The organism is Candidatus Amarolinea dominans, from assembly GCF_016704685.1.
Taxonomy (GTDB): Bacteria; Chloroflexota; Anaerolineae; order SSC4; family Amarolineaceae; genus Amarolinea; species Amarolinea dominans.
On the sequence record NZ_JADIZS010000001.1, the window covers coordinates 57,672 to 115,342 of the forward strand.

At 64.0% G+C, this 57,671-nt stretch carries 39 protein-coding genes (2 of these 39 cut by a window edge); 13 read left to right on the forward strand and 26 right to left on the reverse strand.

Features of this window, described 5'->3' with window-relative positions; all coding sequences use genetic code 11:
- Positions 1 to 811 carry the end of a citramalate synthase gene (gene cimA, locus IPF85_RS00245; RefSeq protein ID WP_343406050.1) on the forward strand. 986 nt of this gene lie to the left of the window's left edge, so the window shows 811 of its 1,797 coding nt (coding positions 987-1,797); its start codon lies off the left edge, out of view; the stop codon is at positions 809 to 811.
- A gap of 178 nt (positions 812 to 989) precedes the next feature.
- On the opposite strand, the gene IPF85_RS00250 is transcribed toward cimA, so the two are convergent.
- The gene (locus IPF85_RS00250; protein ID WP_343406051.1) at positions 990 to 1,181 is read right to left on the reverse strand and encodes a hypothetical protein; all 192 of its coding nucleotides are present in this window, start codon (positions 1,179 to 1,181) and stop codon (positions 990 to 992) included.
- Between the two features lie 206 nt (positions 1,182 to 1,387).
- Here IPF85_RS00250 and ilvD point away from each other — a divergent pair, with 206 nt between their 5' ends.
- Both ilvD and IPF85_RS00260 read left to right on the forward strand, forming a co-directional pair.
- Positions 1,388 to 3,043 (forward strand): dihydroxy-acid dehydratase, encoded by a 1,656-nt coding sequence (gene ilvD / locus IPF85_RS00255; RefSeq protein WP_343406308.1) that lies wholly within the window; start codon positions 1,388 to 1,390, stop codon positions 3,041 to 3,043.
- A gap of 60 nt (positions 3,044 to 3,103) precedes the next feature.
- The gene (locus IPF85_RS00260; protein ID WP_343406052.1) at positions 3,104 to 4,588 is read left to right on the forward strand and encodes a M1 family metallopeptidase; all 1,485 of its coding nucleotides are present in this window, start codon (positions 3,104 to 3,106) and stop codon (positions 4,586 to 4,588) included.
- 316 nt (positions 4,589 to 4,904) lie between these two features.
- On the opposite strand, the gene IPF85_RS00265 is transcribed toward IPF85_RS00260, so the two are convergent.
- The 7 genes from IPF85_RS00265 to IPF85_RS00295 form a co-directional block, all read right to left on the reverse strand.
- Positions 4,905 to 5,492, reverse strand: a complete 588-nt coding sequence (locus IPF85_RS00265; RefSeq protein WP_343406053.1) for a hypothetical protein — start codon at positions 5,490 to 5,492, stop codon at positions 4,905 to 4,907.
- Positions 5,493 to 5,657: 165 nt separating this feature from the next.
- Entirely contained in the window at positions 5,658 to 6,275 is a 618-nt protein-coding gene (locus IPF85_RS00270; RefSeq protein ID WP_343406054.1) for a hypothetical protein, read from the reverse strand.
- 89 nt (positions 6,276 to 6,364) lie between these two features.
- Positions 6,365 to 7,285 (reverse strand): formylglycine-generating enzyme family protein, encoded by a 921-nt coding sequence (locus IPF85_RS00275; RefSeq protein WP_343406055.1) that lies wholly within the window; start codon positions 7,283 to 7,285, stop codon positions 6,365 to 6,367.
- A 238-nt stretch (positions 7,286 to 7,523) separates the two neighbouring features.
- Positions 7,524 to 9,248, reverse strand: a complete 1,725-nt coding sequence (locus IPF85_RS00280) for a DUF4277 domain-containing protein (protein ID WP_343406056.1) — start codon at positions 9,246 to 9,248, stop codon at positions 7,524 to 7,526.
- A 151-nt stretch (positions 9,249 to 9,399) separates the two neighbouring features.
- Positions 9,400 to 9,732: a hypothetical protein gene (locus tag IPF85_RS00285; protein WP_343406057.1), complete on the reverse strand. Its 333-nt coding sequence runs from the start codon at positions 9,730 to 9,732 to the stop codon at positions 9,400 to 9,402.
- 86 nt (positions 9,733 to 9,818) lie between these two features.
- Positions 9,819 to 10,487 (reverse strand): hypothetical protein, encoded by a 669-nt coding sequence (locus IPF85_RS00290; protein WP_343406058.1) that lies wholly within the window; start codon positions 10,485 to 10,487, stop codon positions 9,819 to 9,821.
- A 46-nt stretch (positions 10,488 to 10,533) separates the two neighbouring features.
- Positions 10,534 to 11,262 carry a hypothetical protein gene (locus IPF85_RS00295; RefSeq protein ID WP_343406059.1) on the reverse strand — a complete coding sequence of 243 codons (729 nt, stop codon included), beginning with the start codon at positions 11,260 to 11,262 and terminating at the stop codon, positions 10,534 to 10,536.
- A gap of 852 nt (positions 11,263 to 12,114) precedes the next feature.
- On the opposite strand from IPF85_RS00295, the gene IPF85_RS00300 reads away from it, so the two are divergent.
- The 4 genes from IPF85_RS00300 (at position 12,115) to IPF85_RS00315 (ending at position 17,481) form a co-directional block, all read left to right on the forward strand.
- The gene (locus IPF85_RS00300; protein WP_343406060.1) at positions 12,115 to 13,233 is read left to right on the forward strand and encodes a hypothetical protein; all 1,119 of its coding nucleotides are present in this window, start codon (positions 12,115 to 12,117) and stop codon (positions 13,231 to 13,233) included.
- A gap of 225 nt (positions 13,234 to 13,458) precedes the next feature.
- A complete protein-coding gene (locus IPF85_RS00305) occupies positions 13,459 to 14,358 on the forward strand; it encodes an MBL fold metallo-hydrolase (RefSeq protein ID WP_343406061.1) in 900 nt (299 codons plus the stop codon).
- Positions 14,355 to 15,134: a glycosyltransferase family 2 protein gene (locus IPF85_RS00310; protein WP_343406062.1), complete on the forward strand. Its 780-nt coding sequence runs from the start codon at positions 14,355 to 14,357 to the stop codon at positions 15,132 to 15,134. The genes IPF85_RS00305 and IPF85_RS00310 overlap by 4 nt, the downstream gene beginning before the upstream one ends.
- Before the next feature lie 4 nt (positions 15,135 to 15,138).
- The gene (locus IPF85_RS00315) at positions 15,139 to 17,481 is read left to right on the forward strand and encodes a DUF2142 domain-containing protein (protein ID WP_343406063.1); all 2,343 of its coding nucleotides are present in this window, start codon (positions 15,139 to 15,141) and stop codon (positions 17,479 to 17,481) included.
- Here IPF85_RS00315 and IPF85_RS00320 read toward each other — a convergent pair.
- The 5 genes from IPF85_RS00320 to IPF85_RS00340 form a co-directional block, all read right to left on the reverse strand.
- A complete protein-coding gene (locus tag IPF85_RS00320) occupies positions 17,478 to 20,192 on the reverse strand; it encodes a histidine kinase N-terminal 7TM domain-containing protein (protein ID WP_343406064.1) in 2,715 nt (904 codons plus the stop codon). The genes IPF85_RS00315 and IPF85_RS00320 overlap by 4 nt on opposite strands.
- Before the next feature lie 205 nt (positions 20,193 to 20,397).
- Positions 20,398 to 21,132 (reverse strand): hypothetical protein, encoded by a 735-nt coding sequence (locus IPF85_RS00325; protein ID WP_343406065.1) that lies wholly within the window; start codon positions 21,130 to 21,132, stop codon positions 20,398 to 20,400.
- A 233-nt stretch (positions 21,133 to 21,365) separates the two neighbouring features.
- On the reverse strand, positions 21,366 to 27,620 hold the full coding sequence (locus tag IPF85_RS00330) for an SdrD B-like domain-containing protein (protein WP_343406066.1): 6,255 nt from the start codon (positions 27,618 to 27,620) through the stop codon (positions 21,366 to 21,368).
- 1,531 nt (positions 27,621 to 29,151) lie between these two features.
- On the reverse strand, positions 29,152 to 32,346 hold the full coding sequence (locus IPF85_RS00335; RefSeq protein WP_343406067.1) for an SdrD B-like domain-containing protein: 3,195 nt from the start codon (positions 32,344 to 32,346) through the stop codon (positions 29,152 to 29,154).
- A gap of 52 nt (positions 32,347 to 32,398) precedes the next feature.
- Positions 32,399 to 33,442 carry a hypothetical protein gene (locus IPF85_RS00340; RefSeq protein ID WP_343406068.1) on the reverse strand — a complete coding sequence of 348 codons (1,044 nt, stop codon included), beginning with the start codon at positions 33,440 to 33,442 and terminating at the stop codon, positions 32,399 to 32,401.
- Between the two features lie 536 nt (positions 33,443 to 33,978).
- On the opposite strand from IPF85_RS00340, the gene IPF85_RS00345 reads away from it, so the two are divergent.
- A complete protein-coding gene (locus IPF85_RS00345; RefSeq protein ID WP_343406069.1) occupies positions 33,979 to 34,470 on the forward strand; it encodes a (2Fe-2S) ferredoxin domain-containing protein in 492 nt (163 codons plus the stop codon).
- On the forward strand, positions 34,457 to 34,930 hold the full coding sequence (locus IPF85_RS00350; RefSeq protein WP_343406070.1) for a hypothetical protein: 474 nt from the start codon (positions 34,457 to 34,459) through the stop codon (positions 34,928 to 34,930). Before IPF85_RS00345 ends, IPF85_RS00350 begins: the two co-directional genes overlap by 14 nt.
- Before the next feature lie 90 nt (positions 34,931 to 35,020).
- Here the strand turns inward: IPF85_RS00350 and IPF85_RS00355 are convergent, their stop codons facing one another.
- From IPF85_RS00355 to IPF85_RS00365, 3 genes are read right to left on the reverse strand one after another with little or no spacing between them, the layout of a single operon-like run.
- Positions 35,021 to 35,839 (reverse strand): HAD-IIA family hydrolase, encoded by an 819-nt coding sequence (locus IPF85_RS00355; protein ID WP_343406071.1) that lies wholly within the window; start codon positions 35,837 to 35,839, stop codon positions 35,021 to 35,023.
- Positions 35,823 to 36,059: a hypothetical protein gene (locus IPF85_RS00360; RefSeq protein WP_343406072.1), complete on the reverse strand. Its 237-nt coding sequence runs from the start codon at positions 36,057 to 36,059 to the stop codon at positions 35,823 to 35,825. The genes IPF85_RS00355 and IPF85_RS00360 overlap by 17 nt, the downstream gene beginning before the upstream one ends.
- A 25-nt stretch (positions 36,060 to 36,084) precedes the next feature.
- Positions 36,085 to 37,083 carry a MoxR family ATPase gene (locus tag IPF85_RS00365; RefSeq protein ID WP_343406073.1) on the reverse strand — a complete coding sequence of 333 codons (999 nt, stop codon included), beginning with the start codon at positions 37,081 to 37,083 and terminating at the stop codon, positions 36,085 to 36,087.
- Positions 37,084 to 37,271: 188 nt separating this feature from the next.
- On the opposite strand from IPF85_RS00365, the gene IPF85_RS00370 reads away from it, so the two are divergent.
- Positions 37,272 to 38,243: a carbohydrate kinase family protein gene (locus IPF85_RS00370; protein ID WP_343406074.1), complete on the forward strand. Its 972-nt coding sequence runs from the start codon at positions 37,272 to 37,274 to the stop codon at positions 38,241 to 38,243.
- 7 nt (positions 38,244 to 38,250) lie between these two features.
- Here IPF85_RS00370 and IPF85_RS00375 read toward each other — a convergent pair whose 3' ends face one another.
- Complete coding sequence (locus IPF85_RS00375; RefSeq protein ID WP_343406075.1) at positions 38,251 to 39,858, reverse strand: AAA-like domain-containing protein; 1,608 nt, start codon at positions 39,856 to 39,858, stop codon at positions 38,251 to 38,253.
- Positions 39,859 to 39,964: 106 nt separating this feature from the next.
- Between IPF85_RS00375 and IPF85_RS00380 the strand changes: the two genes are divergently transcribed.
- Positions 39,965 to 41,269, forward strand: coding sequence for a DUF58 domain-containing protein (locus IPF85_RS00380; RefSeq protein ID WP_343406076.1), 1,305 nt, complete (start codon positions 39,965 to 39,967; stop codon positions 41,267 to 41,269).
- Here IPF85_RS00380 and IPF85_RS00385 read toward each other — a convergent pair.
- Entirely contained in the window at positions 41,191 to 41,610 is a 420-nt protein-coding gene (locus tag IPF85_RS00385; RefSeq protein WP_343406077.1) for a hypothetical protein, read from the reverse strand. The genes IPF85_RS00380 and IPF85_RS00385 overlap by 79 nt on opposite strands.
- 55 nt (positions 41,611 to 41,665) lie before the next feature.
- Here IPF85_RS00385 and IPF85_RS00390 point away from each other — a divergent pair, with 55 nt between their 5' ends.
- Positions 41,666 to 43,543 (forward strand): transglutaminase-like domain-containing protein, encoded by a 1,878-nt coding sequence (locus IPF85_RS00390; protein ID WP_343406078.1) that lies wholly within the window; start codon positions 41,666 to 41,668, stop codon positions 43,541 to 43,543.
- Positions 43,544 to 43,581: 38 nt separating this feature from the next.
- On the opposite strand, the gene arfB is transcribed toward IPF85_RS00390, so the two are convergent.
- Positions 43,582 to 44,046, reverse strand: coding sequence for an alternative ribosome rescue aminoacyl-tRNA hydrolase ArfB (arfB, locus tag IPF85_RS00395; RefSeq protein WP_343406079.1), 465 nt, complete (start codon positions 44,044 to 44,046; stop codon positions 43,582 to 43,584).
- Positions 44,030 to 44,845: an alpha/beta hydrolase gene (locus IPF85_RS00400; RefSeq protein ID WP_343406080.1), complete on the reverse strand. Its 816-nt coding sequence runs from the start codon at positions 44,843 to 44,845 to the stop codon at positions 44,030 to 44,032. Before IPF85_RS00400 ends, arfB begins: the two co-directional genes overlap by 17 nt.
- Before the next feature lie 152 nt (positions 44,846 to 44,997).
- On the opposite strand from IPF85_RS00400, the gene IPF85_RS00405 reads away from it, so the two are divergent.
- On the forward strand, positions 44,998 to 46,152 hold the full coding sequence (locus IPF85_RS00405) for a hypothetical protein (protein ID WP_343406081.1): 1,155 nt from the start codon (positions 44,998 to 45,000) through the stop codon (positions 46,150 to 46,152).
- An 815-nt stretch (positions 46,153 to 46,967) separates the two neighbouring features.
- Here the strand turns inward: IPF85_RS00405 and IPF85_RS00410 are convergent.
- From IPF85_RS00410 to IPF85_RS00435, 6 genes are all read right to left on the reverse strand, one after another.
- Positions 46,968 to 47,501 (reverse strand): hypothetical protein, encoded by a 534-nt coding sequence (locus IPF85_RS00410; protein WP_343406082.1) that lies wholly within the window; start codon positions 47,499 to 47,501, stop codon positions 46,968 to 46,970.
- 219 nt (positions 47,502 to 47,720) lie between these two features.
- Positions 47,721 to 49,085, reverse strand: coding sequence for an MATE family efflux transporter (locus IPF85_RS00415; RefSeq protein WP_343406083.1), 1,365 nt, complete (start codon positions 49,083 to 49,085; stop codon positions 47,721 to 47,723).
- A 7-nt stretch (positions 49,086 to 49,092) separates the two neighbouring features.
- A complete protein-coding gene (locus tag IPF85_RS00420) occupies positions 49,093 to 51,708 on the reverse strand; it encodes a PAS domain S-box protein (RefSeq protein WP_343406084.1) in 2,616 nt (871 codons plus the stop codon).
- 26 nt (positions 51,709 to 51,734) lie between these two features.
- A complete protein-coding gene (locus IPF85_RS00425) occupies positions 51,735 to 53,798 on the reverse strand; it encodes an ATP-binding protein (RefSeq protein WP_343406085.1) in 2,064 nt (687 codons plus the stop codon).
- Positions 53,795 to 55,774, reverse strand: coding sequence for a PAS domain S-box protein (locus IPF85_RS00430; RefSeq protein WP_343406086.1), 1,980 nt, complete (start codon positions 55,772 to 55,774; stop codon positions 53,795 to 53,797). The genes IPF85_RS00425 and IPF85_RS00430 overlap by 4 nt, the downstream gene beginning before the upstream one ends.
- Positions 55,775 to 55,778: 4 nt before the next feature.
- Positions 55,779 to 57,671, reverse strand: the 3' portion of a protein-coding gene (locus IPF85_RS00435; protein WP_343406087.1) for a PAS domain S-box protein. It continues 1,491 nt past the right edge of the window; the window shows 1,893 of its 3,384 coding nt (coding positions 1,492-3,384); the start codon falls outside the window, past its right edge — the gene reads right to left on this strand; the stop codon is at positions 55,779 to 55,781.

Consider the following 57,671-nt stretch of genomic DNA (forward strand, 5'->3'; position numbering starts at 1 on the left):
CAATCAGAAGCGCATCCTGGTCAGCGAGCTGAGCGGCAAGGACAACATCGCGGTCAAACGCGTGGAGTTCGGCCTGGACAGCCTGAACCGTGAGCAGGAGCGCCAGGTATTGGCTCGCATCAAGGAGTTGGAGAACCAGGGCTACAGCTTCGAGGGCGCTGAAGGGTCGGTGGATTTGATGCTGCGCCGCATTCAACCAGACTATCGGCCCCCGTTTGTGCTGGAACGCTACAAGGTGGTGGTCGAGCATCGGCGTGCGCCCGCCAGTGCCGACGCCACAGCACTTGCAGAGCAAACGCCGTGGGCGTTGGAACGCTCCGCGGCCGGCATGGTGGAGTCGGGACAGCACGCCAACGGGGGCAGCCATGACCCCCGGTATGTGGCTGACCTGGTGGCGGAGGCCACCCTGAAGGTGCGCGTGGGGCGCGAGGTGTTCCATACGGCGGCCGAGGGCAATGGCCCGGTCAACGCGCTGGACAAGGCGCTGCGCAAGGCGCTGCTACCGATCTACCCGCAGTTGGTGGACGTTCATCTGCGTGATTACAAGGTGCGCATTCTGGACAGCCAGTCGGCCACGGCCGCGCAGGTGCGTGTGCAGATTGATTCAGCCTTCCGGCCGCAGGATGCTCAAGGTGATGGGTCCCCTGAGGTCAATCAGGCCGGACAACATCGCCCCGACCTGCATACCTGGAGCACGGTGGGCGCCAGTTCGAATATCATCGAGGCGAGCTGGCAGGCGCTGGCTGATTCCGTGGAGTACGTTTTGCTGGCGGGCTATGGGTCTCAATTTGTAGGGGCGCACCCCGGGTGATCGGGAAGATACGGACGGCCCCCTGGCCCCCAAGTATGGGGGAACGGGGCAAGAAACATGGGTTTTAACGCGAGGACGCAAGGACGTAGAGACGCAAAGGCTTTGTTGATCTTGCTTTGCGCCCTTCGCGTCCTTGCGACTTTGCGTTGAATGTGGCGGTCACGACGACGGTGGCGGGTCAGGCCAGGGCAAGCTGGGGGTCGTCAACCAACTCAATTTCACTGATGAGCAGCGGGGTCTGGTGCCCATTGGATAGTAGAACCCACACATGGGTCGGCTTGACACGGACGACTGTCCCGAACAGGCCCGCCAAGGGGTGCCCTGCACGCACACGCACGGTCATCCCTGGCATCAGGTCTCGCAAATCCATAGTCACCTCCTTGATCTTATGACGCATTGCGTCATGTCGTATTATCGTCAAAAAGTCGAATTTGTCAAGCAGACCCTGAGTCCCTTAACCCCTCATTATTCTCGAGAACAGGATATTTCCTCATGACACCAAATGGACGCCAAGATTCCACGCCCGCCGACCCCGCCGGTGGGCCAACCAGTCAGCGTCGCCCGCGGCGCTCTGACATGATCAAGGTAGGGTTCGAGCGGGCGCCGCACCGTGCGTTGCTCAAGGCCACTGGGGTCACCGACGCGGATATGGGCAAGCCGTTCATCGCCATTGCCAACTCGTATGTAGATATCGTGCCGGGGCATGTACATCTGCAGGCCTTTGGCGAGGTGGTGCGTCGCGCCATTCGAGAGGCGGGGGGCGTGCCGTTCATGTTCAACACCATCGGCGTGGATGATGGCATCGCCATGGGGCACGCCGGCATGAAGTACAGCCTGCCCAGCCGTGAGATCATCGCGGACAGCGTGGAAACGATGGTGGCCGCGCACTGGTTCGATGGCCTGATCTGCATCCCGAACTGTGACAAGATCACGCCCGGCATGTTAATGGCCGCGATGCGCGTGAACGTGCCGACGATCTTCATCAGCGGCGGCCCGATGAAGGCCGGCGTCACCAGCACTGGCAAAGTGGTTGACCTGATCAGCGTGTTCGAGGGGGTCGGTGCGTTCAAGGCGGGCGTCATCAACGAGGCCGAACTGAAGGAGCTGGAGGATTTCGGCTGCCCCACCTGCGGCTCTTGCTCCGGCATGTTCACCGCCAACTCGATGAACTGCCTGTGCGAGGCGTTGGGCATGGCACTGCCGGGCAATGGCACCATCCTGGCTGTTGACCCGCGGCGCGAGGAATTGGCGCGCCAGGCGGCCCGTCAGTTGCTGACCTTGATTGACCTCGATCTCAAGCCGCGCGACATCGTGACCGCCGAGGCGATTGACAACGCGATGGCCCTCGATGTGGCCATGGGCGGCTCCACCAACACGGTGCTGCACGTCCTGGCCCTGGCCCATGAGGCTGGCGTGGATTACCCCATCGCGCGTTTCAACGAGGTTTCGGCGCGGGTACCCACCCTGTGCAAGGTCAGCCCCAGCAGCGCCTATCATATGGAGGACGTGGATCGGGCCGGCGGCGTCAGCGCCATCATGTACGAGTTGAGCCGCAAGCCGGGCGCGCTGCACCTGGACGCCAGGACTGTCACCGGGCGGTCGTTGGGCGAAAATATCGCTGATCAGGCCAGTCAGGATCGCGACTGCATCCGCACCCTGGAGAACCCCTACAGTGAGACCGGCGGCCTGGCTATTCTCTTCGGCAACCTGGCGCCCGAAGGCTCGGTCATCAAGACGGCCGGCGTTGTGCCGGAGCAGATGCGGCATCGCGGCCCCGCGCTCTGCTTCGACTCGCAGGAAGAGGCGGTCAGCGGTATCCTGGGGGGCAAGGTCAAGCCCGGGCACGTGGTGGTCATCCGCTACGAAGGGCCGAAGGGCGGGCCGGGCATGCAGGAGATGCTGGCGCCCACCAGCCAGATTGCCGGCATGGGGCTGGGCGGCCGCGTGGCGCTGATCACCGATGGGCGCTTCAGCGGCGGCACGCGCGGCGCCTGCGTCGGTCACATCAGCCCGGAAGCCGCGGCCGGCGGCCCCATCGCCCTGCTGCGCGATGGCGACATGATAACGGTTGACATCCCCAACCGGCGCCTGGACGTGGAGTTGACAGAAGGGGAGCTGGCGGCGCGCCGCGCGTCCTGGCAGCCGCTAATTCGACCCGATTTGCCGAATGTCCTGCGGCGCTACGCGCGCATGGTCACCTCAGGCAGCCAGGGCGCCGTCTACGCGTGGTAAAATGACGGACTTTCGAGGCATTCAAGACTTTGGAAGTCTGTCATCATAAGGGGTACACTGATGGCACACTGCGCGTGGCGTTTCGGACTGATTCGTTTGCTGGCGTTGCTGGGTCTTGCACTGGGCGCGGCCGCGTGCCAGCCGCAAACCGCCCCGGCGCCGACCACCGCGGTCACCGAAATCCCGCCGGCCCCTGGGGTCACGCTGGCCGCGCCCGCGGGCGCGGCCGGGCTGGGCGATCCTCTGTACCCGGCGCTGGGCAATGGCGGCTACGATGTGCAGCACTACACCATTGACCTGACCGTGGATGTCGCCCGCAACATGCTGGACGGGGTCACAACCATCACGGCCCACGCGATGCAGCCGCTCAGCGCGTTCAACCTGGATTTCAGCGGCTTGACCATCACCCGCGTCACAGTGAATGGGCAGTCTGCGGACTACCGGCGGCAGGGCAGCGAGACAACGATCACGCCACTACAGCCCCTGGCCGCGGGCGCGCGGCTGACGGTCACGGTCGCCTATCGCGGTGAGCCGCAGCCGATTCGCGACCCCGGGGTACCGTTCGTGCCGTTGGGCTGGCAGCGGTTCGAGCAAGGCATTGCGGTGGTCAGCGAACCGTCGGGCGCCATGAATTGGTTCCCCAGCAACAACCACCCGGCCGACAAAGCCACCTTCACCTTCCGCGTCCAGGTTCCCAAGCCCTACCAGGTCGCGGCCAACGGCGTTCTGGCCGACACCCAAGACGCCGGCAGCTCAACCACCTTCGTCTGGCAGATGACCGACCCCATGGCAACCTACCTGGCGACGGTGCATATTGGACGCTACGAGGTGGTGACGGCCACCGGCCCAGGCGGGGTCACGTTGCGCCACTATTTCCCACTGGGCACGCCGGACACCGTCGAAGCCAGGTTCGCGCGTATCCCACAGATGATGCAGTTCATGACGGAGCGCTTTGGCCCCTATCCCTTCGACGCGTACGGCGTGGCGCTGCTGCCTGTGTCCACCGGTTGGGCGTTGGAAACGCAGACCCTGTCCACCTACGGCGCGGACGGCGCGGATGAGGCCGAAGTTTTTCATGAACTGATGCACGAATGGTTCGGCAACAGCGTCAGCCCGGCGACATGGCAAGACGTATGGCTCAATGAAGGCTTCGCGACCTATTTTCAGTGGCTATGGCAGGAAGAGACAGAGGGGCGCCCGGCGTTCGACGCGACGGTGCAACAGGCCTACGCGGGCCTGGTCTCGCGGCGCGTCGGCCCCGTGTTGCCGCAGCAGCCGGCCGGCATGTTCACCGCCGCCACCTACCAGCGCGGTGCATGCACCCTGCACGCGCTACGCTTGACCGTGGGCGACGCGGTTTTCTTCCAGATTCTGCGCACCTATTACGAGCGCTTCGCCGGCGGCGTCGCCAGCACGGCCGATTTTAGCGCCACGGCTGTCGAGGTCAGCGGCCAGCCGGGCGTGGAAGCGCTGCTCCACGCCTGGTTGACGAGCCCCACCCTGCCTCTACTTGTCCACATCGGCCAGCAGCAGGTGTATAGATGATGCAACTCTTGGACCAACCCCGTCTCGCTGGGCGGGGTTATGGCGCCAGCACTGGGCATTCGCCCCACCCTGGCGCTTGCCGCGCTCGGCGGCGGCGTCCTGGGCGCCTTCTGGCTGCTGCGCCTGCCGGCAACGGTGGATGACGAGAATCATTGACTTCACGAATTTCAGGGTCTCTTCGTGTCAATTCGTGGCAAGAATCCGCCTTGCTTTCTCTGCCACGAATTTCACTAATTTGCACGAATTTCAGGATCCTTTCGTTTCGATTCGTGAAATTCGTGGCAAGAATCGGGCTGATTGCGCCACTCGTGGTAGATCACGGCGATGGCGTCGGGAGTGATACCATGGCCGCTTCCCACCGATCATCGAGTTTGACCAACAACTCGCCCAACTCATCCTCGTCAAGCGCCGCCGGCGCCGCTGGTGCAATTTGGGCCGAAAATCGTACGACGAACTCGCCATATCGAGCCAACATGCCGCAAAGTTCGGCGCCTTCCGTGTTGGGCGCAATGTAGCTTGCACAGGCTACGTACGCCTCGTCTGCGAAGTCGAGCCGCGCCATCATTTCTGGCCTTGATTCCCAAGAGCCGAGGTATTGTGGAGATGTGTAAAACACGTCCAGTTGGCGCTTATACTCACGCTGCGCACTGCGCACGAATTCGTAACGATAGATCTCGTGAACAACGACGCCGTCTCCACTCATGTCTCGTGACGGATGCTCCAGGGCGCCGTGCGAGTCCGCGGTTGGGCTGATGGGCCGATTACTCCAGCCAGGAGGGAACAGCGTAGCATCCATCAGCATGGATTCAGTCGTAAAGGGCCGCGGCGGCGCCGGGGCGCCGGGTGTGCAGATGAAGCTCAAGACAGCCACAGCGAGGCAAGTCGCCAGTGTCAGAACCGCCAAACGCAATCTCCGTGTGTTCATGGCGTCACCTCGGCCTGTTGTCGAAATGACCAACGCCATAAGGCGCACCAGACCCCCCCGTACTGGATCATAGTTCGGCGTTCCAGCCGCCAGGGAATCATGGTATTCTGCCACCAACGCCGTTGATGATGACATTGGTCGCGTTCATGGGGTGTGGCTGTCTAGGCTGGTGGAAATCTTTTCGTCAATGGCGCGGAGGATGCGCTCAAAGTCCGCCGGGGACATATTGTATTCGCTTCCAACAGGTGAATTGAATGTGGATATGTACTCACCATATTGCCCGACGGCTATGCAGTCTGTCCACCCTCCCTCAACCTTAACTTGGGGAGTCGATTCGCGGATATCACAGTAAAGCCGAAACCGGTCAGCGACCTTATTGTGATAACTCCATTCCCCAAGTTGCTCAATCGAAAAGGACGAATCTGATGGTTGGAATCTCCTGCGGAACTCCCAAGCAGCCTCCGAGCCGCTCCCGAAATTGCGTACGATTTGACCCGCAGTAGGAGAGCCAAATTGGGCATTCGGCGAAGCGAATCCCACATCAGCAAAATCGATTGTTCCCTGATCCATTAAGATGTCTAGACGATCTCGCGCCGAGAAAGGTGGTAAATCAACAGTCCACCCGGTTGGAAACAGGGATAGATCATCAATAAGCAGGTCCTCAGCAGGCACCCGTATGGAGCGCGCTCCACAACTTGTCAAACCGATCAACAATGCCACAGCTTGGATTAGAACTGTAGTAATTCCAGCTAGCTTTCTCATGTTGGCCTCCCTTGCTGTCTAGAGCAGCTACCGGATCGCCAAGCCCGGCGTGCGCTCGATCGCCTCGATGATGTCCATCGGGGCGAGCGTCAGGTTGTAAGTGTTCCACCTACCCAATGTTGTCGCTGCCACTCACTCAATACAGGCCGAAACCCAACATATCTCTCTCCTTGCCTTTCACGAGCTAAGATGCTCCAAAACCACTCCGGTGCCCCGATTTCTTTGGCCGACTCGCCTTTCACCCACGCCGCCTCACGGTTACCCTTAATGGAGGGGGGCTTGCGTGTCATCGTCCATTCGGCGAGATTGCCCAACATGTCCATCACCCCATAGGGGCTTGCACCACTTGGATAGGCATCGACGACCGTCCGCCAAATGCCGCGTTGACGCGAGTATTCCGGCCGGTACCGAGATCCAAAATTTCCTCGCGCATTATCCCAACCATCACCCCAGGGATAAAGCCGACCATCGGTTCCACGAGCTGCCTTTTCCCATTCAGCCACAGTAGGTAGCCGTCCCCCTAGCCAATGGGCCATTGCATCGCTTACATCGTAGCCGGTACTTTCAGGCATCATTGGCAGATCATCTGGTGGCCATGGATCATGAGGGAGCCCGTAGCGTGGCGCGTAATAATTTACGTCGAAAACACTGAATTGCTCATGTGTTATTGGAAAGCGCGATATGTAATAAGTGGGCATCCAGAGCAACCGCTGTCGTGGAATACGCTCCAACTCCGCTTCGGCCAGGAAATAGGTGAATAACGGATCATCCCAACCTCTGCCAATCGCCTTTTCCTCGAGCGTCAGGTTGGAAAGATGAGAGTAGTCTGGTTCTCTTGCAGTGCGTCGGTATTTGACTACCAGGTTCTCTATCACGCGGACATCCTTATCGTCCATTCGATCTATGCCGTATTCGGCCCGAAGCTTCTCTCGGATGGCAGCTTGCTGCTGATCTGACAGTCCGTACAGGAATTCCCCTTCCGGAATTTGAATCCAGTCTATCTCGATCATAGTATTTACCTCCTAAATAGGCGACTTTGCGACTATCAAGTCTATTGCTGGGCGTTCGCTTATTTTTTTGAGTGAAACCAAAGATTGATACTGGGTGGGGGCTGGCATTGACATAAGATAGAAATTGGTGGTCAACAAACCGATAGTCTACGGTCAATTTGACTGGACTGACAACCGAGACAAGCACTTTGTCAACCGAATATGGTCGGTGGGTAGACTCCTCCCTTGGTCAGGCCGATTACAGGCAGGAAAACAGAGACCGGCGCAGGCCCAGGAGCGCCAAGATCCGTTCGTGAACCGGCATCAGGTCGGTTAAGTAGGTCGAATGGTGGGATCCTGGCGGGAAGATGACCAGGTTAATCCCGTCGAAGGCCCTAAGCATGCGCTCGGTGGTAGGCCGTGATGTGCTGCGCTTGGGATTTCCCGTATAGACGCCAGCCAATTCGTTGCCATCCTTGGCCAAAGCTTCTCGGCCCAGATAATCACCCAAGGCCAAGACCCGAGCCCCCAGGGTCAGGAGATGGATCAGCCCTTGGGCATGGTCCTCTCGTTGGACATAAAGGGGGGTGATGGAGAGCATTTTGCCGTGTAAGCGGCGGAAAACGTTCTCCGCAATGATCTGGTCCCGGTAAGCCGACACCGCTTGGCTCAAAGAGAGCCGCTCCGTTGATTCATTGGTGGCATAGATGCGCCAACCGGCCTCAAACTCAGCGGTTTTGATTGCCGGTTGATTGCGACTGACCGTCACCTGATAACGCACCTGGCGCTCCACGTGCGCCGGTTTGTCTTTGTAGGCGCGTACTCGGCGCTCGGTCACCTCTTCTTTGGGGTCGTACTGGAAGAATCCTTGCACCCGGTATTGTTTCTCCACCTGTTCAATGGCAGAGAGCAGCTTGGCCTCTTCCCTGATCTGTTTCTTGCCGCGCTGACACGGGGGTGTGAGGGCCAGGAGGGCGGCTTCAGCCTTATCCAGCCGCTGACGTAACCCAGCCAGCATACTCTTCATGTAACTGTAGGACTGGATGACCAACAGGCGCTCATCCCAGGTGGCTTCTTTGCCTTTAACCATGACGGTGCGAGAGCGAGTCACTTCAAATCCCCGGGCAATGGCCAAATTGGGGTCCGGGGTACTGTCATCGGCGGGCAAATCTTCTGGTAAGAAAACGCGGAGCGCTTCCGCCTTCCGCTCCAACCAGGCTTCCAGCAACTGAGAAAGCAACGCTGGCTCGTCTTTTTTGTCGGCCAGGGGGGCCAGATAGCTGTCATGACCTGCGGCGATGGTGCCTCGGGTCAATAGCGCACTCATTTTGCTGTCGCCCACGACCAGGATGCCATCCCGGAGCATCATCTTCTTGGCCCGCCGATAGCTGGGGAGGTAGAGCGGATCGTCGGCGTCATTGCCCGGCTTCACATCCACGACCAGTGGTAGCCCCAAGGGATCCAGGCTGGCCAGCATCACCTTGAACTGCGTCTCGTACAGACCACTTTTGGTCTTGCCCACCCGAAATAGGGCCCCATTCTCCGGGTCGTGATGGACCGTGCCCAGCGTGGCATCTAGTCGCAGCCGATCCGTTTTCAAGTCGTAAACCCGAATCAGTCGCTGACCCAATTGGTCTTCTATCTCTTGCCAAACATCTGATTCACTCAACTCTCGCAGGCAGATGGCCAGCCGATCGTCCGTAAAGTCCAACTCGCGTACGGGTTGGCCGCTCAGCCGGGTCAGGGTAAATAGATGGCGACGCACCCATTGTTGCACCGGTTCCATCAGGTGATTTTTCTCACTCAGGATGTGGGTCAACCACAGGGTTATCACCCAGCCAGGACTCAACCCTAGCCAATTTCCGTGGGGTTTGATCCCACTGTCCATGATGGCCTGGATGCCCATCCGTTCTAGCAGCCCGTAGATGACTGGTATGTCATCTACCCGCTCGATACTTGGGTTGTTCTCGTCTTTGTTCGTCATAACTGACGAGCATCATCTATCTTCCTTTTGCTGTCCAATTTCACCGAACGTCCAGATGTTACTTCCTGCTTGGCTCGATCATCACTACAAGCACACATTGTGACCAGGATCCGCCCCATGATGGTCACGTGTCGGATTACTTGTTGCCTGTCTATTCCATTACGAGCAACGGTGCTGCCCAAATAATTGTGTCGTTCCGATCGACGCAGAAGACACGATCCAAGGTGCGGGTGTGGAGGATTGGGTAGAACTCGACGACGTAACATTGAGCGTCCTGCTCGTGGATATCGCCCACCACGGGAGTTGTGGTCAAGGATTCGCCCTCGATCAAGTCAAAGACGGCAAAAGCCTGCTTACTTGAACTGCCAACCGCCAAATGGTCATCCAGATATGCCTCGATGGCCTCCAGCCTGGGTTCAACCCCAAACTTCTGACCAATATCACGTTCAGCAGGTGTTGGTCCAATGTTGATCCAGCCATTCATGACACCCCACCCACAGAGGATTGTCACAGATAAAACGCCTGCCAGAAGTAAAATCAATCGTGGCGGGCCTTTTATGGCGTAGTGATTTATGGCACACCTCCCAAATTGGCGCGCAGCCAGTCTCCGATCTGGTTGATATATATCACTTGGGAAGGAGGCCACGCTGTAAGCGTTTGCTTGTTGGCAAGGGCACTCCCGCGCGCAAGGTGGCCTCCGAACGCAATACCAGCCAAACCAAGCTCATAGTCTTGGCGTGACACGCCTTGTCCGTTGTTGCCCAAAGGCCCTGTAGAAATGCCTGCAATAGTACCGGGCACACGCATTTCGTGTAAACGGTTTCCCAACCAGGCGATATGCGCCCCGTCAAAGTAACGGACTGATGCATAAAACCAAAAATGGTACATTTGATTGTTGTGAGGGACCTCAGGAACCGAGGCATCGACATATCGGGGCGACCACCCACTCCAATCAGGATATGCATCAAAACCTAACCAATCGTTGCTTCGTTCTTCCCTGGGTGGCACTCGCCACATCTGGTGTGGTCTCGACCAACCCAAGATGACATGCGACACATTCAGCATGAAGGTGTCCACATCATTGGTTGCATAGAGCGAAGCTGAATATTCAGTCAGTCGAGCAAATTTCTCAAGTGAGGTGAAGGGCGCCGATTGCAGTTGTTTTCCATGATGCAAAATCAGCTGTCGGCGTTCACGATTGGCATAAGCGTAAGGGATTCTGCTTCGACGTGCAGGCATGATTCCTGGTATTCTCGGAAGCCTGTAGGGATCGTCAGGTGAATCCTCAAACTCGTAGTGCCCGGTCGGGTCTGCATAACGCAAGGCGGCGCACGATGTACCCTGTTCCCAGGTTCCAACCAATGCCTGTCCAACCAGGCTGATTGTTCCTGTTGGTATGCATCCCATTGATGCCAGCACTGTCGTAAGCCAATGTCAGGTTGGGGGTAGGACCGGCCTGCCCTGCGGGCGCCGGAAAGTGATAGCTGGCTGTGGCGTTCCCCATGTAGAGGCCTACCTGGTAGTCGCTGACGTCGCCGGATGGCTGCACGGCAAAATCACCGTCGCTGCTGGCGGTCGTAGCCGCCAGCAGCATGCGCCCCATCTGCGACAGCGCTACCGTGATGGTCTTATGCTCCTGATCCACGCGACGTGACAGTTCTTGCCAGGTCGGGCTGCGGAGCGGAAGCGTCTCTGCACGATTTGCTGCTGCGTCCACCGTTTCGTTCGAGGGACGTTCGATGAAAAGAGCGAGTCGGCCTTCCGCATCCGCGCCAAAAGGAATGGCGAGACCAGCATAGTCGAGGGTGAGAGTGAAGGGGACGGACATTACAGCGTGTGCCGAGGCGCCTGGCGATGCTGCAGCGCTCAGTTCGAATGCCAGGCCAAAAGGCGACATCTTCGCTGCCTCTGACAGGGGTTGGTAGCGCACCGTCAACCTGTCCTTTGGCGGCGAAGCAAAATCGAGGCGCACGCGGCCGGCGGCCAGGGATACAGTTGACGTGTCAGCGTCCATCGTCACCTCATCCGCTTCTGCAAGGGCTGGCAGTGGCGGCGCGGGCGGCGTGTAGGTCTGGGTGTCGTCCTGAGGACTTGGAGTACCAAAAGACGGTGTCAACGAACTCGTAGATTGAACGTTGGGATGCAGTCTATCAGTTTCTATTGGCGTGGAAGTGCTGGATGATGTGACCATCATAGATACAGGGTTCAAAAAACCCTCCACACCGGGCCGCTGCGGCTACGCCGCAGCGGCCCCAGAAAACAACAGACTACATGTCACCAGCAGATGGACGACCAGCAGCGGACGCGCCGCCAGCCGCGAGACAGGAAGGTGTGGTGAAGATAGAAAAGAGAAAGTAGAAAAGAGAAAAGAGAAAGTAGAAGATCGGCGTAACATAACAACGGACTCCTTTCGTGCAGCAATCGAAACGGATGGGGTCAGGGACATTTTCCTGACTGCTGAAGGAGGTCGCGGGCGGGAGAGAGAACTCTCGCCGGGGACTTCCGAAGGCGGGAGGCGACTCGGAAGACGGGGGGCAGGCTTGTGGCTTGTCACAGCATAGCACGACCGCGGCGATCTGTCAAGAGGCAAAATTTGGGGGCAGCAATTCCGAATTGGGCGGACGATTGACCACAAGGAACGCATAGAACACAAAGCAATGGCAGAAGATTCGCAGATTGGCGGCGCCTTTGCGCTCTTTGTGTTCTATGTGGCAAAAATCCGCCCAGCTTTCTCTGCCACGAATTACACGAATTTGCACGAATCGAGCTTCTGCCGTTGAACATGCTGGGATTGTTACGCTGACCGGTTGGCGAAAAGGGCAAGAAGGTGTACAATTACAGTCAACCGGGAGATAAGGAGCGTACAATGGCCGACCAGCAGGACTACGATTCGCCGTGGAAAGACATCCTCGACCTGCAATTCGAGGAATTCATGGCCTTCTTCTTTCCCAGTGCCCACGCCCAGATCAACTGGCGAGCCGGGCACGAATTCCTGGACAAAGAGCTCCAGAAGATCACTCAGGATGCCGCGCTGGGTCGGCGGGTGGTGGACAAGCTGGTTAAGGTGCAGCTCGAGAATGGCCAGGAGCAGTGGGTGCTGGTGCATGTGGAGGTGCAGACGCAGCCAGCCTCTGGCTTCCCGGAGCGCATGTTCGTCTACCACTACCGCATCCGCGACCGCTTCGGCGCTCGTTGCGCCACCTTTGGCGTCCTGGCGGACAGCGATCCATCGTGGCGGCCGGCTGAGTTCCGCGATGAGCTGCTGGGCACCGAGTTGGTGCTGCGCTTCAGCACGGCCAAGTTGCTGGACTACGAGGCGGACCTGCCGGCGCTGGAGGAAGAGACCAACCCCTTTGCCCTGGTGGTGATGGCGCACGCGGGTGTGCGGGCGACGGCCGCTGATCCATACGCCCGGCTGGACTGGAAATTTGGGCTTACACGCCGTTTGTTCGAACGAGGCTACAAGCGCCAACAGATCAGCAGCCTGTATCGTTTCATAGATTGGGTGATGTTGCTGCCCGAGGAACTAGAGTTGGAATATGACCGGCGAGTGGGCGAGTATCAGGAGGAACACAAAATGGAGTATCTGAGTTCAATGGAGCGTCGCGCCATGGAGCGCGGCCGGCAGGCTGGGCTGTTGGAAGGCGTGCAGCAGGGCGTGCAGCAGGGCGTGCTAGCAAGGCGAGCTTTCCGGACGGGCGGCCACGGTGCAGCGTCAGTTGGCACGGCGCTTGGGCGTGTTGTCCAAAGAGGACGAGCAGCGCATCCGCTCGCTCTCCGTTACGATGCTCGACCGGCTGGCCGACGACCTGCTGGATTTCGCCGAGCCGGCCGACCTGCAGCGCTGGTTTACCCGTTACACGACGCAGTAGCCGCACACTGTCTCCCCAGTGAAAGCGAGGCGGCGGCCGGCAAGAAGGCGGTTGAAGTAGACGCGATGGTTCCTGCCGCCTCCTTGTGTTCCTCGCTCCGGTTGCCGACGTAGCTACGCATCCACTCCTGCGCCAGCCCCGTCAGGTTGAGGCTTACCGTGCCGCCCGCCGCCTCGTCCAGCACCTGCCCGGTGAAGCGGCGCGGCGTCGGCCAGGTAGCGCCGGCTTCTTTATGGGATGGCGCTGGCGCGGGAAGCAAGTCATGCGGCAGAGGATGTCGTCACGCCGGAGGCGTGACCTACGAGTTGGCGTGATTTTCAGATCAGGGCAGGAGTACCATGTGGCAACTTGATACGATTGATGTGACCTTTCAGGGTGTGGCGCATGCCATCGCCAGCTACATCTTGCGCGGCGGCGACGCCGTGGTGATGATCGAAACCGGCCCCGGCTCCACGGTCCGCGCCCTGGAGGCCGGGCTGGCCGGCCTGGGCTTGCGCCCGGCCGATGTGACCCATGTCCTGGTGACGCACATTCATCTGGATCATGCCGGCGCGGCGGGCTGGATGGCGCAGCACGGCGCGCCGGTTTACGTGCATCACGTCGGCGCAGCGCACGTCATTGATCCTTCCCGCTTGTGGGCCAGCGCCAGCCGCATCTACGGCGCGCAGATGGTGCCGCTGTGGGGGCAGGTCTGGCCGATCCCGCCGGCGCAGGTGCATGCGCTGCACGATGGCGATGTGATCGCCCTCGGCGCTGTGCAGATCGTGGCGCATGACACGCCCGGTCACGCCTGGCATCACATGGCCTACCAGGTCGAGGACGTGTGCTTTACCGGCGATGTGGCCGCGGCGCGCCTGCCCGGTTACCGCCACGTGCGCTTGCCCACCCCGCCGCCGGAGATTGACGTGCCGGCCTGGCATCGCTCCGTGGAGCGCCTGCGCCGCCTCGCGCTGCGTCGCCTCTACCTCACGCACTTCGGGCCAGTCACAGACGTGCCCCAGCACCTGGCCCTGGTGGATGCCAACCTGGACAAGACGGCCGCCTGGGTGCTGGCTCAACAGCAGGCCGGGCAGGAGCGTGATGCCATCGTGGCCGCCTTCGGCCCCTGGCTGGAAGAGCAGACCGCGGCCGACGACGGCGAGGCCACCGGCGCCAGTCTCTACGATTTGGTCATTCCCTCGTTCATGTCGGTGGACGGCCTGCTCCGCTACTGGCGCAAGGCCCAGGAGCTGCCGTGACCTACGTTCTGCCTGCCTGGTATCCTGCGCTGCGTCGGCCCACGATCATCGAACGCACAGGCCAACAGCGCATCAGCGTCATCGTGCCCGCGCGCAACGAGGAGGCGAACATCCGCCCGGTGCTGGAACTGGCTCTGCCCTACGCCGATGAACTGCTGGTGCTGGACGGTCACAGCCGCGATGCCACCCGCGACATCGCCGCGGCCCTGGGCGCGCGGGTCATCCTGGACAGTGGACAGGGCAAGGGCGCGGCCATTCGCCAGGGTATCCAGGAGGCCAGCGGCGATATCCTGGTCTTCATTGACGCGGATGGCTCGCACGATCCGCACGACATTCCGGCGCTGGTCAACCCGATCTGCCAGGGCCTGGCCGATCATGTTTCTGGCTCGCGCATGTTGGGCGGCAGCGATGAACTGCACGCCACGCTGCACCAGGGTATGCGTCTTCTCGGCAGTCAGGTCATCACCCTGAGCATCAACTACACGCAGAACGTGCGTCTGACCGATTGTCAGAACGGTTTTCGGGCCATCCGCCGTGACGTGGCCCTGGCGCTCGATCTGCGCGAGAACATCACCACCATCGAGCAGGAGATGGTCATCAAAACGGTGCGCCGCGGCTACCACCTGATCGAAGTGCCCACGCATGAATACGTGCGGGCGAATGGGGTTTCTAATTTTCGTGTCAAGGACGTGGCCCCGCGTTACGTAACCAGTTGGCTCTATTACCTGTTCCTCTGGCGCCCACCCCGACGCCAGGCCCGGCGGGTCGGGGCGTGAGCGTATGATCTTCAGCGTTGAGCCGCGCCGCGGGCTGGCTGTGATTCTACTCCTGTTCGTGCTGGTGGCCGGGAACTACAGCGTGACGACGCCGGCCTTCGAGGCGCCGGACGAAATCTGGCACATGGCCTTCGTTCAGCATGTCGCCAGCGGCCAGGGGCTGCCGGTTTCTGCGCCGCAGACGACGGCGCTGTGGCGCCAACAGGGGGTGCAGTCGCCGCTGTATTACCTGGCGGCCGCCGGCCTGACCGCCTGGGTGGCGACTTTCCGGGAAAGCGCCGTGGATCAGAGCGATTTTCCGACCCTCTACGCCCGCGCCAATCCACACGCCGCCATTGGCCAGCCGGACGCGGTCGCCAACCGCAACTACCTGATTCATCATGACACCGATCGGTCCGGCCCCGGCGAGGCCTGGCCCTGGCGCGGCAGCATCCTGGCGCTGCACCTCGTGCGCTTCTTTTCGATTTTGCTGGGCGCCCTGGCGATCTGGGCTACGTATCAGACCCTGGCGCTGATCGTGGGCGCGCAACCCGCCCTGCTCGGCGCCGCGCTGGTGGCCTTCATTCCCCAGTTCGTCTTCATCAGCGCCGCGGCCAGCAATGATAACGCCATCAACGCGCTCGCCGCGCTCGTGCTCTGGCGCGTGGTTCATCTGGTGGCTGCCCCTGTTGGGCAGACGACCGCTCTCCGCCTCAAGCCGTTCGTCATTCTGGGCATCCTGCTTGGCCTGGCGCTGCTCACCAAGCTCAGCAGCCTGGGCCTCGTCGCGGTGACCGGCCTGGCGCTGCTGATCGTCGCCTGGCGCCGGCGCAGCGGGCGCACGCTGATCGCCGGCGGACTGGCCCTGGCCGCGCCGGCCGTGGCGATCAGCGGCTGGTGGTTCGTGCGCAACTGGCTGCTCTATCGCGATCCGCTGGCCTGGAACATCTGGCAGGCCAACATCCTCCTGCGCGTCGCCCAGGCCGACTGGCGCACCATCCTGGGTGAGATGCAGAGCCTGGAACGCTCCTTCTGGGGTCTCTTTGGCTGGCTCAACCTGCCCTATCCGACCTGGGTGTACACAGCGCTGCGGGGTCTGGAGATCGTGATCGGCCTGGGGCTGCTGCTGGCGCTCTGGCAGGCCAGGGCGGCGCGTCGAAAGCCCTCTGCCGTCGCGCCGAACAGGCCAGCGACTTTTCTGCCCTCACTCTTACCCTCTTTCCTGCTCATGCTCTGGCTGGCGCTCTTGATCTTCTCCTGGCTGCGTTTCATGGTGATCGCGCCGGCGGCGCAGGGGCGCTACTTCTTCCCGGCCGCGCCCACCCTCGGCCTGCTGCTGCTGATGGGCCTGCGCGGTCTGCATGGCCGCCTGGGATGGCTGGTGGCAAGTGGACTCTTTCTGCTCTCCGCGCTCACCCCTTTCGCCCTCATCGCGCCTGCCTACCGCCCTCCGCCCTCGATCGGGGCGGCAAACCTGGCGGCGCTGCAGGTCAACCTGGGCACGGCTTTTGCCATCGAAGGGGTGGCCGCGACATCCGGCCAGGTGCAGCCCGGTGACGTGGCCACCGTGACGGTGCGCTGGCGGGCGCTGGCGCCGAACGCCCGTGACTATTCCATCTTCATTCACCTGGTCAGCAATGACGGCCTGACCGTCGCGCAGACCGACACCATGCCCGGCGCCGGTCTCTTGCCCACCAGTCAATGGACGCCCGGCCAGACCTATACCGAGGCTTACCAGGTACACATACCGGCCACGACTTACACGCCCGATCAGGCCCATTGGGCGGTCGGCTTGTACGATCACGCCACCGGTCAGCGGTTGCCGGTCATGCTCATGGTCCCTGGTGCGGACAGCCGCGTGGCGGCTGATAGTCTGATTTTCGGAGCGGTGGCGCTCGTTCCGCAGGCGGGCGCAGCGCCAAACGCCATGGACATCGCTTTCTTGGATCATATCACTCTGGTCGGGTACAGCCTGAGCAGCCGCCTGCTGCTTCCCGGCGATCCGCTGACCGTCACTCTCTACTGGCAGGCACGCGGCCCGGTCGCCAGTGATTACACCACCTTCGTTCATCTCCTCGGCCCCCCAGCCCCCAATCCTGGGGGGTCGTTGACGCAGGGCAGTGACTGGCAGACCTTCGGGGGGCATGATGGCGTCCCGCAGCCCGCGACCAGGGCTTGGGCTGCCGGCGACATCATCACCGACACGCATACGCTCGCCGTGTCAGCGCAGGCGCGGCCGGGCGTCTACCAACTGGAGATCGGACTCTACACCCAGCCCGATTTCGATCGTCTGAGCTTGGTGTCTGCGCCGGGCGCTGAGGGCGCCGACCGTCTCCTGCTCGGAGGACTGCGCGTAGTCAGCCGTTAGGCCAGCTCTGCCCATCCGCCCCCTGCCGCGGCGGCCGGCCGCAGCCTCACGCTGAAGGTGCTGCCCTGCCCCACGGCGCTCGCAACACTGATGCGCCCGCCGTGCCGCTCCACAATCTCCTGGCAAATAGCCAGCCCCAGGCCGCTCCCTGGCGCCTGTGTCTGCCGTGCCGCCTCACCGCGGTAAAAGCGCTCGAACAGGCGCTGCTGATCTTCCTCGCTCATCCCACAGCCCGTGTCACTGACCGTCAGAATAACCCAGGTTTGCTCAGTTTCCCGTTGCACCCAGGTGCGCATCATCACCTGACCACCGCTTGGCGTGTAATTCATCGCGTTCGCCATCAGGTTGGTCGCCACCTGCATCAGCATCTGTCGGTCCCCCAGCGCCAGCGGCAGCGCTTCGTCCAGTTCCGCGCGCAGCTGCAGGCCGCGTTCTTCCAGCAGGCCGGCCCGCTGCTCGACCAGATCTTCGACCAGGTCATTCAGATTCATCGGCCCCAACGCCAATGGTGTCTTACCCATGTCCAAGCGTGAGAGATCGAGCAGGTCCTCGATCAACTGACTCAGAACGTGAGTCTCGCGCGCGATGACCTGCAGATTGCGCTGCCAGTGCTCCTCTCGTTCCCGACTGAGCAGATTCAAATAGAGCTTGATGTTGGCCAACGGCATGCGCAGTTCGTGCGAAACATTGGAAACGAATTTGGTCTTGAGGCGGTCGAGTTCTTTCAGCCCCTCGTTTGCCGCCTGCAGCTCAGCCGTGCGTGCCGCCACCCGCTGCTCCAACTCACCGGCATAGCGCTGCACCTCTTCGTACAGTGAGGTGCGCTGAATCGCGCTCGCCGCGATGTTCGCCACCGCGGTCAGAATGCGCACATCGCCCTCACCGAACGCATGGGGCCGGCCAGCCCACAGCGCGCCAATCGCGTCCGCGTCCACCAGCAGCGGCATACAGGCCACGGCCAGCGGCGTCGCCTGCACCGCGCCCGGCAGCGGCCAGGCATGAACGCCGGCCGCGGCGAGATAGGGCTCCTGTCTCGCCATCACCGCAGCCGTAACACTGTCAGACCCCAACGCCCGTTCCCCCCCTGCGCCTTCCCAGCGTCCGCCAGCCGCCTCAACCACCAGTTCTGTGCTCACCGGATCGCGCAGCACCAGCGTGGCCCCTTCCGCGTCCACCAGCGCCATCATCTGCTCCAGGATCACGGGCAGCATCGCCGCGCGGGTCGGCGCGGCGCGTACACTCTCGCTAATCGCCAGGATGGCTTCGCGCTCCAGTGTGCGCTGTTTACTGTCGCTGATGTCCTGCACCGTGCAGTCCAGATAGAGCGGGGCGCCGGCGGCGCCGGCGTCCCCTCCGAAAATCGTCGGGGTGGCGGTGAGGGAGATCCAGATGCGACTGCCATCCGGCCGGCGCAGTTGAGCTTCCGCGCCTTCTACGCGGCCCTGCGCTGCCACCCGGTCGGCGATCTGGGCCCAGGCTGCGGGCGCGGCCAACAGGCTGGTCATAGCGGCGCGCTCTATCTCTGCTTCGTCCAGCCCGCACATCGCCAGGAAGGCCCGGTTCGCCATCAACAGGCTGCCCTGCTGGCCGAGGGTGCAGCGAAAAACGCCAATAGGTACGTTCTCGACGAGGGTTTGGTAGCGCTGCTCACTCTGCGAGAGGAGATGTTCGACGCGCTTGCGTTCGCTGATGTTGCGCAGAAAGACCAGACGACCGGTCGTGTGGCCGCGCCGGTCCTTCAACGGGGAGATGCGCAGATCGAAAAAGCGCTGATTGAGACCCGAACCCAGGGTAATCTCTTCATGCGTCTCCATCACGGTGCGATAGCGTGCGACCAGCCCAGGTTGGCCCCCCAGGAAGCGCAGCATCGGTTGGCCGATGACCTCGCGCTCCGTATGCTGCATCATGCTGAGCGCGGTGCGGTTGATGTCCACCACGCGGTCGTGCAGATCGAGGACGAGCACCCCATCAATCATGTTCTCGAGCAGCTCATCGCGTGCCACCGGCGCCAGATCCAGCAGGCGATAGCGGTAAAGGCTCAAGATCACCGCCAGGCCGGTGAGCGTCAGACTGACCGGGGTAGGATCGAGATTGGGCCAGGGGCTGAGGTTCAGAACATATATCAGGTTGGTAAGCCAGGGCAGGCCGGCAGCCATGATGATGGCCGCGGCCTGACCGCGATAGATGCTGGGAGACCGATAGACCCCGCGCCAGACCATGAGGGTGCCGACGATCAGAAAGAGGTAAGTGTAGGCGATGTAGACCCAAAACCAGACGCCGTAGGTTGGATTGACCAGCGCGAGGTCCCGACTGGTGTCCAGGCGGTAGGCGGCGTAGACGAGATGGTGCAGATCGTTTGTCCAGACCAACACCAGCGTGAGCAAAGGGATCAACGCCATGAAGGCAAAGCGGCGCGGGGTCAGCCAGGCAGAGGCGCCGGTATAGGCCAGGGTGAAGGCCAGCCAGGCCAGGGGAATGACCACGACGCCGATGAACTCAACCTTGATCCAGAAGAATTTGGCCGCCAGCCCGCTGGCAAGCAATTCGCCGATGGTCGCCAAGGACCATTCGCCAACGGCCAGCATGAGGACGGCGATGGCAGTGGCTCCGGCCGCGGGGCGGCGGCGCCAGGCCACGCGTACCAGCACCCCGGCGATGAGGGCCGAGACGAATAGGAGAGAGACGTGTAAACCCAAATCCCAGAAATTCATGACAGGCTCCCGGTCAACAGTCAGGCCATAACCCTACTGTTCAGGCGCGATGTGTCCAAGATGTGATGTCCCTGCCTGCGGGTGACCGGTGGCAGTATAGCAGATTTTTGGCAATTGGGTAAGCGGCGGCGGCCTGCCAAGCGCATTTTTATGCGCGGTGGTTCAGCGCCATGCGACGTTGTGCCGCGTCAACTCAGAAACAGGCTCATGGGGGCATGTAGGCGTGAAACAGCGCTTCCATTTGCCCGACGATCTCACCGAGCGGTGAATCTGCGCCGGGATAGTGTACATAACTGGCAAACGTGTCGAGCAGGATGATGGCGTTGATGCTGGCATCTTGCACGCCCGCGGCCAGCAGGCGATTGACGAATCCACGGTTGACCATGCGGATGTCATCGTAAACCCGGGGCAGGTTTTCCAGGCTCCAATCTGGCTGTCCGCCGCGGCGGGCAATGAAGAATTGCGCCAACAGATACATCGAGGTGACACGATAGGTGGTCTCTTGCGCGGTGGCAAAGGGCAGATGAATCGCCACCATCGGCTTGAGTTTTTCCATGACAGGACAGCCACTCGTCACCATGTAAATGCCGAGCAGCGAACTGATGCCGCGTTGCAGCGGGGTTTCCTTCACGTAGTTTCTGGCCTCACTGGAGATTTCTACGACGGCCTTGTCATAGGACGCGGCGTCCTTGAAAAAATCTACGATCTCCACCAGGTTGGCGGCGATAGGGCAGCGCGGGTGTTGCTCTGGTTTGAGGGGACAACCTGCGCATTGGTGACTGGTGAGCGCCGTCCAAGCGGGGTAGGATTCCATTGGCGTAGGGACCACACTCAAGCTGGCCCGGTCAAGTTCCACCTTGAACTCACGTTCTGCGCCGTTTCCCAAGCTGAACCGATAGCCATAGGTAATCGTCGGTTTTTCGTCGTCGAAAGAAAACATGGCTGGTCCTCAATTCAGGAGACGTGGTGAAATAATGTTCGCAATGCCCGCATTTCGCAATGCCCGCATTTCGTACTCTTCAGAAACCGCAGCATTCGGTCTCGATACGCATAATGACGCATGAGAAGGCCAAAAGACATTGTGTGCTGGCTTGAAACAAAAAACCTCCGTGGCAAAGTTGCCACGGAGGTTTGTCTGGCGAGCGGCGCTATGACGAACTGCGCCGCCTTGCGTTAGCGATGCTTACGCATGACGGGGATGAAAACTTTACTGCTCACGGTCATCGGGTAAGGCCCGATCAGGAGCTCGTCGGGCTGAGTCTGCACCCAGTACCAGTAGGGTTGCCCGCGCACGGCGGTGGTATCGTTGATCTGATACGTGCCGCCCGCGACCGGCACCATCTGCTGCGTCACGCGCACCAGGTCTGAGCCGTCGGGGTCGGTTGAGCGGTAGATGTGGTAGCCGGCGAGGGCGCCTTCGTTGATGGCGATCCAGCGGACGACGACCACATCGCCCTGCCATTGGGCCGTGAAGCTGACGATGGTGAAGCCGGTGGGCAACACGTAGCCGAAGTCGAGGCCGGTGCGGTTCTCGCCGGAGGCCAGGGTGGCGTTGAGTTGACTCGGAGAGCTCAGCACCGCGGTGGGGGAGTTGAGCGTGTTGGGCATCGTCACCGTGTAGACACCGGGGGGCAGGTTGGTGACGCTGTAGAAGCCGGTGATGGTGGTGGTGCGCGTGATGATCACACCGTTGGGGCCGTAGATCGTCACCGGCGCCCCGGCGATGCCCACGGTTTCGGCGGGATCGTGGATGCCGTTACCGTTCGAGTCGAGGTAGACCACGCCGCTGAGGGAGGCGGCGCCCAGGGCGATGATCTGATCGCCGAAGTTGGCGCTGGCGGAGCCGCCGGCGGGGACGGTGACGTTGACGCTGTTGGGCGTCGTGCTCAGGAAGCCGGCCGGGTCGGTTTCACGGACGCTGTAGCTGCCGGGGGGGACGTTGAGGAAGAGGTAGGAGCCATTACCGGCGGTGGTGGTGGTGGCGATCAGGTTGTTGCCGCCGTCATACAGGCCAACGGTGACGCCGGCCAGACCGGCCTCGCTTCCCTGTTGGCTGCCGTTGCCGTTGATGTCATTGAAGACGACGCCGCTGACCGTGCCCACCTGGCGGTCGCCGAAGTTGGCTACCGCGGCGCCGCCGGCCGGGACCGACACGGAGACGTCGTTCGGCGTAGTGCTGTTGAAGCCGGTCGGGTCGGTCTCACGCACGGTGTACGCGCCCGGGGTCACGCTACGGAAGATGTAGGAGCCGTCGCCGGCCGTGACAGTCGTAGCCACCACACTGCCCGTGCTCGGGTTGATCAGTTGGACAGTGACGCCGGGCAGGCCGGGTTCGCCGGGGTCCTGGACGCCATTGCCATTGAGGTCATCGAAGACGACGCCGGAGACCGAGGCGATGAGTTGATCGCCGAAGTCGGCGTGGCCGAGGCCACCGGCTGGCACCGTCACCGGTACGTTGTTGGACGTGGTGCTCGACCAGCCGCTGGGGTCGGTCTCGCGCACCGAGTAAGAGCCAGGCGCGACGTTGGTAAAGAGGTAGCTGCCATCGCCAGACGTGGTGGTGCTGGCAAGCAGGGCGCCGCCGCTGCTGTAGAGGCCGATAGTCACGCCGCCGAGGCCAGTTTCATGGAGGGGGGAGTCCTGGACGCCGTCGCCGTCGATGTCGTCGAAGACCGTGCCCGCCACACTGCCGGGCAGGTTGTCGCCGAAGTTGGCGCTGGCGCTGCCGCCGGAGGGCACACTGACACCCACATCGTTGGGCGTCGTGGAGGTGAAGCCGACGGGGTCGGTTTCGCGCACGATGTAGCTGCCGGGGGGGACGTTGAGGAAGAGGTAGGAGCCGTCGCCGGCCGTGGTCGTGGTAGCAACGACGAGGCCGGTGGTGGAGTCAATGAGCTGAACCGTCACCCCGCCCAGGCCATTTTCGCCGGGGTCCTGGCTGCCGTTGTTGTTGGCGTCTTGATAGACGACGCCGGACACCGAGGCAGGCAGGCGGTCGCCGAAGTCGGCGCTGGCGGCGCCACCGGGGGGGACGCTGACCGGGACGATGTTGGTGGTCGTGCTGGCATAGCCGGCCGGGTCGGTCTCACGCACGGTGTAGGGGCCGGGCGCAACGCCGCTGAAGAGGTAAGATCCGTCGCCAGCGGTGGTGGTGGTCGTTACCAGGACGCCGCCGCTGTCGTAGAGACCGACGGTGACGCCGCCGAGGCCGTTCTCGCCGGGGTCCTGGACCCCGTTGCCGTTGACATCGTTGAAGACGGTGCCTACTACGCTGCCAATCTGTTGGTCGCCGAAGTTGGCCGTGGCCGCGCCGCCCGCGGGGACGCTGACCGGCACGGTATTCGCGGTGGTTGACGTGAAGCCGCTGGGGTCCACTTCGCGCACGATGTAGGCGCCAGGGGCCACGCCGCTGAAGCTGTAGGACCCATCGGCCGCCGTGGTGGTGGTCGCCACCACCGCGCCGGTGGTCGGGTTAATCAGTTGCACGGTGACGCCGCCCAGCCCGGGTTCGCCTGGGTCTTGTACGCCGTCTCCGTCGAGATCGTTGAAGACGACGCCGGAGATCGTACCGGGGAGTTGATCGCCGAAGTCGGCGTTGGCAGAGCCGCCGGGGGGAACGCTGACCGGGACGACGTTAGCGGTGGTGCTCGACCAGCCGGCCGGGTCAGTTTCGCGGACGGTGTAGGCGCCGGGCGCGACGCCGGTGAAGAGGTAGGAGCCATCGCCGGCGGTGGTGGTGGTACCCACCAGGGTGCCGCCGCTGTTGTAGAGGGCGACGGTGACGCCGCCGAGGCCGTTCTCGCCGGGGTCCTGCACCCCGTTGCCGTTGAAGTCGTCGAAGACGGTGCCGGCCACCGTGCCTTGCAGTTGGTCCCCGAAGTTGGCGCTGGCGCTGCCGCCGGGGGCGACGCTGACAGGGACGGTGTTGGGGGTGGTGGAGGTAAAGCCGGCCGGGTCGGTCTCACGAACGAGATAGGCGCCGGGCGTGACGCCGCTGAAGGTGTAGGAGCCGTCGGGGTTGGTCGTGGTCGAGGCCACCACCAATCCGGTGATGGGATCCACCAAGTCTACGGTGACGCCGGCCAGCCCGATCTCGCCGGGGTCCTGAACGCCGTTGCCGTTGGCGTCGTTGAAGACCACGCCGGAGATGGTGCCCTGCGGTTGATCGCCGAAGTCTGCCACGCCGACGCCGCCCGCAGGTACGCTGACGGGCACGATATTGGTGGTCGTGCTGACGTAGCCGGCCGGGTCGGTCTCACGCACCGTGTACGCGCCGGGCGCGACGCTGCTGAACAGATAGGAACCGTCGGCCGCGGTAGTGGTGGTCGTCACCAGGCTGCCGCCGCTGTCGTAGAGGCCGACGGTGACGCCGGGAAGCCCGTTCTCGCCGGGGCCCTGGGTTCCATCGCCGTCGAGGTCAGCGAAGACCGTGCCTACCACCGTGGCCGGCTGCTGATCGCCGAAGTTGGCCGTTGCGGCGCCGCCGGAGGCCACGCTGACCGGCACATTGTTCGAGGTGGTGCTGGTGTAGCCGGCGGGGTCGGTCTCACGCACGATGTAGCTGCCGGGCGCGACGCCGCTGAAGCTGTAGGAGCCGTCGGGGTTGGTGGTGGTGGTGGCGACGACGGCGCCGGTGGTGGGGTTGATGAGCTGCACCGTGACGCCGGCCAGGCCGGGTTCGGAGGGGCCTTGGGCGCCATTACCGTTGTTGTCATCGAAGACGACGCCGGAGATGGTGGCGGCCGGTTGATCGCCGAAGTTGGCAGTGGCCACACCGCTGGGGGGGGCGAAGACGGGCACGCTGTTGGGGGTGGTGGAGGTGTAGCCGGGCGGGTCGGTTTCGACGACCAGGTACGGGCCGACCGGCAGGTTGGTGAAGGTGTAGACGCCTGAGGCGTTGGTGGTAGTGGTTCCCACCAGGGTGTCGTCGGGCGTGCCGAGGATGCCATCTACGCCGGGGCCGTAGATGGTGAGGGTGACGCCGTTGAGCGGCGCCTCGCCGGGGTCGGGAACGCCGTCGCCATCGAGGTCGGTGAAGACGGCGCCGGTAACGGCGCCGGTGATGGGGGTGTCCTCGAAGTCGCGGGTGGTGATGTTCTGGTTGCTGGCGAGAACGACGGTGATGTTGTCGGGGTTGCCGAAGTCGCGGTCAGCGACGCTGACATAACCGGCGGGATTGGTTTCCATCACCTGGTAGAGGCCGGGGAGCAGGTTGGTGAAGGTGTACGCGCCGGTGGCGTCAGTCGTCGTGGCTGACAGGACATCGTCGGCCGTGCCGAGGATGCCGTCCGCGCCGGCAAAGCGCAGGGTGACGGTAACACCGCTGAGCGGCGTCTCGCCTGGGTCGGCCTGGCCGTTGCCGGTGCCGACGACGACCTTGCCGCTGAGGCTGCTGGGCTGCAGCCAGTAGCCAAAGTTCTGGCTGCTGACATCGGTCTGGACGTTGGTGACCGTGCGGGAGGTGACGGTGGTCGGGTCATAACCGAGCGGCAGCGTCGTTGGGTCCGGGGTGATCGTGCAGTTACTGCCGTCGGGCACGCCGACGACGGACCAGTTGTGGCCGAGCACCAGGGCGCCGGTGGTAGCGAGGAAGGTTCCGTTGGCGCCGCAGTCTACGACGACGGAGACGCCGGTGAGCATCGGTTCGCCGACATCGAAGACGCCATCGCCGTCCTGGTCATTCCAGAGCACGCCGGAAATGGTATTGGTGGAGGCGGGGATTCCGCCGGGCTGATACTGGTAGCCAAAGTCCAGGGTGAGATCGCTGCCGCCGCCGCTGACCGTGGCCGCGCCGCGGTTGTCGCAGGTGGTGCATGCGCCGGTCTGATCGGGATCGGCCGTTTGGGCGTAGTCGGTGGGCAGGGTGGCCGTAACGATGCGCACCTCGTAGGTTGCATCGGGGAGGCCGGTGAAGAGGTAGTGACCCGACGCGTCGCTGACGGTGGTGGCGAGCAGGGTGGTTCCGCTGCTGTCGTAGAGGCTGACCGTGACATTGGCCAGACCGGGTTCACCGCTGTCCTGCAGACCGTTGCCGTTGGCGTCCACGAAGAGGGTATCACCCACGCTGCCTGGGTGGTCGCGGCCGAAGTCAATGCCGCCGACCTCAGCGCCGGCGTTGAGGGTGAGACTGACCGTCACCGGGGTGGTGGCCTGGGTGAGGGCCGGCGGGATGTCGGGGTCGCCGGTGTTATAGGTGATGGTGTAGTTGCCGGGGGGCGCGACGAACTCGTACTCTCCGGCCGCGTCGGTAGTAGTGGTCAGGCTGACCGGATTGCCGTTGAGATCGGCGCCGGTGAGGGTGACGGTAACGTTGGGCAGGGGGGTTTCGCCGGCATCGAACACGCCGTTACTGTTGGCATCGTGGAACACATGGCCGCTGACCTCGCCGGCCTCGATGAAGCCGAAGTCGGCCTGGGTGTAAGCCTGGTTGCCGCTGAGGCTGACGCCCGCGCTGCTGCCGGTGCTGGCGACCATGTAGCCGATCTGGCCGGCGTGGGGGCTGCTGACGGGGGCAGGGATCTGCTGTTCTTCGGCCTTGACCACGTAGTTGCCGGGCGGCAGGTTGTCGAACAAGTAGTAGCCGACGGCGTCGCTGAAGGCCACGGCGACGATGGGTTCGCCGGGGTCTACGGCGCCGTTGCCGTTGCTGTCGTAGTAGAGGTTGAGCACGCCGCCGACGGCCACGTATGGCTCCCCTGTGTCGGTGCCGCCGGGCGTGCCGGCCGGGCCGATCCCATCGCCGTCGTCATCGTACCAGAGGCGGTCGCCGATGCTGCCGCCCCAGTTGTAGCCAAAATCGGCATTGGTGATGGTCTGGCCGGCCGCGGTGACGGTGACATCGCGCGGGTTGGTGGCGCCGGCGGTGGTGCTCATGGCCGCACCGATGGTCGTCACCACACCGAACGTCGTCGTCACCGGGCTGGTGGGATCCACCTGAACCAGGAAGTCGTCCGGGTTGAGGCCGGAGAAGAGGTAGTTGCCGTTGGCGTCGGTGACGTCCGTCTGCAGCAGGGTGTCGCCGGCGTCAATGACGCCGTTGTTGTTGGCATCCTGGTAGAGGCGGACCGTAACCCCGGGCAAGCCGTTCTCGGTGGGATCGAGGGTTCCGTCTTCGTCGGCATCGAGCCAGACCGTATCGCCGATGGTGGCCGTGCCGGGCGGCTGCAGACCAAAGTCCGCGGTGAGGGTTCCGGCGGTGGTGGCCGTCACGGTGAGGGTGGTGGGGGTGGTGGGCACGTAGCCGGGCGGAACGGTGGAGAGGGTGACGGTGACGTTGTAGCTCGTGCCGTTGGTGAGGCCGCCGAGGGTGTAGTTGCCGAGGCTGTCGGTGACCACGCAGACGGTCGCGCCGCCGACAGTGGGCGTAGCGCAGACCTCGACGCCGGCCAGGCCAGGCTCGTTGGCGTCCTTGATCCCGTCGCCATCCACATCAGCCCAGACGAGATCGCCGATGGAGGCGCCGAGGGGGTGTCCACGTGGTTGCTGGGCGTGGGGGGCAGGATGAGATCGCCCGGCTCGAACGGTCCGGGCAGACAGGCCAGGCCCTCGTAGTCGGTCTGGCTGTACGCGGGAACGGCGATGATGGCGGTCATCTCGGCCGTGTCTGCATCCACGGTCCAGACGGTGTTGCGCTGGGCGGTGGTGGTGGAGGCGTCGCCGGTGCTGGCGAGCAGGCCGACGCCGGGCAGGAAGGAAAGGCCTTCCACATCGGTGACCGCGGTTGTGCCATCGGCCGCGTCCACGAAGCTGGCCACATCGGTGACCGCGCCGGTACTCTTGTTCAGCGTCACCAGGCGGTCGGAGAGACCCATGTTGGCGGTGGCGTCGTTGGCGATGGCGTAGAGCACGCCAGCATCGTCGAACGCGAGATCGTCCACGTCGTAGAGCGCCGTGGGCAACGTGTTCGTGTTGATGGCGATGTAGTCCACGCCGGCGCCGTAGGCGTTGGCGACGCGGGCGCCGGTGGCGGGGGCGATCTGGAACAGCACGTCCAGTAGGGTGTTGCCGTTGGTGCCGTCCTCGCGGCGGGCGACGGCGTAGAGTTTGCCGTCGGCCGGATCGAAGCTGAGGCCGTCCACATCGGGCGTGGCGATGCTGCCGAATGTGCCGGCGATGGCGCCGATCGTGCCGACGACGGTGCGCGCGCCGGTGTCCTTGTCCACGGTGACGAGCTGACCGGCCTCGACGCCGTAGAGCACCGTGCCGTCCAGGTTCCAGGTGAGGGCTTCCATGTTATTGGTGCTGGTGGCGCCGATGTCCACGAAATCGCCGGTGGTGGGGTCAATGCTGAGCAGGCGGTCGGCCGTGCTGGTGTCGGGGTTGTTGTCGGCCACGAGGTAGCATAGGTCCGGGCCGAGCCGGGTGTCCGGTTCGGAGGCGGAGATATTGGCAACGTTTTCGACGACCGTCACCGTGGCAGGATTGTTCACCGTGACCTGGAAGGTGAGGGCCGGGCTGACGATGACGCCTTCGGAGGTGGCGGTGCCGAAGTTGGCGGCGGGGGCGGGCTTGCCGGTGAAGCTGAGGCTGCCGGGCAGGCTGCCGGGGGTGACGTCGTAGATGTAGACGAAGCTGGCCGGGCTGCCGGGGGAGATGGTGACCGGGCCGGGCGGGGTGGGGCCGCTGTTGAGCACGGCGCTGGCGCCGCCGGTGGCGTTGATGGTCAGGCTGGCGGGCGGGGTGACGCCGCTGACCGTGCCGGCGGAGGAGGCGGTCATGGTGACTTTGATCTGGCCGGCGCCGCCGAGGAAGAGGGGTTCGGCGTGCAGTTCCAGGGTAGTCTGGGGGAGAGTGTTGACGGCCTGACTCCAGGAGACGGTGAGAATCGGGCGACTGCCAGTGGTGGTGTGTTCGCGGGTGCCGTATTTGACGGCTTTGTTGTTGTTGGAGCCAACGCCGATGAGCGCGAGGCCACGATTGGGCACACCGTTGTTGACCCAGTCGTTGACCTGACTGGTGATTAGGCGAGGCTCTTTTGCCCGGTGGAGGTGGGGGTGATGGCGCCGAGGGAGGCGCCGTAGTCGCTGCTGCTGAACGAGCTGGCGGCCCAGTCGCCGCTGCCGCTGCCGTCAGCATCGTTCCATGTGGCGCTCTCGGTCCAGGCGGTGAGCAGGGGGCGCACCTGGTCCGATGCCCCGTTCTGTTTGGTGGTAACGGTGGGCTTGAAGGTGGCGCTGGTGATGGTGGCGCCGGGCGGGATAGGGGCCAGGTCGAAGCGCACCAGGCTGGAGAGCTGTCTACTGTTGTTGCTCGGCGCGGTGGACATGGTGGTGGCCGCGCCATAGGAAGAGCTGGCGCTGTTTTGGTTGACGTAGGCGTCGGCGACAGCGACCAGGTCGGGGGCGCCGCTGCACGGGGAAAGGGATTCGTAGTAGTAGCCGACGGTGAGGGTGGGGCGGTTGGCGGTGGTGCCGTTTTCGCTGGTGGCATAGGCGGCGTCACCGCCGTCGGCGCCGGTGGAAAGGAGTACCAGGCCGCGGTTGGGAATGCCGTTGTTGACCCAATCGGCGACGACGGGGACAAGACTGAGGTTTTTAGCGCCGTTGCTGCTGGGGGTGAGTTTGCCCAGGAGGGTGGCGCTGTAATCGCCGGCCCCGAACGTGCCGGCGGCCCAATCGCCGGCGCCGCCGCCGTCGGCGTCGTTCCAGGTGGCGCCGGCCTCGGTCCAGGTGGTGGTCATGCGGTGGACTTCATCCACGTGATTGGTGCGGTTGGACGTGACGACGACCCTGAGGTCGGCGATGAGGATCTGGGCGCTGGCCGGAATGGCGCTGGTGTCGAAGCGCAGCAGGCTGTGCTTGAGGTTGGAAGCGTTGGCCGGCCGGGTGCCCATCCTGGTGGCGGCGCCGTAGTTGGTGGTGGCGGCGGCCAGGTTGACGTAGGTATCCTCGATGGCCGTCAGCGCCGTCGAAGCATAGCACAGGGCCGTGCCCACAGCGGCGGTGGTGACGGGGTGGTCATCGCTGTTGCTGCCGAGGTTCCAGGTGATGACGCCGGCGCTCTGCTGCCCGCCCTGGCCGGCGCTGACGAAGGTGGTCCCGGTAGGCACGGCGTCGGTGATGGTGACGTTTTGCAGGAGCACGGCGCTGGGGTAGTTAGCCGTGATCGTGTAATACAGTGTATCGCCGGGGTTGGCGTGGGCAGGGCTGACGGCCTTGGTGAGCACGCGGCCGAAGGGGAAATCCACGTCGGTGCGGTTCTGGGCCACGGCCAGGGTGACAGCGACCTGGTCCGCGGTGGAAGGCAGGTAGCCGGCCGGAATCTGCGGGTCACCGGTGTCCACGACGACGATGTAACTGCCGGGGCCGAGGGTGTCGAACAGGTAGTGTCCGGCAGCATCGGTGCTGGTGGTTGTGACGAGCTCGCCGGGATCGGGCACGCCGTCGCTGTTGGCGTCGCGGTAGAGGGTGACGGTGACGCCGGCCAGGCCCTGGTCGCTGCCATCGCAGTCCTTGTCGCCATCCGCGTCAATGCAGACGGTGTCGCCGATGGAGCCGGGGGTCTGCCCGAAGTAGCCGAAGTCGGCGTCGGTGACCGCGTTCCCCTGGGCGGTGAAGTCGGCCGGGGAGACAGCCTGGTTGCTGCTTCCGCCCCCCCCAGTGGAAGAGGCGTAGGGGTTGGCGAAGTAGGCATCCACCGCACTGCCGGGGCCGTCAGCGGCCGCGACGATGTAGCTGCGGGTGGGATCCAGGCCGGTGAAGCTGTAATTACCGCCGCCGCTGGTGGTGGTGGTGGCAATGAGCGCGTCCTGGCCAGGGTCAATGACGCCGTTGCCGTTGGTGTCTTCATAAAGGGTGACGGTGACGCCGTCGATGCCCACGTCCGCGCCGTTGAAAACGCCGTCATTGGCGACATCGTCGAAGACCTTGTCGCCGATGGAGGCGACGCCGCCGGGCTGGAAGCCGAAGTCGGCGCTAAGGTTGGTCTGGTTGGCCGTTAGTGTGACCGTGCGCGGTTCAGGCGGGGTGGTGGAGGTGTAACCGGCCGGGGCGAGCGGGTCCACGCAGAAGCTGGCGGGGGTGGTTAGCCCGCTGAACAGGTAGTTTCCGTTGGCGTCGGTGGTGGCGCTGGCGAGGGGGCCGCCGGAGGGGGGACAGGCGCCGGCATAGAGGTTGACGGTGACGCCCGACAGGCCCTCATCTTCGGGATCCTGGCTACCGTCGCCATCCCAATCGCGGAAGAGGGTGTCGCCAATCGCGCCGCCGCCGACGGCGACGCAGGCCTGCGAGCCGGTGGTGGAGGGGACGCCGTTGTGGGTGGTGGTGAAGTAGTTGCAGTAGGAACCGGCCGTGGCGCCAGAGGGCACCTGCGCGGTGAATTTCAGGACAAGCGACTGCCCGGCATTGATGGCGGAGGGCACGGTGAAGAGCGGCTGGTTGGGGTTGCCGGTGTTGACGGTGGTGGTGGCCGTGACATTGGCGCCGTTGACTGTTACGCTGTCCTTGCTGACATAAGTGAAACCGGTCGGCAGGTATTCCTGGATCGTGACGGGCGAACCGGAGGCGCCGGTTCCGTAATTGCTGATCGTGATGGTGTACTGCACTGTGCCGCCGGGCGCGACCGTCGTTGGCGAGACGCTCTTAACCTGCGACAGCATGGGGTAGGCGCCGGAGGGGGTGATTTCGGTGGCGGTGACGGGGGGGAACTGGTTGGTGGTGACGGTGACGATGTTTTCCAGGGGACCGGTGCCGGTGGCCTTGACCGTGACGGTGGCCTCGAACTTCTGCCCGCGCAGGAGGGTGCCAACGTTCCAGACCAGGGGGTTGGGACCGCTGTTCTGGGCGGGAAGGGCGCTGATGAACAGCACCCCGCTGGGGAGCTGGTCCTTGACCACGACGTTGGTGAGATCTACCGTGCCGGCGTTGTAGAACTTGACCTTGTAGGAGAAGATGTCGCCGACTTTGACCGCGGGAACGGTGGCGGGTTTGCCGACGGCCACGCAGCCGTTGAGGGTGATGATGGTTGGCTCGTAGTAGCGCCAGAGGTGGTCCTTGCCGTTATCGGAGCCGCCGGCGTCGCCGCCGAACGCGCCGGTGTTCCAGTAGGGGCAGCCGTCGGGCTGGATGAAGCCGGAAGAGACGCTGTCAATGCGCATCTTGACCCAGACGTATTCGGGAACATACTGAGTGGTTTGGCCGACGCTGAAGCGCAGCACTTTGGGGCTGGCGCCGTCGGTTTGCGAGGTGGTGGGGGCAAATCGCCGGTGGTCAAGTCAGTGCCGATGCTGCTGGCGTCTTCGGAGGTGAAGCCGAGGACGGGCTGATGAGGCCGGCCTGGTCCTTGGAGACGCGGCTGCCGGGGTAGGCGATGCGCTGCCAGGGGCCGAGCTGGTTGCTGGCGGCGCGCATGTCGGCTGCGGTTTGCGCGCTGGCGCGCCATCCGTCCCAGTCGAAATCCCAGGCGTAGCCGCTCTGGGGTCCGGCGACACCATTGGCGAGGCCCCAGGGGGCGTTGCCGCGCTGATCAGGGGTGTCTACGATGGCGATGATGGGGGCTTTCGCGCCCCAGGCCAGCAGTTGCTCGGCGTCCCATTTGTTGAGGGGGACGATGACATCACCGCTGTTGTTGGTCACGGTGTTGTCGTTCGTGCCGATATTCTGGTCGTAGCCGCCGGTGGTGGCCCAGGTGTTCCAGGCGGTATCGGGGTGGGTAGCATAGAAGATGCCGGTGTCGCCGTAGACGCCGGCGATGGTGCCGCGCATGAGGCCGCTGGCGTTGACGGTCGCCTCGGTGACGCCGTTGATGTTCGGCCCCAGGGTCAGACCGATCATCTCGGTCTTGATCTTGGCGCCGACGGGGCCGGCGCCGATGGCGATGGGCGACTGCCCCTTCATGGGGATGCGGTCATAGCCGGTGATGCCGTCGCTGACGTTGTCAACCGGCGCCAGGTAGGCGGCGTCGAGCACCGTCACGCCGGTGGGGATGTAGAAATCCAGGTAGCCGCCGACGCCGGTGGTGGTGCCGTCTTTGGGCACGCCGCGCATCACCAGGCCAAGCTCGTCGCCCACCTGCAGGAGTGGGGTTGGCGGAGTCCAGCCAACGCCGTTGATGCGGGCGTCCAACATCGTCTGCGTGTCGAGGTCGAAGTACGCGTAGACATCGCGCGTTTGCAGGTTGTGCGCGGACGCAACCGGGATCTGAGTCCCTGGCAGCGGGCTGGGCGCCAGGCTCAACAACAGGGCAACAATAACGGCGACGTAGAGCAGTCTAAATCGCCGTGTGTGCTGACGGGAAAATACAAGGGTCTTCATCGAACGCCTCCAACAAAAATAACCAATCTCGCTTTGAACATCGGGAGGCACCGGGAGAAACGTGGCCATCTGGGGCGCCCCGGGCAGGTGTGTCCTGCTGAACTCACGGTGCGCTCGGTCAACATATGCCTTTACAACAGTCCGAACAAACGTCGGCCCAAGAACAAGACGCAGACGCTCACGCCAGGTCACGCGTCCGCCCGCATTGTATCGTTATCATCGCGCCTGATGCTTACGAATCAAATGACTGTCATTACCCTGTCCTGCGTAATCAACAGTCTCGGAGGTGACGCCGTTCAGTATAGAAATACGGCTTTATCTGGGATATAGTACAATCGGCCCAAGAGACCACCTACACGCAGGCGACTGCAAGTCGCTGCAACGACTGCGAAGCCCACTTGCGTGGGCTATGCCCCAGGACTGAAATGCATCCGCCTGCCAATCCATCATTGACAGGCGTTCGCCTTTCTATTATCATACCACAGCTATCATGCTACAGCACTACCGAACAAACCAGGAGAAACGGACGAATTTCAATGGGACAATACCGCCAGCATGTCTTTGTTTGCACCTACGGCGCCTTCTGCCCCTTCGATGGAGATACCGAGCAAGTGCTCAAGCGCCTCAAGGCGCGAGTGGCCGCGGCCGGCCTGCAGAATGAGATTCGTATCAATCGCTCTGGCTGCCTCAATCAGTGCGGGCATGGCCCCAACCTGGTGATCTACCCCGACGCGGTTTGGTACGCCCATGTGCAGCCTGCCGACGTTGACGAAATCTTCGAGTCACACCTGTTGCACGGCCAGCCCGGCGCTCCCCCTGGGAGTCGCCCGGTGGCGCGCCTGCTCTACAACGCCCCGCCGGGTAATAATAAGGAGACCGCTCATTATCCGCCGGCCGTGCAGGACCTGGAAAAACAGGAAAAGGCCAACGACAAGCGCCGCGCCGCCCTTTACGCCGAGCTGCGCGCGGCGGCTGAAGCAGCCGCCACCCCTGGTGTTGCAGAGGAGCGCGACGATGCCGCTGTTTAGACGCAATCGAACGGTACTCCCGTCACTCCCCGCCAACTCGACGCGGGCAGAGGCCCCGCTGACCACAATGGGCAGTGGGGCTACCGGCGAGGCTGCGGCACTTCTGCAGATCTGCCAGATCATCACCAGCGATGATTTCGACGCGGCCTACACCTGGCTGCGTTTCGAGTTTGGGGTCAATACCTGGGGGGATGTCAAGCGCAAATACCCGGCCGGCAGCCGCGAACTGCGTTACTTGCAGCGGGTGCTCCTGTTCGTGGAAACGCTCGGCGATCTGCTGCGCCGCAATCTGCTGCCGGAAGATGCGGTGTTCCGGCTCATCGGCGAGATCGGCCTCAACACCTGGGAGGCGATCATGCCCTGGGTGGCCGATGCCCGTCGGGAGATGGACGACCCATTCCTTTACGCACACATCGAATGGCTGGCCGCCCGCTCCTTCGAATGGCAGCGCGAGGGCTAATTCCCTGTAAGGAGCATGTGTTGTGGATGGCGATGTCGTCTTGCCCAGCGATGTGTGGAGCAGCCAGCCTGCGCAAGGGGAGAAGGCGCGTTACTCAAATAGCGCCAGGTTGATCTCGGCGACGCTGTCGAAGACCCAGGTGGGGGGCGGGACGGCCTGGGCAAAGGCGGCGGCGCTGCTGACGCCGCTGAGCACGCCGATGGTGCGCAGACCCGCGGCCTGTCCACCGACGATGTCAGTCTCCACACGGTCGCCCACCATGATCGCCTGCGCCGGTATGATGCCCAGTCGCGCCAGCGCCTGCTCGAACATGGCGACCTGCGGCTTGCCCACCACCGTCGGCTCGACGCCGGTGGCGGTGCGCAGGAAGGCGACGAGAGCGCCGGCGCCCGGCAGTTCACCCTCCTCGCTCGGCAGCGTGGCGTCGCTGTTAGTCGCCACGAAGCGAGCGCCCGCGCGAATCGCCAGCGCCGCGTCCCTCAATGAAGACCAGGTGGCCTCACGATCGAGTCCCACAGCCACCCAGGCGGCCTGACGCCAGTCTGTCACCACGGTCAGGCCCGCGGCCAGCACCGGCTGGCGCAAGCCTGCTTCCCCAACGACCAGAACCGGCGCGCCCGGCGGCGCTTGCCGGCTCAGCCAGGCGGCTGTTGCCATACTGCTGGTGAAGACGGCCGCCTGCTCCACGTAGATGCCCAGGATTGCCAATTTGGCCTGAAACTGTGCTGCGGTCAGCGTGGCGTTGTTGGTCAGGAACAGAAAGGGAGTTTGGTGCGCCTGCAGATTGGCGATGAGCGCCGCGGCGCCGGGGATGGCCGCATTGCCCCGATAGATGACGCCGTCCATGTCGAAGAGCAGCGCGCCAATGCTGGCCTGGCGCAATGAGCCGGCGTCAGTGGTCGGAATCATGTTCATGCAGATCCTGCTCCACGTCCACCGCGGCCGTGGCAATGGCCCAACTGACCAGGAACCAGCCCCCGCCGGAAATCGCCAGCGCCAGCGCGATGGAGAGGGGATTGAGGGGAACGTTCCCGCGCACGATGCCGATGAGCGCCAGCAGAACCCCGGCCGCGGCAAAGCCCAACCCAACCCGCACCGGCAGACTGCGCCGCAGCCACATTGTTTTCAAATCCGTGTTCATTAGTTCTGTATGCCTAGCTTGCGACCGGCGCCGGCACGGTCGCGGCGATCTCTGCGATCACCTGCTGCGGTGTGCGGCCGCGCAGGCGCGTCTGCGGGCTAACATGCACGCGGTGCGTCAGCACGGCCGCGGCCAGGTGCTGCACATCGCTGGGAATGACATAATCGCGTCCGCGCAGCGCGGCCAGGGCCTGACTGGCGCGGGCCAGGGCCAGTGTGCCACGCGGCGAAACGCCGAGTTCCACCGACGGATGCGCGCGCGTCGCGCGGATCACCTGCACCACATAGCGACGCACGTCGGTGCTGACATGGATCGCGCGCACCGCAGACTGCAAGGCGATCACGTCGTCAATCGTGGCCACAGGCTGTAGCTGCACCAACGGCTCCGCCTGTTGATAGCGCAGCAGCATCTGCTCCTCCTCGGCTTCATCGGGATAGCCCAGGCGAATCTGCAGCACGAAGCGATCGAGCTGCGCCTCTGGCAACGGAAAGGTTCCCTCCAATTCGATGGGATTCTGCGTTGCCAACACCAGGAAGGGCCGGGGCAAGGCGTAGGTCTCTGCATCCACCGTCACCTGACGCTCCTGCATCGCCTCCAGCAGCGCGGACTGCGTGCGAGGCGTCGCGCGGTTGATCTCATCGGCCAGCAGGAGTTGACTGAACACCGGGCCTTGACGGAACTCGAATGCCTGCTCCCTTTGGTTGAAGAAGCTGATGCCGGTCACATCGCTGGGCAGCAGGTCCGGCGTAAACTGAATGCGGGCGAAGCTGCTGCTGATGCTGCGCGCCAGGGCCTTAGCCAGGGTGGTCTTGCCGATGCCCGGCACGTCCTCGATCAGCACATGGCCGTCGCTCAACAGCGCCACCAGCAGCAGCTCGATGGCCGACGCCTTACCGATGATCACCTGGCCCACATTGTGCTGCACCGCCTGGTTGAACTGTGTAAAATCCACGCTGCCTCCACCGCCTGCCAACTTGGACGGCTCCCCGCCCAGGCCGCCATTGTAGTGCATGTGAGAATCGAAGTCAACTTGCCCGCCCGGCGACGGGCAGTTCCAAATGTAGCAAACACAAAGAGGCAAGACGCCGGCCTTCTCTGGTCTTTAGACGCGTTTTCGGAGAAACCGCTGTGGTTAAAAACCAGGCTACATTTGGAACTGGTGCCGCCCGCGCCCGGCGGCCACATGGTATAATGGGCGGCATGAACGCATTCTCATCTCTTGATCCTCGTGACCGGCGCGGCCCGGTCGTCTGCATCGGTTCCGTCGTGGCCGACCTGGTGGCCCATCCGCTGCGCACCGTGCCCGCGCCCGGCCGCCAGGCGCTGGTGGATTCGATCGGCCTTTACAGCGGCGGCAGCGGCGGCAACACCGCGTCTGCCCTGGCCCGGCTGGGCGTACCGGTTGAACTGATCGCGCGCACCGGCGCGGATGCGTTGGGCGAGTTCTTGCGGCAGGAATTGGGGCGCCGCGGCATTGGCCTGGCCGGCCTGCGGCGCACGGCCGGCGCCGGCACCTCCTGCACCCTGGCGCTGGTTGACCCGGATGGCGAGCGGCGCTTCATTCACGCGGTGGGCGCCAATGCGCACCTGACCCTGGCCGATGTGGACTGGGGTCTGATCGAACGGGCGCCGATCGTGCATGTGGCCGGCGCGCTCGTCCTGCCTGGTCTGGACGGCGCGCCCCTGGCGGAGCTTCTCGCCCGCGCCCGGCAGTTGGGCGCACTCACATCGCTCGACATCATTTGGGACGACACCGGACGTTGGATGCAGATGCTCGGCCCTGCGCTGCCGTTCGTACACCTCTTCCTGCCCAATCTGGCCGAGGCGCAGGCGCTGACCGGCTGTCAGACCCCGGATGCGGCCGGTCAGGCGCTGCTGGCAGCGGGCGTGAGCGCGGTGGTCATCAAGCTGGGCGCGGCGGGCTGCCTGGTCAAGACGGCGGCCGGCCCTGCGTTGACCGTGCCGGGCTTTCCGGCCGCGGCGCTCGACGCCACCGGCGCGGGCGATGCCTTTGCCGCCGGGCTGCTCGCCGCCCTCTGGCGCGGCTGGGATTTGGCGGCTGCCGCGCGTCTGGCCAACGCGGTTGGCGCGCAGTGCGTCACATCGCTTGGCGCCACGGCCGGCATTGGCACCTGGGAGGAGACATTGGCGATGCTGGACGCGGCCGGCTAGCCAGGACTTACGCCGCGTCGAAGATCGCGCCCAGGCGCACCAGGTAAACGAAAACCCGCACATGCTCCTGCTCCCAGGCAAATTCCAGACGCTCATCCGGCAGTTGCCCGTAGACGCCGGGCCGCGCGTGGAAGACCACAAAATAACCGGTCTGTTCGCCCTCGCTGGACAGATAGCCGCACAACTGCGCCAACCCCGCTTCGAATGACACCTGACCGCGCCAGATCTTGGTTTCGATCACGTAGCGCCGGCCCCGATGCAGCACGATCACATCGAGAATGCCAGCGCCTGATGGCACCTCGGTGAATACTTCAGCGCCGACCTGGCGCGCCAGCAAATCCAGGTAGGCCGTGAGCAGATACTGCCCTGTGGCCTCCTGCGGCGTTTCACTCACCTTGAAGGCGGCGCGGCCGCGGCGCTCCACGAACTGGCGGAACTGCGACAGGACCGCGCTCATCTGCAGGACACCGTCTACCACCAGGGTGCGAAAATCGAAACCGTTCGCCAGAATATCACCCATCAGGCGCAGGCGCAGCGGCCGGAAGGCTGCCAGGAGAACGGCTGTGTAGATCGGATTGGCCACGCGGCAATTTCCGTCCGCCCCGCGGGTGATGACCCCGTGCAAATACAAGGCATGGACCAGCGGATTGTTGAGATTGAACTCATAGTCGGCGCCGAACAGCATGTTCAACACATCGTCCCGGTAGACCTGCGCGTGGCGCACCAGGCTCTCAAAATTATAGTTGGTTTCGGTTTCCAGTTGTCGCCGCGCGGCCTGCAGGTCGGCTTCGCTAATCGTACGCGTGCGATCGGGCGCTACCTCCTCGGTCAGGATGGCAGCCAGGCGATTGACAAGGAAGGGGTGGCCGCCGCTCAGCCTGTGAATTTCCTCCGCAACGCCTTCTGCAAACCCCTGGCCGGTTTCCGTCGTGAAGTCCGCCAACAACTGTAGCGCTTCGTCCGGGCTGAAACCTTCCAGGCGCAGTTGGCGGGCAATGTTGAACGGCGAGCTGCGTCCCAGGTTCAGCGTGGCGATATTCTGCAGGCCAACCAGGATTACGCTGTGCAAGGCGCGCGGTATTCGGCGGCTGAGATACATGTCTCGCCAGGCCTGCAGCAGCGGCGAGATCGCTTCGAGAGGCGTCGCGTCGAATTCGTCAATGATGAGCACCACCCTGATCTGCGGCGCCGCATCGCTGATTTGATCGAACAGATTCCACAGGGCCATGTAACTGTCAACCTGGCTCTGCGCCACCCTGGCGATTTTCGAAGAAAACGCCGAGTCGGTCACGCGTGCGCTTGACACGTGTGTCCCGTGTTTCAACCCGGCCATGATTTCCCGCTGCAAGAGCCTTCCGAATTGGGTGAGAAAATCGGGCACCGGCCAATTCTCGAAAGCCTGAAAACTCAGGAAAACGGGCACAAAGTCTGGCTGGGCTGCCAGCCGATCAACCAGACTGTAGAGCAGAGTCGTCTTGCCCATCTGCCGCGGGGCGTAGATGGTGAAATAATGGCCTGCGTCAATCTCCTCCACCAGGTGATTCACAAGCGCCGTGCGCGGCGCCACGAAATGTTGGTCGGCATTGACCGGCCCGTGTGTGTTGAAGTATCGCATCGCCCCTGATCCTCTCTTGGTTTCGTCCTGAATTGTCTGGGGTGAATTATACCACACCGAGAGCAGCCTTGACTTTCTGCTACGCCTTGGTTACACTCCTTCTAATATGAAGCAAGAGACAACTTCTCGCCTGACCATGCCCTCTCGCACACCGCTGGCGTTGATCGCGCTGCTGCTCGCCTTGCAGCTCGTGACGCCCTCGGTCGTGTGGACGATTCTGCTGGTCGGCCTGGCTATCACGCTCGGCCTCAGCTTCGCCTGGCTGCACCGGCTGGCGACCGATGTCAGCTTGACCCGGCGCCAGCGCGGCGCCTGGGTGGTAGCCGGGGATGCGCTGGAGGAGATGTGGGAACTGGTCAACCGTGGCGCCCTGCCCGTACTGGCCGCAGAAATCGTAGATCATTCGACCCTGCCCGCGTATACGGCCAACCGGGTGATGGCGGCCGGCCCCAGCGCAATCACCGCGTGGCGCACCACCGCGATTTGCCAGCAGCGCGGCCTCTTCACCCTCGGCCCCTGGGACGTCATCATGTCCGATCCCTTTGGTCTGTTTACCCTCACCCAACACTACGCGCTCACCCAATCCATCCTGGTCTATCCGCGGGTGGTCAGCCTGCCGCCGTTAGAACTGCCGCGCGGTGGCGCCAGTGGCCGCGCCCGCGCCACGCGTAAAGCCCTGGAAAGCGATCTGACGGTCGCCAGTGTGCGCCCCTGGGCGCCAGGCGACAGCCTGCGCCGCGTGGCCTGGGGCATCACCGCGCACCGTGACGCCTTGATGGTGCGCGAGTTCGACCAGGAGCCGGCCGGCAACCTCTGGATCGTGCTCGATCTCGATGCTGCGGTGCAGGTGGGCCAGGGCCTGGATGGCACCGAGGAGTTCGCCATCGTCCTGGCTGCATCCCTGGCTGCCCATTGGCTGCGCCGCAATCGGGCCGTCGGTATCGTGGCTTTTGGCCGGGAACCGCTCCTGCTGCCACCTCAGCGCGGCGAGGCGCAGCTCTGGCGCATCCTGCACAGCCTGGCCGCCAGCGACACCTCGCCGGCCTGGCCCCTGGCGCGCACGCTGACAGCGATACGCAGCAGCCTGGGGCACGGCATCACCCTGGCCGTCATCACCCCGACCACGCAGGCCGACTGGCTGCCGGCCTTTCTGCTCTTGCAGGCCCGCGGCGTCGCGCCCGCGGCCATTCTGCTCGATGCCGCTTCATTTGCTGCGCCCGCTGCCCCTACTTCCCCGGGCGCCGCCACCCTGGCTTTGCGTGCCATCCTGGTGCGCCAGGGCATCACCACGCATCTGCTCGATCGGCATCTGGCGCGGCGCCCGCTCATCACCTACCGCCGCACGCGCACTGATCTGCGCACCCTGGCTACCGGCCGCGTCATCAGTCGTGACGTGGTGGAGGAGGTCTGATCGTGGACCGACTCCTCATCTGGCTGTTTCGCCACCTGCGCCCGCGCAGCGGCTGGCTGCTGCCGTTCCTGGCCGTTTTGCTGGCGCTGCTGCTGCCCGCGGCCATCCACGCGGCCCGCTGGACGCCGCAGCGCGACCCGCTGGGCAGTCTGGCGTTCGTGGCACTGCTGGCGGGCTGGTGGTTGAGCCAACGTCGCTGGCGCGCCGCATCTTTGCTGCTGACCGGCGGCCTGCTGGGCCTGCTGGCGGTCGCCAACGCCGTGGGCGCTTTGCTGCCCTCCTTTTGGCGGGTGTTGTGGGATGTCGCCCGCTCCCTGGCCTGGAGTTGGCAGCGTTGGCAAGGCGCACCCTTGCCTGACGACTTGTGGTGGCCGCTGTTTACCGAAACCGCCTGGCGTGCAGGGTTTTGTGGCCGGGCTGGGCGCCGCAGATGCCAGCAACACGAGCTTTCGCCTGCTGCTGGCTGCGTTCGTCTGGGCAATCCATGCCTGGCTTGGCTACTGGCTCTTGCGGCCCGACGGCTCGCGGGCCTGGCTGGCCCTGCTGCCGGTTGGCCTGGCGCTGGCCACCAACGCCTTCTTTGCCGAGCGCCAGGCCCTCTTCGTGGGCGGGTACCTGGCCCTGCTGCTGATCCTGCTGGCGGTGGTGCATGTGCGTGCGCAGGTGGAGGGCTGGGAGGCGCGCGGCAGCGATTATGCCACCGAGTTGGCGTTCGATCAGGGCATGGCCGCGACCCTGATCCTGTTCGTCGCGCTGACGCTTGCCACCGTGGCCCCGTCGCTGACCCTGGCGCCTGTGCAGCGCGCCTTCTGGGAGGTGGCCGCGCGACCGTGGCAGGCCGTCGCAGCCCGCGTGCGCGCCACCTTCCCCGGCATCATCCGCCCGGCGTACTCACCATTAGCCGGCACAGTCCCTGCCAGCGGCCTGCCGCGCCAGGATTTGCTGGGCACAGGCCCTGATTTGGCCGAAAACAAGTTGTTTCGCATAGCCATAAGTGACTATCAAACGGAGAATTGGACGCCGTACTGGAAAGAGGCCACGTTTGCGCGCTACACCGGACGTGGCTGGCAACTGGAGCCGGCCGCACGTCTGACAACGCGTGAGATGGCCGGGGGTCAGCCCTGGCGTGCTCTGGCGACCCAGGGCGAGACGGGGCAGGGCGCGCAGATTGTCGTACGCCAGGCCGTGGAGTGGCTGCAAGGGGAGGGGCAGTTAGTGCTGGCCGCCGGGGAGCCGCGGCAGGTCAGCGCGGCCTATCGCGCCATCTTTCGCCAGGCGGACGACCTGATCGGGCTGGAACTGCTGACCCCGCAGCGACGGGTGGCCGTACTGAGTGTGGCGCCGGTGTATGACATCGAAAAACTTCGCATAGTCAATAATTATCATAATAATTTCGATATTTATCAACAACTACCAGAGGTGCTGCCGGCACGCGTTCGGGACCTGGCGCGCACGGTGACGGCGGGCGCAACGAATCCATACGACCAGGCGAGCCAGATCGAGGCCTATCTGCGCACGTTGACCTATGATCTCAAGGTGCCCCTGGTCGCGGCTGATCGTGACCTGGTGGATGCTTTTCTGTTCGATCTGCGGCGGGGCTATTGCGACTACTTTGCCAGCGCCTTTGTGGTGATGGCGCGCAGCGTGGGGTTGCCAGCCCGCCTGGCCGTGGGCTACGCCAGCGGTCAGACCGTGGCGCCTGGTGTCTGGGTGGTCAGCGCGGCCGACGCCCATTCCTGGCCGGAGGTTTACTTCGAGGGGGTAGGGTGGGTGCCCTTCGAACCGACGCCGGCCCGGCCCATGCCTGCGCCGTTACGCGCGCCGCTGAGTGTGGCATCAACGCCCACGCAGAGCGCCAACGCTCAGCCCTTTGCCGCCGCCTGGTGGGTTGGCAGCCTCGCGCTTCTCCTCGCGGGAGCTTTCTGGCTGCTACTGCGCGCCAACAGGCCGCCGCTGACCGTCAGTGAGATGAACGAGCGCATGATGCAGTGGGGCGGGCACGCGGGCTACCGGCCGGCGCCAGGCACGACGCTGCGCGAGTTCGAGCAGGGTCTGAGCGCCCATTTGCAGCATCGGAACCGCGGACGAGCAGGTGACGCGCTGACGGAGCTGAGCGCCGTCATGCATCACGTCAGCCAGGCCTGTGAGGCTGGCCTGTACGGCGGGCCAGAGGCTGCTCTGACCCCTGCGCAACTGCGCGCCCTGTGGCAACGCTGGCGCCGCACTCGGTGGCTGCGCTGGCAAATGCGCAGACTTCCAAAGTTTCTTCACTGACTTCACTGACTTCACTGACTTCACTGACTTCACTGACCTTAATCCTCAGTGTCAACCCGGCCCCTGGTTTGCTTGCGTTGGCTGTGCTGACGTTTCGAGTGCAAGCGCTGCTCGCGCGACGAGCGACTGGGGCGGGTGGCCACGCGGTGACGGGGACGATGGAGGGCGCGGCGCAGGACAACCTGAAGGCGGGCCACGGTGTCGGCCCGGTTGTCGAGCTGGCTACGGGTGAGCGAGGAGACGATGTGCAGCACGCCTTCGCTGTCGAGCGAACCACCCAGGCGCGCGAGCAACCGTTGGCGCTGCCCGTCATTCAGGCTGGGCGATTGGCCCACATCGAACAGCAGCTCCACACGGGTTTCCGTGCGGTTGACGTGCTGACCGCCAGGGCCGCCGCTGCGGCTGAAGCGAAAGCTAAGCTCGCTCAGCGGGATGGAAAGGATGGAAAGGCCCTCCGCGATCTGAATCGAATCAGAGGACACGACGTTACTTGCGGTTGACATGCTGGTCCTTGAGCGGGAGCAGGAAATCGAGAATGGCCTGGTTGACGACGTCCGGCTGATCGAGGTTGCTGGCATGGCGCGAGTTGGCAATAGTCACGAAGCTGGCCTGCGGCAGGAGACGGCGCAGGCGTTCTTTATAGACCATGGGCACCACGGTGTCGAGTGTACCGGCCAGAATCAGCACCGGGCAGGTGATGCGGCGCAAGGCGCGGCCAGGCCAGAAGCGGGTGATGGCCCGCAGGCTGTGGCGATAGGCGCGTGGATCGTTGGCGGCCATACGTTGCACGGTGTAGGTGTGGAGTAGGCGCTGATCCTCCTGCGGAAAGAGCGTGCGCGCAATCAGGGTGGCGGTCGCGCTCATGTCCGCGGCGGGTCCGCGCAGCGCACGCAGGCGGCGCGTGGCCGTGCGCAGCACATCACGCGTGGGGGGCCAGGGGCCGGGCATGGTGTTGATCAGCACCAGGCTGCGCACCAGGTCAGGCCGGGCCAGGGCCAACTGCTGCGCAACCATGCCGCCCAGGCTCAAGCCGAGCACATGAGCCGGGCCAATGTCGAGCGTGTGCAGTAATCCGCTGACATCGGCGGCAAACTGCGCCATGCTGTACGGCCCAGGCGGCTTATCCGATAGGCCATGCCCGCGCAGGTCGAGCGGCAGACAGCGAAAATGGCGCCCCAGGTCGGGCAGTTGATAAACCCAGTCATCGGCGCAGGAGCCGAGGCCGTGCAGCATGACCAGGGGTGGGCCGTCGCCCCAGGTTTCGTAACGCAGGCGGACGTTGTTTACAGCGATAGTTGGCATAAGACTCAATTAGTTCCACAGACAGATAGATGGCGTTGGCGCATTCGTCTATAATCTACGGCTGTGCGCAGCCGCGTGTAGATTGTAATCGGAAACAGCCTTCCGGGCAATCCGAAACATGCTTGACCATGAATTCCAAATAAGGAGATCAAATGGAGTACAACGTTTCGAAGTGGCTTCGGTATTTCTCTCGTGCGAGCGCCGCAGGAACCATCAGCGCGGTGATGTTGCTCATGCTGTGGGCCGCCCTGGGGCAGGCGTTCGATGAAGAACGGCTCTATTTCTACGATCCGCAGGTCACGCCGCGCGCGGTGTTCAGCGACACGGAGGTGAGCAGTGTCCATTTCGACCTGGTGGGCAGCCTGGCGATCGCGGCCGGTTTCTCCGAAGCGGACGCTGCGCGCATCCAGGTCTACTCGCAGATGGTGGACAGCGGACGCCTGCCGGTGGGTCAGCCGATCTACAGCTTCACAGCCAGCAGCTTTCCCTCGGCCCCCCCGATTAGCTCGGTCATGACCGACACTTTCTGCCCGTCGCCCTCCACCACCGCGCCAACGGTCACGATGGGCAGTCTGGCCCTGGTGGAGTGCCCGAGCTGCTTCACATCCCGTTTTGGGCCTTACACGATCTTTTTTCACTTTCCGCACGACCGGCCGGACGAGCTGCAGGCGCTGCGCGCATGGGCATTTGGCGACGTAGATTCCTTGATGGGTGTGGCCACCTTTGGCTACAGCGGCACCTATTCATACACCTGGCTCAACGTGGCCAATCTTTTCGAGACGACGCCTTGCTTTGTCACCACCACCCAAACGGTGGACACAGGCGATGTTGTCGCTGGCTCGCCGCCGGCCTTTGGCGTCTACCTGCACTCGTTGGGTGACAACTGGTCGCACGGCGCCTGCATCGAAGCCGCGGATGCGAACGGGCTGCCCTTTGCCGCGCACGTGTTACGCGACGGGCCAAACGATCCGCTCTACGCCTGTCGCTGGACCAGCCACGAGGCTGAGTTTGGCGATCCGGCGCAGTTCCCGGACAGCAATCGCTCCTTCAGTGCCACGCTGGCGCTGTATCAGGAGATGATCGCCTTCTCGCAGAGCACTGGGTTTGCTCGCTACCATCCGATTCCGCTGACTGCGCAGAACAACTATCTCTACAACAAACTCTACACCTTTGCGCACACTTCCACATCGGCCAATCCGCAGCCCCGGCGCCGCCTGGCCGATGACCTACGCGCCTGGGCTTTGCAGACCCGGCAGGGAAACCCGGCTTACTGGCGCTTCCGGGCCGTTTTTCCACTGCTGCCGTAACGTTCGGGGCAGGAGATCGGGTGACGTTGACGCATCGAAGGATGATTTGTGGCGGGCGGCGGCGTCACGCCGGAGGCGTGACCTACGGCAGGAATTCCAAAATGTGAACGGAATGGCTGCCCGTAAATGGGCCTGCGCTCCTCGTTCGGGCGGTTTTGGCCCAAAATCCCCGAGATAGGTGGGCAGCAAGAGGGATTGTGGGCGTTGGAAAGCTACATTTGGAAATGCGGCGCCCGTAAGGGGCGCGCCTTGACTTGAGCGAGCGATGCCCCCCCACCCGTCGTCCCGTAGGGACGATTGAATGAGGCCGCCCGAGCGCAATCTAACCCAGCGGGGGAACCGCCGCGGGGAGCTCGTGCGGTGATGGCTGAGTCAGGTGTCCCTACGGGACGCGTCGCGCCCACCAGGACGGCCTGGCGCTGGCCAGTCACATGGATGGCTACATTTGGAACTGCTGGACCTACGGGGTGGGCATGTCACGCGGCAGGCGGCGTCGTCACGCCGGAGGCGTGACCTACGGCGCACCGGATGAATCCGGTGTTGCGGAATCAGCAGCCGGGGTGGGTGTGTCCAGCAGTTCCAAATGTAGCACACATTCAACCGCAAAGAGCACAGAGAACACAAAGAAACGGCAGATCAGACGCAAATCGGCAACTTCTCTGCGTTCTTTGTGATCTCTGTGGTAAAAAACCAGGCCACATTTGGAACTGCTGGGGTGTGTCACGAGGCGGGCAACGTCGTCACGCCGGAGGCGTAACCTACGGGGTGGGTATGTCACGCGGCGGGCGGCGGCGTCGCACTGGATGAATCTGGCGTTACAGGATCAGCAGGGCGGCGGTGTGCAGCGCCCAGCACAGCCATAGGTTGCCGCTCAGGATGAAGACGACGGTCGTGGCCAGGGCGAGCGCCAGGCGCGTCATTTCCCGCGGCGCGCCGGCTGGCAGGCGCATGGACGCACGTCGGGCCGGATCGGCCAGCCAGATCGTGACGATCAGCGCCAGGCCAAGCCACGCGCCGCCCACGCGTGCCATGTCGGCGTCAAGTCCCTGGGCCGTGAGCAGCCTGGCGCCCCCCACCCAGAGCAAAGCCCACAGGAGCTGCGTGGCCGCGGTTTCCAGCGGCAGCAGGATGTGCCTGACCCCAGGCGGCGCGGCCGCGTGAACATGACGCCACTGCCAACCGGCCACCAGCAAGATCAATAAGAATGCGCCGGCGACCGCCAATCCCTGCCCAAAACCCTGCACCCAATCGAGTTCGCTCAGCCCCATCTCGCGCAGATTGACCAGGCCGCTCTGCAACGCCAGGAACGACAACACGAACCAGACGCCATGCTGAATTTTCAGTTTCACCCCTCCTACCTCCTCCTACCTCCTACCTCCTACCTCCTACCTCCTCCCTTTTCCCCTCCCTCCTACCTCCTACCTCCTACCCCTCCTCCACCTCCTACCTCCTACCTCCCTACCTCCTCCTCCTCCCTCCTCCTACTTCCTACCTCCTACCTCCTACTTCCTACTTCCTACCTCCTACTTCCTACTTCCTATTTCCTACTTCCTATTTCCTACCCCCTCCTACAACGCCTTCACCACTTCGTTGACCCAGCGCCCTGATAAGACGCGCCACAGGCTGATGGCGAACTTGACGACTTCTTCGCTCATCACCATCAGTACAACCCAGTAGATGGGCAGGTGCAGGACGAACGAACCGAGCAGAGCCAGTGGCACGCCGATGGTCCACATGGGGCCTGTATCGGCCAGCAGGGCGAAGCGGGTGTCGCCGCCGCTGCGCAGGACACCCACGACCATCATCATGTTGCCGGCCTTGACCGCCAGCACCACGGACATGACGAACAGGATACCCAGGGCGTCGGCTTGCGCCTGTGGGGAAATGCGGTACCAGCCCAGCACAGGACGTGCGACCAGGGCCATGAGCAAGCCGGTGAGCAGGGCGCCGCCAACCGATAGCCGCACAAAGCGCCCGGCAAAACGCCGCACCGCGTCGAGGTCCCCGGCGCCGATGCGTTGACCGATCAGGATGGCAGCCGCGTTGCCCAGGCCGATGAACGGCACGAAGGCCACGCCCTCGATGGTGCTTGCGATGTTGTAGGCCGCGATGGATTCGGTGCTGATGCGGGCGTAGATGCCCGCGTAGACGGTGATGCCGAGCGACCAGATGATCTCGCCGATGATGACCGGCATGGAGGTGCGCATGAACTGGGTGAGCAGGGGTCGCTTGATGGAGACCAGTTCGCGCAGCCGCGCCGCGGCCGGCAGATCGTGCTGGTAGGTCAGGAACAGCAAGACGACGCACTCCAGGATGCGCGCCACGGTCAGCGCGTAGGCCGCACCGTTGACCCCCAGGGCCGGCAGCCCGAGTAAGCCGAAAATGAGGACATAACTGAGCACGGTCTTGAAGCCCAGGGCGCCGATGCTGACGGCCATCGGCGTGCGCACATGGCCGGTGCTGCGCAGGATGATGCCAAACATGGCGCTGATGCCGGTGGGGATGTAGCTGAGCGCGGCCAGGCGCAGATAACCGCTGCCCAGGGCGATGACGGCCGGGTCGTTGGAATAGAGGCGTAGCAGAAAGGTGGGCGCCAGTTGTGCAGCCAGGGTGAAGACGACACTGCCGCCCACGGCCAGCAGCAGGGCCAGGCCCAGGATACTGCGCACGTTTTTCACATCGCCGCGGCCCCAAAACTGGGCCGAAAAGATGGCCGCGCCGCTGCCCACGCCAAAGAAGAACAGATGCAGCAGGAAGAGAATCTGATTCGCCAGCCCGACCGCGGCCACCGCGGTGGTGCCCAGTTGGCCCACGATCAGCACATCCGTCGCGTTCAGCGCGCTCATCGCCAACTGCTGCAGGGCGATCGGCACGACCAATTGAAGTAATACGGGGTAGAAGTCACGATCATCGAACAAGGCACTCTGGCTCATCGTTTTCTCACAGCGGCAGCACGATGCGAAAGAGGCTGCCTTCTCCGGGTTGGCTTTCCATTTCCAGCCGGCCGCCGTGGCGCTCGACGATGAGGCGCGCAATGGGCAGCCCCAGCCCAAAGCCCGGTGTGGAGTGGCTGATGTCTTGCCGATAAAAACGATCGAAGATATACGGCTGCATTTCTGACGGGATGCCTGGCCCGCTATCCTGCACTTCGATCGTCACGCCGCCCGCCACGCGCGCGCTGCGCAGCGCCACACGCCCCCCGGCCGGCGTAAAGCGCAGCGCATTGTCCAACAGCTCGCGCAGCGCCACACGCAGCCGGTCGGCATCCATCCGAGCAAGCGGCAGATCAGGCGCTGCCAATAGCTGCAGGGTCAGCCGACTGGCGGCAACCCGCTGCGCCAGCGTAACCACCACATCGCTGAGCAGCACGTTCAGGTCGGTTGGCTGGAATGTGAAGGGCGCGTGGCTGTCCAGCCGGACTACCTCGGCCAACATGTCCACCAGCCGGGTGATGCCGACGATCTGCTGCTCGATCTGCGCCCGCTTCTGCTGGCGTTTCAGCGGATCGGTCAGCCGCTCCAGCAGATAGAGGTTGGTTTGCATGATGGTCAACGGCGTGCGGAATTCATGCGACGCGTTCTGCACGAATGCGCTAAGCAGCGCAATGCGTTCGCGCTCCAGCGCCAGCTCGAACGCACGTTGTTCGGCTTGCTTGCGCTCCGTGATATCCTGAATGGTGCCGTACATGACGACCGGCCGGCTCTCAGCATCGAATTCGAGCCTGCCCAGGCCATGCACCCAACGCAGCGCGCCGTCGTTTTGCCGGATGATGCGGTATGTACGGTCGAAGGAGGCGCCATTTTCAATGACTTCGTGCATGAAATAATCGCTCACCGCTTGGCGATCTTCAGGATGAATCAGCGCCACCCATCCGCTGACAGAACGCTGATAGGCCTTTTCGATGCCGAAGATGGTGTCGAGCACCTCCGAGCTGGTCCACAGGCCGCTGGCGATGTCCAGGAGGTAGCTGCCCAGATTGGCGACGATCTGCGATTCCTGGAGCAAGTGTTCACTCTGGCGCAGGGCATCCTCCGCGTGTTTGCGCGCGGTCACATCCATGAACGTGCAGATGACCTGGCGTACGCTGCCATCCGGGTGCAACTGGGGATTCGCATTGACCAGCAGCCAGATCCGGCTCTGTGTGTTGAGCCGGAAGACTCCCATCAACACGTCGTTGACGGGACGCCGGCTGGCGATGGCCCGCGGCACCGGGTGTGCGGGGCCGGGGAAGGGCGAACCATCTTCGTGGATGACATCCCAATCAGCATCGAGCGAGTTCTTGCCCAGCAACTGGCTCTCCGTCAGCCCCAGCAGATCGAGCGCCTGCTGATTGCACAACAGGATTTCGCTCGCCGGCCCTTGCAGCAGCACACCCACGTGCAGATCTGCGATCAACGTGCGGAAGCGTTCCTCACTTTCGCGCACCTGGGTGTACAGGCGAGCGCGGGTAATCGCGAGACTGACATGCTCACCCAGGGCCGTCATCAATTCAAGGTCCGCCTGTGTGAGGATGACGTCGCCGGTGCTCTCGATATTCAGCGTGCCCATGACCCGGTCTTCGTCGAGCAGGGGGACGCAGACTTCGGAGACGATGCCGGCGATGGCGCCCACGAAATCTGCATCGGCATGGACATCGGTCACCAGACACGGCTGCCGGCTGCGCACCACGCGTCCTGAAACGCCCTGCGTGATGGGGATTGCGGGAATGACAGTCGTATAGCCCACCTGGTGTTGCAGCCACAGGGTGTCGCCCTGCAGCAGGTAGAGGCTGACCTGGGCATAACCGAACGTCCCGGCAATGGCTTCGACCACCTTGCGCACGACTTGCGCCAGGTCCAGCTCGTGAAACAGCACGATCCGCACCTGATCCAGTAGTTCGCGTTCTCGTTCGCGCCGTTGAGCGGCCGCGTAGAGCGCTCGGAAGCGCTGCTCGCTGGCGGCCAGCGTCTCCTGCGCCTCCCTTTGCGCTGTGATGTCGCGCACGACCAGAACCACCTTCCAGCTGGACAGGGCAACCGGCGCCGCGCTGACCGCGGTCCAAGCCACACGGCCATCGGTGCGCACCACCCCGGTTTCGACATCGAACACCGCTCGTTGGGCGCGAATCGCCTGGGCGCTGGCGTACTCCTCGGCCGGCATGGGTGTCCCGTCGGGTCTGAGATAGAGCCAGCGCCGGTGTTGACCGGCCTGCAGCCCCTCGTTTGACAGGCCCATGATGTCCACCAGGGCCGAATTGGCGAAAACGACCCGGCGCTCCGCATCCAGGATCGAAATCCCCACCGGCAACAGTTCGAAGATCGCCTTGAGCTCTCTTTCGCTCTCCTGTACGGCTGCCGGCTCCACCGCGCGCTGCTGGTTGAGCAGAGCCAGAACCCCGTCGCGCTCGGCGGTCAAGTCCGCCTGCGCACGGCGCAGCTCGGCGTTCTCCGCCTCCAATTGGGTCAACCGGGCCTGGCTCGCGGCCATCCGCGCCGCGGTGCGCAAGTTCCTGGGGCGAGCTGACAGTTCCGCTGATGACGGGTCACCCGGGGCAATCTGTCTCTTTCGTGGCTTCATCGGGCCCTCCTTGTGTCCCCCTTGTGTCATCCTTGTGTCCCCCTTGTGTCGCCCGCCGGTGGCTGACGATCCAACACGGCGCGCAGTTTGACGGTCAGGTCGGCCATGGTGAATGGTTTGAGCAGCCAGGGGATGCCGGCCTGGCACAGTTCGCTGTAGGTGCTGCCCTCCGGCGCATGGCCGGTCATGATCAACAGCTTGGGCGCCAACGGCCGTGGTCGCAGTCGCCGGAAGAGTTCCAGTCCGCCCATCTCCGGCATCACCAGGTCGCTGAGAACCAGGTCAATGCCCTGACCCTGGGCGTCGAACAGGGCCAACGCCTCGGCGCCCGTGGCCGCGGAGAACACGCGATAGCCAAGCCCGGCCAGCGACTCGCCAATCGCCTCACGCGTGGCCACATTGTCCTCCACCAGCAGGATGGTCTCCGTACCGCTTGGCAGCGTGGCGACTGTAACACCCCGGGCTTCCGTCGGCGCCGGGATGTTGACATGCGGCAAATAGATCGTGAAGGCGGCGCCGGCGCCTGGTTGGCTGCTGACATCAATCGCGCCGTCGTGCTGCTTGACGATGCCGTAGACCTGCGCCAGCCCCAACCCGGTGCCCTGACCCGCGCCCTTGGTGGTGAAGAACGGCTCGAAGATGTGCGCCAGATGCTCCGGGGCAATGCCGGCGCCGCTATCGCTCACCGTCAGACACCCCCAGCGCCCCGGCCCCAGGTCGGGCAGGGGGGGCGTTTGGCCCGGCGCCAGCGTCAGGGTGGTCAGGCTGAAGGTGAGTTGGCCGCCGTCCGGCATGGCGTCGCGGGCATTCAAGGCCAGGTTCATCAGCACCTGCTGCAGCCGCGTGGGGTCGCCATGTACGATGACCTCACGCTGATCGTACTTGACGGCCAGCCGGATGCTTTCGGGCAGCGTCCGTTCCAGCAGCTTGACCATCTCCTTGGTCAGCGACAGCAGGTCGAGCGGGGCGCGTTCCATGGGCGCGCGCCGGCTGAAATCGAGAATCTGGCGGATCAGGTTGGCGGCGTGGTCGGCCTGCTGGCGAATCACGCCCAGGTAGTGCTTCGATCGCTCCGTCAGTTCCTGGGCCTTGCCGAGCAGTTCACTGTAGAGCACAATCGCGCCCATGATGTTGTTGAAATCGTGCGCGATGCCGGCCGCCATCTGACCGACGCTGGCCAGCCGCTCCTGGGCCTGGCGATAGCGCTGCCGCTCGCGCTCGTAGGTCACGTCGTTGATCACCAGGACCCAAGCGGCAGGCTCAGACGTGTCGCCAATCGGCCGGGCGATCATCTGGAAGGTGCGGTCATGGGCGCTGGTTTCGCGCCAGGGGCCGCGCGTCGCCGGCAGCAGCAGTTCCGTCAACGGCAGATCGCCCAGGCGGGTGATGATGTCGCCGACCGCGGCCCCGGCCAGGGTAGCCAGATCGCGGCCAGCCGTCGGGTTAGCCAGCACCACCCGCTCCTGCGCGTCGAGCAGCAGCACCCCCTCCGGCACCGTGTCCACGATCTGCTGCACGCGGCGCGCCTGCGCCTGCGTCTGCTGCCACAGACGCAGACGTTCGAGCGCGGTGGCTACCTGGCCGGCCAGGGTGGAGAGCAGTCGTTCATCGTCGGCGCTGAAGGAGTTCAATTGGGGGCTTTCGGCGTTGATCACCGCAATGACCCGCTCGCCGATCTTGACCGGCACGGCCAGCTCGGAGAGGGTGGTCGGCGTAGCCGCAACGTAGTCGGGGTCCAAGCGCACGTCAGCCACACGGTGGGACTGTCCCGTCAGCGCAGTCTGCCCGACCACCCCCTGGCCCGGGCGATAGGACTGGACGCGGCTCCCATCGCATCGGTGATAGGATGGATGCGGGCGTAGCCAACCAGCTTCATCTAGCAGGAAAATCCCGAATTCATCCAGCGCGAGCGCGGCGCTGACCAGTTGGGTGAGCCTGATGATCAGGTCGTCCCCGTCGCTGGCTTCGATACAGGCCGAGGCGACGGCATGCAGAACGGTCAGCGCCTGCAACTGCCGCTGCAGGGTGGCGGCCGCCTGCTTGTGCGCGGTCACGTCACGCGCCACCCAGAGCGTGCTGTCGTCTGTCAACGGTGAGATGGATGCTTCGAACCAGACGCGGCGGTCACCAATCGGCAGTTCGCGCTTTCTCCGAAAGTCGCCTCATATTCGATCTGGTTTGCTGGCTGGCCTGGCAGACGTCGGTGCACAGTCGGCAAAAACTCAGCCTCGGTTGCGGGAAAAATGTCGCGCAGGGTCTTGCCCAGCAGTTCCTCAGCCGGTCTGACGAGCAGGGCGGGATTGGTCGGCGCGATGCCGCGATAGACCCCTTCCCGATCAATGACCAGGACGACGTCCTGCATGGAGGCGAAGAGGGCGCGCAACTGCCTTTCCGAGGCGGCCAGGGCTTCTGTGGCCTGTTTACGCGCGATGGCAAAGGCGACATGGCGCGCGATGGTTTGGGTCAGCTCGATCTCCTCCGCGCTGAAGGCGTGCGGCGTGTTGTAATAGATCATGAATTTGCCCAACAGGCGCCCCTGGTGGCTGAGCGGAATGAAGGCGAGCGCGCCAATGCCTTCATCCACAAAAACAGCGCTGAGCGACGCCAGGCTGGCGTCTTGATGCACGTCAGGCGCCAGGATGGGTTGGGGCGCAGGGTCATCGAGCGACCAGGGAAAATGGCCGACCACAGCGCGGCGATACGCGTCGGACAGCCCGCGCCAGGCCTCGAAACGCGCCACGCCCGCGGAGTCGAGCAGCACAATGGCGGAGCGGTCCGCGATCAGAACGCTGTGCAGGCTGTCCAGCACGACCGTGTACACCTCAGTTACCGCTTCGGTCTGGCTGATGAGCGCGGTAATTTGATACAGGCTGTGCAGGGTGTCAAGCTGCCGGCGCAAGGCCTGCGCCGCCTGTTCGCGCGCGCTGACGTCACGCAGGATGACGGTGAAGAGGTCCTGTCCGGCGACGTGAATCTTGGAGATCGAGGCCTCGATGGGAAACTCCACTCCGTCTGCGCGCAGGCCATAGACCGGGCCGAACTGGCCTATCTTGCGCGCGGAGACGCCGGTCTGCGCAAACCGCTGGATGTGCAGGCGGTGGCTGGCGCGAAAGCGTGCGGGGATGAAGCGGTCGAGCGGTTGGCCGCAGGCCTCGGTCTGCGAGCAGCCGAACATCGCCTCAGCCGCCGGATTGAAGATGACAATGCGCTGCTCTGCGTCCGTAGTGATGATGGCATCCATGGCCGTGGCAATGATGCCGGTGACCTGCGCCTGGCTGACGCGCATCGCCGCCTCGGCCCGGATACGCGCCGTGATGTCACGGGCTACGCTGTACGCAACAGGCTCCGTGGAACTCTTTTGCTGCAGGCTGTTGCGATAGTCCAGGTAACGGGTTTCACCGCCGGCCGTTCGCACCTGCATGACGCCGGCCGCGTAGCCCTGTGTCCTGATTTCGGTCAAATAGGCATCGGCCAGGGGGCGCAACTTGGGGGGCAGCAGGTCACGCAGATTCATCTGCGCGAGGGCCTCACTGCTGTAGCCAAAGATGATCGCGGCCGCCTGGTTGACGAAGAGCAGGTTGCCTTCCAGATCGTGGGTGCAGATCAGGTCCTGGCTGTTTTCGACCAGATCACGGTAGCGCGCCTCGCTCGCCTGCAGAGCCACTTCAGTCTCTTGGCGCAGGCGCCTGCTTTCGGCCTGACCCAGTTCGCGCTCGATGACCGGGACCAGGCGCGCCAGATTGCTTTTCAGCAGGTAGTCGTGCGCGCCCGCCTTCATGATGATCGCGGCGGCCTCTTCGCCCTGCGCGCCGGACACGGCAATGAACGCGATGTCCAGGCCAGCCTCCTGCAATAGGGCGAGCGCGGCGGCGCCGCTGAACTGCGGTAAGTTGCAATCCGCGAGGACCACATCCCAGGGCTGCGCGGCGAGCGCGGCCTGCATCTGAGCGGCCGTCTCGACCCGCGCCGAGGCGACGCGGTAGCCCGCCGCGCTCAGCCAGTCCACCAGCCGGCACGCGTCGCTCTCTGAAGCTTCGACGATCAAGACAGCAAGCGCTCGATTCATTCTGTTACCTGTCCAGGAGGGTGCGCAGCCTGGCGGCCAGGTCGGCGATGGCGAAGGGTTTCTGCAGCCAGGGAATGCCGGCCTGACGCAAGTCCCCGTAGATGTCGCCTTCGGGCGCATGGCCGGTCATGATGAGCATCTTGAGCGCGGGCGCCTGGGCGCGCAGCCGCCGGAAGAGTTCCAGTCCGCCCATCTCCGGCATCACCAGGTCGCTGAGAACCAGGTCAATGCCCTGACCCTGGGCGTCGAACAGGGCCAATGCCTCGGCGCCCGTGGCCGCGGAGAACACGCGATAGCCAAGCCCGGCCAGCGACTCGCCAATCGCCTCACGCGTGGCCACATTGTCCTCCACCAGCAGGATGGTCTCCGTACCGCTTGGCAGCGTGGCGACTGTAGAGCCTTGGGCTTCCGTCGGCGCCGGGGTGTTGACATGCGGCAAATAGATCGTGAAGGCGGCGCCGGCGCCTGGTTTGCTGCTGACATCAATCGCGCCGTCGTGCTGCTTGACGATGCCGTAGACCTGCGCCAGCCCTAGCCCACTGCCTTTGCCGGGACCCTTGGTGGTGAAGAACGGCTCGAAGATGTGCGCCAGATGCTCCGGGGCAATGCCGGCGCCGCTATCGCTCACCGTCAGACACCCCCAGCGCCCCGGCCCCAGGTCGGGCAGGGGGGGCGTTTGGCCCGGCGCCAGCGTCAGGGTGGTCAGGCTGAAGGTGAGTTGGCCGCCGTCCGGCATGGCGTCGCGGGCATTCAAAGCCAGGTTCATCAGCACCTGCTGCAGCCGCGTGGGGTCGCCATGTACGATGACCTCACGCTGATCGTACTTGACGGCCAGCCGGATGCTTTCGGGCAGCGTTCGTTCCAGCAGCTTGACCATCTCCTTGGTCAGCGACAGCAGGTCGAGCGGGGCGCGTTGCATGGGCGCGCGCCGGCTGAAGTCGAGAATCTGGCGGATCAGGTTGGCGGCGTGGTCGGCCTGCTGGCGAATCACGCCCAGGTAGTGCTTCGATCGCTCCGCCAACTCCTGGGCCTTACCGAGCAGTTCACTGTAGAGCACAATCGCGCCCATGATGTTGTTGAAATCGTGCGCGATGCCGGCCGCCATCTGGCCGACGCTGGCCAGCCGCTCCTGGGCCTGCTGATAGCGCTGCTGCTGGCGCGCGTAGGTCACATCGTTGAGCACCACCACCCAGTTGGCCGGCGCGGAGGCATCTCCGATCGGCCGCGCGATGGCCTCGAAGCTGCGCGTAGCGGCCTGAACCTGGCGCCAGCCCTGTTGTCGTGACGGGACGAGCATCTCGCCCAGGGGGTGATCACCCAAATGGGTCAGGATGTCACCAACGCCGGCGCCCCCGCCGATCAAGGCCAGGTCATGGCTGGCCATGGGGTTGGCCTGCACGATGCGGCCGTCCGCGTCGAGCAGCAGCACCCCTTGCGGCACGGTGTCCACGATCTGTTGCACGCGGCGCGCCTGTTCCTGGGTCTCCTGCCACAACTGCAGGCGGTGCATGGTCGCGCCGGCCACCTCGGCCAGCGATTCGAGCAGCCTGACCTGCTCTGGAGTGATGCGCTGCGGCAGCGCAACCGAGACGTAGATCACACCGGCCGGACCCGCATCTGCGCCCCCGCCCAGCAGCGGCAGGCAGACGCCGCCCCAGCCGGCCGGCAACTGGGTCCCCACCGGAGGACGGGCCAGCGGGTCGCGGCTGAAATCGGGCGAGACGTGTGCCTGCCCGCTGGCAAAGACGGTTCCGGCGATGCCGTCGCCCGGCTTGATGGACATTTCTTCGATATTTTGGAACCAGCCGCGATCCACGGCATGGCGCAGCTCGTTGCTGTCCGCGTGATAGAGCCAGATGGCCCCGTGCTCCGTCTCCAGTGCAGCCAGGGTTTCATC

Excerpts from the sequence above, each read along its gene's own strand:
- IPF85_RS00305 (WP_343406061.1), top strand. The coding sequence starts at position 13,459 with ATGTGGCAACTTGATACGATTGATGTGACCTTTCAGGGTGTGGCGCAT.
- IPF85_RS00415 (WP_343406083.1), bottom strand. The coding sequence starts at position 49,085 with ATGAGCCAGAGTGCCTTGTTCGATGATCGTGACTTCTACCCCGTATTA.
- IPF85_RS00350 (WP_343406070.1), top strand. The coding sequence starts at position 34,457 with ATGCCGCTGTTTAGACGCAATCGAACGGTACTCCCGTCACTCCCCGCC.
- IPF85_RS00260 (WP_343406052.1), top strand. The coding sequence starts at position 3,104 with ATGGCACACTGCGCGTGGCGTTTCGGACTGATTCGTTTGCTGGCGTTG.
- IPF85_RS00280 (WP_343406056.1), bottom strand. The coding sequence starts at position 9,248 with ATGACGAACAAAGACGAGAACAACCCAAGTATCGAGCGGGTAGATGAC.
- IPF85_RS00370 (WP_343406074.1), top strand. The coding sequence starts at position 37,272 with ATGAACGCATTCTCATCTCTTGATCCTCGTGACCGGCGCGGCCCGGTC.
- IPF85_RS00250 (WP_343406051.1), bottom strand. The coding sequence starts at position 1,181 with ATGGATTTGCGAGACCTGATGCCAGGGATGACCGTGCGTGTGCGTGCA.
- IPF85_RS00375 (WP_343406075.1), bottom strand. The coding sequence starts at position 39,858 with ATGCGATACTTCAACACACACGGGCCGGTCAATGCCGACCAACATTTC.
- IPF85_RS00380 (WP_343406076.1), top strand. The coding sequence starts at position 39,965 with ATGAAGCAAGAGACAACTTCTCGCCTGACCATGCCCTCTCGCACACCG.
- IPF85_RS00420 (WP_343406084.1), bottom strand. The coding sequence starts at position 51,708 with ATGAAGCCACGAAAGAGACAGATTGCCCCGGGTGACCCGTCATCAGCG.
- IPF85_RS00365 (WP_343406073.1), bottom strand. The coding sequence starts at position 37,083 with ATGCACTACAATGGCGGCCTGGGCGGGGAGCCGTCCAAGTTGGCAGGC.
- IPF85_RS00355 (WP_343406071.1), bottom strand. The coding sequence starts at position 35,839 with ATGATTCCGACCACTGACGCCGGCTCATTGCGCCAGGCCAGCATTGGC.
- IPF85_RS00325 (WP_343406065.1), bottom strand. The coding sequence starts at position 21,132 with ATGTTTTCTTTCGACGACGAAAAACCGACGATTACCTATGGCTATCGG.
- IPF85_RS00405 (WP_343406081.1), top strand. The coding sequence starts at position 44,998 with ATGGAGTACAACGTTTCGAAGTGGCTTCGGTATTTCTCTCGTGCGAGC.
- IPF85_RS00320 (WP_343406064.1), bottom strand. The coding sequence starts at position 20,192 with ATGAATTTCTGGGATTTGGGTTTACACGTCTCTCTCCTATTCGTCTCG.
- IPF85_RS00300 (WP_343406060.1), top strand. The coding sequence starts at position 12,115 with ATGGCCGACCAGCAGGACTACGATTCGCCGTGGAAAGACATCCTCGAC.
- IPF85_RS00290 (WP_343406058.1), bottom strand. The coding sequence starts at position 10,487 with ATGCCTGCACGTCGAAGCAGAATCCCTTACGCTTATGCCAATCGTGAA.
- IPF85_RS00315 (WP_343406063.1), top strand. The coding sequence starts at position 15,139 with ATGATCTTCAGCGTTGAGCCGCGCCGCGGGCTGGCTGTGATTCTACTC.
- ilvD (WP_343406308.1), top strand. The coding sequence starts at position 1,388 with ATGATCAAGGTAGGGTTCGAGCGGGCGCCGCACCGTGCGTTGCTCAAG.
- IPF85_RS00275 (WP_343406055.1), bottom strand. The coding sequence starts at position 7,285 with ATGATCGAGATAGACTGGATTCAAATTCCGGAAGGGGAATTCCTGTAC.
- IPF85_RS00270 (WP_343406054.1), bottom strand. The coding sequence starts at position 6,275 with ATGAGAAAGCTAGCTGGAATTACTACAGTTCTAATCCAAGCTGTGGCA.
- IPF85_RS00285 (WP_343406057.1), bottom strand. The coding sequence starts at position 9,732 with ATGAATGGCTGGATCAACATTGGACCAACACCTGCTGAACGTGATATT.
- IPF85_RS00430 (WP_343406086.1), bottom strand. The coding sequence starts at position 55,774 with ATGAATCGAGCGCTTGCTGTCTTGATCGTCGAAGCTTCAGAGAGCGAC.
- IPF85_RS00340 (WP_343406068.1), bottom strand. The coding sequence starts at position 33,442 with ATGAAGACCCTTGTATTTTCCCGTCAGCACACACGGCGATTTAGACTG.
- IPF85_RS00400 (WP_343406080.1), bottom strand. The coding sequence starts at position 44,845 with ATGCCAACTATCGCTGTAAACAACGTCCGCCTGCGTTACGAAACCTGG.
- IPF85_RS00295 (WP_343406059.1), bottom strand. The coding sequence starts at position 11,262 with ATGGACGCTGACACGTCAACTGTATCCCTGGCCGCCGGCCGCGTGCGC.
- arfB (WP_343406079.1), bottom strand. The coding sequence starts at position 44,046 with ATGTCAACCGCAAGTAACGTCGTGTCCTCTGATTCGATTCAGATCGCG.
- IPF85_RS00345 (WP_343406069.1), top strand. The coding sequence starts at position 33,979 with ATGGGACAATACCGCCAGCATGTCTTTGTTTGCACCTACGGCGCCTTC.